The sequence below is a fragment of the Streptomyces sp. NPDC088817 genome, from assembly GCF_044750345.1.
Classification (GTDB): domain Bacteria; phylum Actinomycetota; class Actinomycetes; order Streptomycetales; family Streptomycetaceae; genus Streptomyces.
In genome coordinates, this window is sequence record NZ_JBIVJN010000009.1 from 168,737 (window position 1) to 225,105 (window position 56,369).

Here is a 56,369-nt window from a genome sequence, read left to right on the forward strand (position 1 = left end):
ACCAATGGAGCGCTCATGACCCGATTGACCGGGGACCGATGACCGGGCACACGGGCGCGCCGACGCGGCGTCCCGCACGAACGGTGGCGGTCCTTCTGGCCGCTCTGCTGCCGGTCGCGGTCGCGGTCGGGCTGTACGCGTTCGGCCGCACGCACACACCCGACTACACCAGCGGCCTGTTCGGGCGGCACGGCGTCGGTGTCTACGATCTCAAGGCGCGCCTGGGCAGCGCTCTGATGGCACTCGCAGTCGTCCAACTGCTGCTCGGGCTGTGGATGTACCGGCGCCTACCGGGAGCGGGGGCCGCGCCGCGCCGGGTGCACCCCGCACACCGGCTCATCGGCCTCCTCGCCTTTCTGCTCTCGCTGCCCATCGCCTACCACTGCATCACCGCCTACGGAGTGAAGTTCACGAGCAGCCGGGCGGCGGTGCACTCCATCACGGGCTGCGTCCTGTACGGCGCGTTCGTCGCCAAGGTGCTGGTGGTGCACAGCCGCCGACTGCCCGGTTGGGCGCTTCCGGTGGCCGGCGGCGCCCTGGTCACCGCTATCGCGCTGATGTGGTACACAGCCGCTCTGTGGTTCTTCGTCGGCTTCGCCCCCGGCTTCTGACCGTCTGCCGTGACGCCGACGTGAAACTGCCGCGGCGTCAGAGAGCGAGCGCGACCGCGGCGCCCGCGCCGCCAAGGCCCAGGGCTACTGCCGCCTCCCGCCAGCCGCCGAAGCCCCATCGGAAGAACCGGTCGACGGCCAGCCGGCCCGGCCCGATGGCGGCGATCCCCAGGGCGACGACGGCGATGCCGACGTTGTATTCCACACCACCGTCCGTCTCCCAGAGGCCGTGGGCGCCGGTGACGGTCACCATCGCGTTGATCATGACGCCGATCAGGGCGGCGGCCGCGAGCGGGGTCAGCAGCCCGAGGGCGAGGCCGAGGCCGCCCAGGAACTCCGAGAGACCAGCGATCGCGGCGAACAGCTTTCCCGGGCGGTAGCCGAGGGCGGTGAACCCCTGACCGGTCGCGGTCAGACCGCTCCCCCCGAAGAGCCCGAAGAGTTTCTGCGCGCCGTGCCCGGCCATCAGCAGACCGAAGGTGAGCCTGATGAGCAGCAGACCGCAGTCGGCGGCGGCCCCCTTGACCACTCCGGTGTGCTGTGCCACCGGCTCCGTGGCACGGGAGGGACGGTACAGAATGCGATTCGTCAACATGGAAGTGCTCCGCTGAGAACGCCAGGACGGGCGTTGCCCCCCAGCTCGGACACGCCGAGGCACCGGTCGGGCGTGGACCGCGCACGGCGCGTGTCCGCCCGTCCCCCCGGGTACCGATCCTGCCGCAGCGGGCGCGGTCTCGCATCCGGGCCTGTCCGCACCCGGCCTGACCGTTCCCCCGGCGCATCGGGCCCGCGTCATGAGATCATGAGGGCCCGGACTACTACAGCCCCGTAGAGGAGCGCCACGCGCATGTTCGACCAGTTGAAGAGCCTGAAGGGCAAGGTCGAGGGCATCGCCGAAGCCCACGGCGACAAGATCTCCGACGGCCTGGAGAAGGTCGGCGAGTTCGTCGACGGCAAGACCGGCGGCAAGCACAGCGGCACGATCGACACCGTCGTCGACAAGGCCCAGGACGCCGTGGACAAGCTGGGCAAGCACAAGGGCTGAGCCCACCGGCCACCGGCCGCACGGCTCCGACGCCGGGCGGCCGGAATCTGCCTCATCGTCGACTTCGCGTCAGCAAAGCCGAACCGGGGCTCATCCCTTGCGCAGGTCCCGGACCCGGCGGATCTTGCCCACCGAGCGCTCCAGGCTCTCCGGCTCGACCACCAGCACCTCGACGCTGATGCCGACCGAGTCCTTCACACCCTTGGAGATGGCCCTGGCGGCCGTCTCGCGCTGCTCCGGTCCGACGCCGGGGCGGGCCTCGATGTGGACCGTCATGTGATCCATGCGGCCGCGCTGGGTCAACTGGATCTGGAAGTGCGGGGCGACGCCGGGCACCCGCAGCACGACCTCCTCGATCTGGCTCGGGAAGACGTTCACCCCCCGCAGGATGATCATGTCGTCGCTGCGGCCGGTGATCTTCTCCATACGGCGGAAGGCGGGCCGCGCGGTGCCGGGCAGCAGGCGGGTGAGGTCACGCGTGCGGTACCGGATGATCGGCAGGGCTTCCTTCGTCAGCGAGGTGAACACCAGCTCGCCGCTCTCGCCGTCGGGCAGCACCTCACCGGTGATCGGGTCGACGACCTCGGGACAGAAGTGGTCCTCCCAGATGTGCAGTCCGTCCTTGGTGTCCACGCACTCCTGCGCCACACCCGGGCCCATGACCTCCGACAGGCCGTAGATGTCGACGGCGTGGATGTCCATGCGCTCCTCGATCTCGCGCCGCATCGCCTCCGTCCAGGGCTCGGCGCCGAAGATGCCGACCTTCAGTGAGCTGGTACGCGGGTCCACGCCCTGCCGCTCGAACTCGTCGAGCAGGGTCAGCATGTAGGAGGGCGTGACCATGATGATCTCGGGTTCGAAGTCCCGGATGATCTGCACCTGGCGCGCGGTCATGCCGCCGGAGGCGGGGATCACGGTGCATCCGGCGCGCTCGGCCCCGTAGTGCGCGCCGAGGCCGCCGGTGAACAGGCCGTAGCCGTAGGAGATGTGGACCTTGTGGCCGCGCCGGCCGCCCGCGGCACGGATGGAGCGGGCGATGAGGTCGGCCCAGGTCGACAGGTCGTTCTCGGTGTAGCCGACCACGGTGGGGAGGCCGGTGGTGCCGCTGGAGGCGTGGATGCGCCGGACCTCGGACATGGGGACGGCGAACATCCCGAAGGGGTACGTCTCGCGCAGGTCGGCCTTGGTGGTGAAGGGGAAGCGGGCCAGGTCCCCGAGGGAGCGGCAGTCGTCGGGCGTCACGCCGGCCTCGTCGAACTTCCTGCGGTACAGCTCGACGTTGTCGTAGGCGTGGCGGAGGGTCGCGCGAAGCCGGCCGAGCTGCACATCGTGGAGCTGCTCGCGGGTCAGGCGCTCGCCGCTGTCCAGCAGCTCGTCCGGGAGGGGCTGTCCCAGCCGGGGCCCCTGATCCACCGGGGCCGTGACTTCGCTGCTCATTGCGACTCCTTCGTCTTCTCGCTTCGTAGGCTGCGGCTGCGCCCGCGGAACTCGGCGATCACCTCGCCCTCGGCGGACCGCGCTTCGCGCGGGCTGTCGTCGATGCGCCGGACGCTCACGTCGTAGATCCCGCTGCGGCCGTACCGGGTGCGCTCGCAGGCCGTCGCCACCAGGACGTCGCCCTCGTGGGCCGGCGCGATGAAGACGATGTCGGCCGCCGCCGCGACCGTCACGGGCCCGTGGCTGTTGCAGGCGCAGGCGAACGCCGTGTCGGCGAGCAGGAAGAGATAGCCGCCGTGGGCGATCCCGTGCCCGTTGACCATCGCCGGCGTCACGGTCATCCGCACCTCGGCGGTTCCTTCGCCGTGGTGCGTCAGCTCGATGCCGAGATTCCGGGAAGCCAGGTCCGCGGCGAACATCGTCTCGACCGGGCCGGGATCGACGTCAGTGGCCTGCGTCACGTTTTCCACCACCTTGTGTACCGACCGAACATTCGGTTAGCGTCGGCAAAGCCAAGTAATCAAGCATCACCACTGCCTGTCAAGAGGTGGACCGCATGCCCCACACCACTCCCGAGCCCGTCGACTTCTTCGCCCGCCACCGAGAGCTGCTGGAGACGGCGGTCGCGGCCACCGGGAGCCGGGACCACTGGAGTCCCTACCCGGAGTCGCCCAGCAAGTCGGTGTACGGCGAGGAGGCCCCGAAGCTCGGTGAGGCCGCTTTCCGGGACCAGCTGGGCAAGCCGTTCGAGCTGCCCGGGCACCCCGGGGACGGAACCGTGCGGGCCACCGAGACCTCCCCCTACGGCTTCGACCTCGGCATCGGCTACCCCCGGGTCTCACCCGAGGAGGCGGTGGCCGCCGCCAAGGCCGCCACGGCCCCCTGGCGCGACGCGGGCCCGGACGTACGCGCCGGTGTCGCCGCCGAGATCCTGGCCCGGCTCAACGCGGCCGGCTTCGAGAACGCGCACGCCGTGCAGCACACCACCGGACAGGCCTTCGTCATGGCGTTCCAGGCGGGCGGCCCGCACGCGCAGGACCGCGGCCTCGAGGCCGTCGCCTACGCCTGGGCCGAGCAGCGGCGCCACCCGCGCTCCGCGCGCTGGACCAAGCCCCGGCGCAAGGGCGGGGATCTGGTGATGGACAAGAAGTTCACGCCGGTCGGACGCGGTGTCTCACTGCTGATCGCCTGCAACACCTTCCCCACCTGGAACAGCTATCCGGGCCTGTTCGCCAGCCTGGTCACCGGCAACCCCGTGGTGATCAAGCCGCACCCGGGCGCCGTACTGCCGCTGGCGCTCACCGTGCGCACCGCCCGCGAGGTCCTCGCGGAGGCCGGCTTCGACCCGAATCTCGTGATCCTGGCCGCCGAGGAGCCCGGCGAGCGGACCGCGGCCCTGCTGGCGCTCCACCCGGACGTGCGCATCATCGACTTCACCGGCTCCACGGAGTTCGGCGACTGGCTGGAGACCAACGCGCGCCAGGCCGCCGTGTACACCGAGAAGGCGGGTCTGAACACGGTCGTCCTGGACTCCACCGACGACTACCGCGGGCTGCTGGGCAATCTCGCCTTCTCGCTGTCCCTGTACAGCGGGCAGATGTGCACCACCCCGCAGAATCTGCTGATCCCCCGGGCCGGCATCACCACCGACCAGGGCGTCAGGAGCGCCGACGAGTTCGCCGCCGACCTGGGCGCCGCGCTGGACAAGCTCCTCGGCGACCCGGCCCGCGCGGCCGGCACGCTCGGCGCCGTCGTCAACCACGGCGTGCTCGACCGGCTGGAGAAGGCGGCGGCGCTGGGGGCCACGGCGCACGCCTCGCAGCCGGTGGAGCACCCCGACTTCCCGCAGGCCACCGTCCGTACGCCGCTGGTGGCGCGCCTGGACGCAGAGGCCGACGAGGAGACGTACACCCGCGAGTGGTTCGGGCCCGTCTCCTTCGTCATCGCCACCGACTCCACCGAGCACAGCCTGCGGATCCTCCGTGAGACGGTGCGCGCCCACGGCGCGCTGACCGCCGCCGTGCACTCCACGAGCGAGGAGGTCCTGGCCGCCGCCGAGTCGGCGGCCCTGGACGCGGGGGTGCACCTGTCGGAGAACCTCACCGGCGGCGTCTTCGTCAACCAGTCCGCGGCCTTCAGCGACTTCCACGGCAGCGCCGCCAACCCCGCGGCCAGCGCCACCCTGTCCGACCCCGCGTTCGTCACCGGCCGCTTCGCGACGCTCCAGTCGCGCCGACCCGTCGCCATCGAGGAGAGCACCCATGCCTGACGAGGTCTACCTGATCGACGGGGCCCGCACCCCGCAGGGCCGCTACGGCGGCGCCCTGGCCTCCGTACGCCCCGACGACCTGGCGGCCCTGGTGGTCGGCGAGGCCGTGCACCGCGCCGCGATCCCGGCCGAGGCCGTCGACGAGGTGATCCTGGGCGCCGCCAACCAGGCCGGCGAGGACAACCGCGACGTGGCGCGCATGGCCGTCCTGCTCGCCGGGCTCCCGCACACCGTGCCCGGCTACACCGTCAACCGGCTGTGCGCCTCCGGCCTGACCGCGGTCGCCTCGGCGGCCCAGGCGATCCGGTCCGGCGAGGCCGACCTGGTCGTCGCGGGCGGCGTGGAGTCGATGACCCGCGCCCCGTGGGTGATGGCGAAGCCTGGCACCCCGTGGGCGAAGCCGGGCGAGCTGCACGACACGTCCCTGGGCTGGCGCTTCACCAACCCGCGTTTCGCCGCCGCCGACCGCGCGGTGCCCGCCGGGGCCGGTCCGGACACGGTGCGGACGACCCTGTCTATGGGTGAGACGGCCGAGGAGGTCGCCGCCCTCGACGGCATCACCCGCGCCGACTCCGACGCCTTCGCGCTGCGCAGCCACCGGCGGGCCGTCGCCGCGCAGGAGGCCGGGCACTTCGACCGCGAGATCGTCCCCGTGCCGGTGAAGGACGGCCTGGTGGAGCGCGACGAGGGCCCGCGCCCGTCGACGACGCTCGAGAAACTGGGCTCCCTGCGCACCATCTTCCGCAAGGACGGCATCGTCACCGCGGGCTCGTCCTCCCCGCTGTCCGACGGGGCGGCGGCGCTGGTCGTGGCGAGCGCGGCGGCCGTGGACCGGTACGGACTCACCCCGCGCGCCCGCGTCGTCACCTCCGCCTCGGCCGGCGTGCAGCCCAACCTCATGGGCCTCGGCCCGGTTCCCGCCACGCAGAAGGCGCTGGCCCGCGCCGGCTGGCAGACCGCCGACCTGGACGCCGTCGAACTCAACGAGGCGTTCGCGGCGCAGGCGCTGGCCGTGGTGCGCCGGCTCAAGCTCGACGAGGACCGGGTCAACGCCGACGGCGGCGCCATCGCGCTCGGCCATCCGCTGGGCTGCTCGGGCGCCCGCATCCTGCTCACGCTGCTCGGCCGCCTGGAGCGCGAGGACGCCCGCCGGGGCCTGGCGACGCTGTGCGTCGGCGTGGGCCAGGGCGTGGCGATGCTGGTGGAGCGGGTGTGAACCGGGACGCGTACGAGACGCTGCTCGTCGAGGAGCGCGAGGACCGGGTCGTGGTGACCCTGCACCGCCCCGAGGCGCGCAACGCGATCAGCGGGCTCATGATCCGTGAACTGCACGCGGTGTGCGACCTGCTGGAGGACGACCCGAAGCTGCTGCTGCTCACCGGACACGGCAACGTGTTCGCGGGCGGCGCGGACATCGCCGAGCTGCTGCGGCGGGGCCGGGACGAGGCGCTCCAGGGGATCAACAGCCGCCTGTTCGAGCGGGTGCGCAGGCTGCCCATGCCGACCGTGGCCGCCGTCGACGGCTGGGCGCTGGGCGGCGGGGCGGAGCTGTCGTACGCCTGCGACATCCGTATCGCGGGACCCGACGCCGTCTTCGGCAATCCGGAGCCGGGGCTCGGCATCCTGGCGGCGGCCGGGGCGTGCTGGCGCCTTCCCGAGCTGGTCGGCGAGTCGGTCGCCAAGCAGGTGCTGCTCGCCGGGCGGAACCTGGACGCCCGGGCGGCGCTGGCCGCGGGTCTGGTCATCGACGTCGTACCCGCGGAGAAGCTGCTGGACGAGGCGCACGCGCTGCTGGACCGCATGGCGCGGTCCTCGGCCACCGCGCTGCGTCTGACGAAGCTCGTCGTCGACGCGCCGGGCGCGCACCCGGTCGCCGACGACCTGGCGCAGGCCGTGCTCTTCGAGGGACAGGACAAGCAGGACCGCATGACGCGTTTCCTGGAGAAGAGGAACAGGAGCAAGGCATGAGCAGTCCGACCGTGCCCGCCGTCGTCGGGGTGATCGGCGGTGGCCGGATGGGGGCCGGTGTCGCGCAGTCGTTCGCGGCCGCCGGCTCGTCGGTGACCGTCGTGGAGAGCGGCGCGCAGGCCGCGGCCGCCGCCGTGGAGCGGGTCGCCACCGGGCTGCGGCGGGCCGCCGAGCGCGGCCGGCTGGCCGAGCCCGCCGAGCAGGTGCTCGCCCGGGTCACGGCCGTCGAGTCCGTGGACGGTCTCGCGCCGGGCACCGAACTGGTCGTCGAGGCCGTGCCCGAGAACGCGGCGCTGAAGGCCGGGCTGCTCGCCGCGGCCGAGGCGGCGGTGGACGCCACGACCGTGCTGGCCACCAACACCAGCTCCCTGTCGGTCACCGAACTGGCCTCGGCGCTGAAGGTGCCGGGCCGTTTCCTGGGCATGCACTTCTTCAACCCGGTGCCCGCCTCCGAGCTGATCGAGATCGTCGTGGCGCCGGAGACCTCGCCCGAGGTCGTGCGGGCCGCGCTCGGCTGGACCCACGCGCTGGGCAAGAAGGACGTCGTCGTCAAGGACTCCCCCGGCTTCGCCAGCAGCCGTCTCGGCCTGGCGCTCGGCCTGGAGGCGATCCGCATGGTCGAGGAGGGCGTGGCCGAGCCGGAGGCGATCGACGACGCGATGAGCCTCGGCTACAAGCACCCCATGGGCCCGCTGCGCCTGACCGACCTGGTCGGTCTCGACGTCCGGCTGGCCATCGCCGAGTACCTGCACGGCACGCTCGGGGAGCGGTTCGCCCCGCCGCAGCTGCTGCGCGACAAGGTCGCCAGGGGAGAACTGGGACGCAAGTCGGGACAGGGGTTCTACACATGGCAGTGACCCCGCCGGAGGCGGCCTCGCCCGACGCGGCGGGGCAGAGTGTCGGATACGGCGTCGAGGACGGCGTCGCGGTCGTCGAACTGCGCAGGCCCGCCGCGGGCAACGCGCTCGACGCGGCCCTGCGGTCCGGGCTGCTGGCCGCCGTGCGCCGGGCGGCCGGTGACGGGGACGGCGAGCGGGTGCGCGCCGTGCTGCTGACCGCCCAGGGCCGGAACTTCTGCGTCGGGCAGGACCTCAAGGAGCACGCCGAGGCGCTCGAACGCGGCCCGGAGTCGGCGTTCGCCGTGGTACGGGAGGAGTACAACCCGCTGGTGGAGGCGCTGCACGCGCTGTCCGTGCCGGTGGTCGCGGCGGTCGAGGGCGCGTGCGTCGGGGCCGGGCTGGGGCTCGCGCTGTGCGCCGATGTGCGGGTGGCGTCGGAAGGCGCGCGCTTCGCGACCGCCTTCACCGGGATCGGGCTGGCCGCCGACAGCGGTATGAGCCTGTCGCTGTCCCGGGCGGTCGGGCCGTCACTCGCCGGCTACCTGATGCTGCTCGGCGACCCCTTGGACGCCGGTGTCGCACAGGAGCTGGGGCTGGTGCACCGGGTCGTGCCCGACGGGCAGGCGGCGGCCGAGGGGCTGGCGCTGGCCCGGCGGCTCGCGGCGGGGCCCACGGCCGCGTACGGCGAGGTCAAGGCGTTGCTGCGACACGCGGCGACCGGGCCGGGGCTGAGCGAGGTACTGGAGCGTGAGGCCGCGGCCCAGATACGGCTCGGCGCCACCGAGGACCACCGCGGCGCCGTACGGTCCTTCCTCGCCAAGGAGAAGCCGTCCTTCGAGGGCCGCTGAGACGGGGCTGCTGAGACGGGGCTGCTGAGACAGGACGGTCCCGGATCCGGGGGTTGCCTGGGCCGGGAAAATTCGACAGACTATTACCCGAACGAATGGTCGGTAGGGAAGCTGGTATCGATGACCACGTCACACGGCGCAGTGTCGAGCGGCGACAGCGCGGAGCAGCGGCTCCAGGAGCAGTTCGACGCGACGATCGCGAAGGACCAGCGGATCGAGCCCCGGGACTGGATGCCCGAGGGCTACCGGAAGACGCTGATCCGCCAGATCGCGCAGCACGCCCACTCGGAGATCATCGGGATGCAGCCCGAGGGTGAATGGATCACCCGGGCCCCCTCGCTGCGCCGCAAGGCCATCCTCTTCGCGAAGGTCCAGGACGAGGCCGGGCACGGCCTGTACCTGTACTCGGCGGCCGAGACCCTGGGCGCCGACCGCGCGGACCTCACCGAGCGCCTCATCGAGGGCCGGCAGAAGTACTCGTCGATCTTCAACTACCCGACGCCGACCTTCGCGGACGTCGGCGTGATCGGCTGGTTCGTCGACGGCGCGGCGATCTGCAACCAGGTGCCGCTGTGCCGCAGTTCGTACGGCCCCTACGCCCGCTCCATGGTGCGGATCTGCAAGGAGGAGTCGTTCCACCAGCGGCAGGGCTACGAGCTGCTGATGACGATGATGCGCGGCACCGAAGCCCAGCGCGAGATGGTGCAGGACGCGGTGAACCGCTGGTGGTGGCCGTCCCTGATGATGTTCGGCCCGCCCGACGGCGACTCCCCCAACTCCGCCGCCTCGATGGCCTGGAAGATCAAGCGGCACAGCAACGACGAACTGCGCCGGCGCTTCGTCGACATGACCGTCCCGCAGGCCGAGAAGCTGGGCGTCACCCTGCCCGACCCCGAGCTGCGCTGGAACGAGGAGCGCGGCCACCACGACTTCGGCACCCCCGACTGGTCCGAGCTCAAGCGCGTGATCAGCGGCGACGGCCCCTGCAACGAGCAGCGCGTGGCACGGCGGAGGGCCGCGCACGAGGACGGCGCCTGGGTGCGCGAGGCGGCGTCCGCGCACGCGGCCAAGCGGGCCGCCAGGATCGGGGACACCCGCGACGCCCTGAACAACGAGGAAGGAACGGCGGCATGAGCAACACCGAGGGTACGAAGGACAGCTGGCCGCTGTACGAGGTGTTCGTCCGCGGCAAGCGCGGCCTGAACCACGTGCACGTCGGCTCGCTGCACGCGGCCGACGACGCCATGGCGCTCAGCCACGCCCGCGACCTGTACACCCGGCGCAACGAGGGCGTGAGCATCTGGGTGGTGCGCTCGGAGCACATCGCCGCCTCCACCCGCGACGAGAAGGACCCCTTCTTCGCGCCCAGCGCCGACAAGGTCTACCGGCACCCCACCTTCTACGACATCCCCGACGATGTCCCCCACATCTAGGAGCAGGACGGACATGAGCGACGTCACCGACGACCACGTCTACCTGTCCCTGGCCGAGGACCACGGGGAGTCGGACGCCCGCTGGGCCTTCGGCACCGGTTTCGAGGACCCGCTGCACGGTGTCGACACCACCGTGCCGGACTCGGTCGAGCCCGCCGAGCTGGCCGCGTACTGCCTCGCCCTCGGGGACGACGCCCTGGTCGGCGCGCAGCGCCTGGCCGAGTGGTGCACGCGGGCCCCGGAGCTGGAGGAGGAGGTCGCCCTGGCCAACATCGGCCTCGACCTGCTCGGCCAGGCACGGCTGCTGTACGCCCGTGCCGGCCAGGCCGACGGCAGCGGCCGGGGCGAGGACGCCTACGCCTACTTCCGGGACGCGGCGGACTTCCGCAACGTCCGGCTCGCCGAACTCCCCAACGGCGACTTCGCGTTCTCCGTCACCCGGCTGCTGGTGCTGTCCTGCTGGCGTCTGGCCGTCTTCCAGCGGCTCGCCGCCACCACGCAGGACCCGGTCCTGAGGGCGATCGCCGCCAAGGGCGTCAACGAGCTCGCCTACCACCGGCAGTTCGCGGCGGACTGGGTGGTGCGCCTGGGCGACGGCACGGAGGAGTCCCACCGGCGGATGCGGGCCGCGCTGGCCGCCGTCGCCCCGTACACGGACGAACTCTTCGCGCCGCGACCGGGGTTCGGCGTCGACCCGGCCGAGGTACGGGAGGAGACGACGGCCGTGCTCGGGCAGGTCCTCGACGCCGCCGGTCTCGAGCCGGCCGAGGCCGAGGCGCTGCCCGGTCAGGGCCGGGAGGGCGACCACACCGAGCATCTGGCCCCGCTGCTGGAGGAGTTGCAGATAGTGGCCCGCGCGCATCCGGAGGCGACATGGTGAGCGCACTGGACGAGCGGCGCGCGCGGCACGTGGCCGAGCAGGTCCCGGACCCGGAGCTGCCCATGCTCACCCTGGCCGACCTCGGTGTGCTGCGCACCGTCGAGATGCGGCCGGACGGCACGGTCGTCGCCGGTCTGACCCCCACCTACTCCGGCTGTCCGGCGATGGCGGAGATGCGCGCGGATGTGGACGCGCGGCTGCGCGCGGCCGGTTTCGCGCAGGTGGAGATCCGTACCGTCCTCGACCCGCCGTGGACGACGGACTGGATCACCGCGGAGGGCCGGCGCAAGCTCACCGAGGCGGGCATCGCCCCTCCCGGCAGCGCGCCCCGGCGCACCGGCGGGGCCGTGCCGCTTGAGCTGTCCACCACCCGGCGCGCGGTGGCGTGCCCGCGCTGCGGTTCGTCGGACACCGAGGAGACGTCCCGCTTCGCCGCCACCTCCTGCAAGGCACTGTGGCGCTGCCGCAGTTGCCTGGAGCCGTTCGAGTACGTCAAGGAGATCTGATGGCCCCGACCACCCCGACGGAGACCGACGTGTCCGCCGCCCCCGCGCGGCGCCGCCGTCCGGCCTTCCACCCGCTGCGGGTCGCCGCGGTGCAGCCGCTGTGCGCGGACGCGGCCGCCATCAGCTTCGACGTGCCCGAGGAGCTGGCGCGGGAGTTCGTCTACCGTCCGGGCCAGTCGCTCACCCTGCGCCGCGAGGTCGACGGGCGCGACGAGCGCCGCTCTTACTCCATCTGCTCCCCCGTCGGCGACCGCCCCCGCATCGGCGTGCGCGTGGTGCCCGGCGGGCTGTTCTCCTCCTGGCTGGTCGACGAGGTCCGCCCCGGCGACACCGTCGAGGTGATGGCCCCCACCGGCGCCTTCACCCCCGACCTCGCCGAACCGGGGCACCACGTGCTGATCGCCGCGGGCTCCGGCATCACCCCGATGATGTCCATCGCCGAGTCCGTCCTGGCCGCCGACTCCCGCTCCCGGGTCACCCTCTTCTACGGCAACCGCCGCACCGACACGGTGATGTTCGCCGACGAGCTCGCCGACCTGAAGGACCTCTACCCCACGCGCTTCCAGCTCGGGCACGTCCTGTCCCGGGAGCCGCGCGAGGCCGAACTGCTGTCGGGGCGTCTGGACGCCGAGCGTCTGGCCGCGCTGATCGAGGGGCTCGTCGACGTGAAGGGCGCGGACCACTGGTGGCTGTGCGGTCCGCACGGCATGGTCCGCGACGCGCAGAAGCTGCTCGGGGACCTCGGTGTCCCGGCGGACCGCGTCCACCAGGAACTGTTCTTCGCCGACGACGAGCCGATCCGCACGGTCCGCCACGAGGACGCCACCGGCGACGGCCCGGTCAGCCAGGTCACCATCACGCTCGACGGCCGCTCCACCACGTCCCCGCTCTCCCGCGAGACGACGATCCTGGACGGGGCGACACGGGTACGCCCGGACATGCCGTTCGCCTGCAAGGGCGGCGTGTGCGGAACCTGCCGCGCCCTGGTCACCGACGGCGAGGCCGACATGCGCCGCAACTACGCGCTGGAGCCCTCCGAGGTCGACGCCGGCTACGTCCTGACCTGCCAGACGTTCCCGGTGTCCGACGCCCTGACCGTCGACTTCGACAGCTGAGCCCCACCCGGGCGGACCGGCGATGGCCTTTCCGACCCAGGACACCGGAGCGTCGGCCGCGCCCGGGCTGTCGGTCACGCCGTGGGCGGCGCGGATCCGTGCCGCCCGGGCCGACCTTCTCGCCGCCCGGCCCACAGCCCGCCTGCCCGGCCTACGACACCGGCGCCATCCGGCGCGCCGGCACCGGACTCGCCCGGACCTGACACCCGCCGACGCACCCCGCCCTTTCGGGTCCGCCCGTTACTCGTACCGGTACTTCAGTGAGTCCGCCTCCGCCTGCTCGATGTCGGCGATCGTCAGCTCCGGCATCCGCAGTTGGGCCAGCGTCACCTCGGCCGAGGTCGGCTGGGCGTCCGCCGGCAGCCACTGCTCCGGCTTCCAGGCCCCGCTGCGCAGAAGCGACTTGGGGCAGTGCGGGTAGACCTCCTCGATCCCCAGCACCAGCGCACTGGCCGGCGGCTTGCCCACGGCGGTCAGCTGCGACAGCAGCTCCGGGCGGGTGGAGACGCAGGCCCGTCCGTTCACCCTGAGCGTCGTGGTGCGCCCCGGGACGACGAACAGCAGCCCGGCCCGTCCGGTGGCGATGACGTTCTGCAGGGTGTCCAGACGCTTGTTGCCGGTCGCGTCCGGTATCGCCACCGTCCGTGCGTCCAGGACGGCGACGAACCCGGCGGGGCCGCCCCGCGGGGAAACGTCACAGTTGCCCTCGGCGTCCGCGCTGGCGACCAGGACCAGCGAAGAGCAGCCGATCAACCGCCGCGTCTGCTCGGTGAGTTCGGTCATCTGCTTGCGTACGGCCGCGTCGCTGGGAAGTTCGTAGGCCTGGCGCAGCGCCTCCTGGTCGGGCACGGCGTCGAGACAAAGCGAGTCGAAGGCACTACCGGCAAGGGTTGGCGTCATGCCACCGACCCTAATGGGTCCGACCTGCGACTGATCTTGGTCAGTGAGCGCAGGGACATACACGAGAGACACCCAATCGCACGGCGATCAGGACTCATCGGCCCAGTGTGCCGTCCGGCCATCCGGTTGGAGAGCGCGCCTCCTGGCGGGCGTTCCTCACTCCCCGGGAACGGGGAGGGCCGCGCGCACCGCTCCGTGGACGGCGCGTGCCAGGCGGGCGCCCCACAGTGAGCGTGGTCCGGCGAAGGTGTGGAGTTCTTCGCCGTCGCTCGGGGTACGGGCGGCGACGCACACGGCGTCGGTGGGGGTGCCGGAGCAGTCGTGGCCCGTCTCCAGCAGCGCCTGCACCTTGGCCTCGGTCGCGGTGACCACGGCGTTGACCAGTGCGGCGTCCGACAGGGCGACCGGGAGCGCGGCGACGATGTTGATGGTGCCGGGCGTGCCACAACCGTCCGTCCCCGGTTCCGGGGAGGCGGCCCATCCGCGCACCCGGACACCGGCGGTGGCGACCGCGGTGGCCCCGCCGTCCTCCGCGCTGCCGTGGGCCGTGACGTCGGCGGCGGTCATCAGGCCCACTCCCGCGCCGTCAAGGCAGGCCGCCTCGGCCAGTTCGGCGAGGTGGCGTTCGGGGTCGGTGCGCCGGTAGCCATGGGCCACCTGCGCGTTGAGGACCCAGTGGCGCTCTCCGATGCCGCCGCCGAGCACGGCGTTGCTGACCATCCGCCATCCCGGCCCGGCCTGCCACAGCAGCGCGGGCAGCCGCAGCCCGTCCTCGGTGCGGGTCAGCCGCCGCGGGGCGGGCAGGGCGACACCCGTGGACGGCGCGACGACGGAGGTCACGGGCTGGGCGCTCCTTGCGGACGGGACGGGCCCGCTGATCGTACGCGGAGGGACCCGGCCCCGCCGGGCCGGGTCCCGCTGCCCGCCCGCGCTCTCGCGCCGAGCCGGTCAGAACCTGGGCAGCGGGGCCTGGCCCTCCACCAGCTCCGCGGCCTCCTCCGGGGTCGCGACGGCCGGCGGGGAGCCCTCCAGGGGCCGGCGTGCCGTCTCCTTCATGCAGGCCACCGAGATCACTCCGACGAGAGCCGCGGCCATGGAGTAGTAGGCGGGCATCAGGTCGCTGCCGGTGACCGAGATAAGGGCGGTGATCACCAGGGGGGTCGTCCCGCCGAAGAGGGAGGCGGAGAGGTTGTAGCCGATGGACAGCGAGCCGTAGCGGACCTGGGTGGGGAACAGGGCGGGCAGCGCCGCGGACATCGTCCCGAGCAGGCACACCAGCGACAGCCCCAGCATCAGCATCCCCGCGGACACCGCGGCCAGGCTGCCCTGCTCGACCAGCAGGAAGGCCGGGACGGAGAGGAGCAGGAAGCCGAGCATGCCGGTCATCAGGAGCGGTTTCCGGCCGAGCCGGTCGGACAGCTTGCCGACCTGGTTGATCAGCAGCATCAGCACCACCATGGTGGCGATCAGGATCAGCAGGCCGTGCGTCTCGGAATACCCCATCCGGTCCGAGAGGTAGGTGGGCATGTACGAGAGCAGCATGTAGTCGGTGATGCTGTACGCGCCGACGAGGCAGACGCACAGGACGAGGGTCGGCCAGTGGTTCCGGAAGATCTTCGCCAGGTCTCCCCTGGCGGTCGCCTCCACCGTGGAGGCCGCCTCGGACGCCCGGTGCACGGAGTCGTCCTCCAGCTTCCGGAACGCGGGCGTCTCGTCCAGCCGCAGCCGGAGGTACAGGCCGATCAGTCCGATCGGACCGGCCACGAGGAACGGTACGCGCCATCCCCAGGAGTCCATGCCGGAGTTGCCGAGCAGCGCGGTCAGGAGTGTCACCAGGCCGGCCGCGCCGACGTAGCCGGCCAGCGTGCCGAGTTCGAGGAAGCTGCCGAAGAAGCCTCGCCGCCGGTCGGGCGCGTACTCGGCGATGAAGGTGGACGCGCCTCCGTACTCACCGCCCGTGGAGAAGCCCTGCACCAGCCGGAAGAGGATCAGCAGGAAGGGGGCCCAGAAGCCGATCGAGGCATAGGAGGGGATCAGGCCGATGGCGAACGTGCCGATCGCCATCATGATCATGGTCAGAGCGAGGACCTTCTTGCGGCCGATCCTGTCCCCCATGGGGCCGAAGACCATGCCGCCCAGGGGACGCACCAGGAAGGACACCGCGAAGGTCGCGAACGACGACAGCAGTTGGACGGTGCCGTTCCCGGACGGGAAGAACACGTGCCCGATGGTGACGGCCAGGTAGCTGTAGATGCCGAAGTCGAACCACTCCATGGCGTTGCCGAGCGAGGCGGCCTTCACCGCCCGTTGCACGGCCGCCTCGTCGGTGACGGTGATGTCCGTGCGCCGCAGTGGAGGGTTCCGGCGCCGTCTGACGGCCCTGAACAGCGTCCGGTGGCGTTTGAGGGCCTCGGGATCGGCGTCCGCCGGGGCGGCGCCGTCCTCCTTGTCCACCATCTGGGTCTCCTCCCTCCCGGACGCCCTGGGCGCGCGGACGTCCATGGGACCGCTTGCTCACTCTTGTCGGCAGCAAACGGTTCACCCGGGAGAGAGCGACATTCCCCACACGGGCACCGCGGTGCCCGCGATCGGCTCTGACGGGATCAGCCCAGTCCGATGTGGACGGGGCCGCCGGTGGGCGAGACGCCGTCGAGCAGGCCGGCCGGGACCCGGAAGACGCGGCCGGGGGCGGCCGGCCAGGCCAGGGTGCGGCGGGCGAGGGTGCGTCCGTCCTGGCGGACGGTCACCTTGGGGAGGCGGACGAACTCGTCGGTCCACAGCAGCAGGCGCCCCCGGGCCGGTGCGGGGTCGCCCGGCCGCAGGATCTGCGGGGCGACCCAGCGGAACGGGGCGTCGGCGATCAGGCGGACGCCCTCGGCCGGCCGGTCCTCGCCGCTGAGGTGGTGGACGACCTGCCGGGCGACGTGCCTGCCGTCGAGGGCGGCGACGTCGGCGGTGTCGACGGGGTGCAGCAGATTGCCCGCGGCGAACACGCCGGGGCGGCTGGTGCGCAGCGCGGTGTCGGTGAGCGGGCCCAGGGTGCCCTCGTCGAGGGTGATGCCGGCGGAGCGGGCGAGTTCGTGGTCGGGGATCCAGTCGCCGGTGAAGACGACGGTGTCGCAGGCGACGGTACGGCGCCGGCCGGTGTCGAGGTTCTCGATCTCCACGGCCTGGCAGCGTCCCTTGCCGATGACGCGGGTGACACGGGTGCGGGTGGCGACGGGGACGCGCAGCACGGTGCGTCCGGCCGCGTTGAAGGCGGCGTAGGACTCCGCCTTCGGGTACTGGCTGACCATGAGGGCGGGGGTGCAGCCGGCCTCGCGCAGGGTGACGGCCGCGGACCAGCTGACGAGTTCGCCGCCGACGATGACGGCCCGCTTGCCGACGGGCTGGTGGTGCAGGTGGACGAGGTTCTGCAACTGGCCCGTGGTGTAGACGCCGTGGGGACGGTCGCCGGGGATGCGGCGTGCGGTGCGCGGCCGTTCGCGGGCGCCGGTGGCCAGCACGATGGCGCGCGGCCGGATCCGGTAGCGGCCGTCGGGGCTGGTGACGTCGACGGTGTGCTCGTCGGCCCAGCCGGTGACCATGGTGCGGGTGCGGATCTCCGCGCCGGCCGCGGTGGCCTGCCGCACGAGGTGGCGGGCGTAGGCGGGGCCGGTCATCACGCGGCGCAGGTCGCGCAGGCCGTAGCCGGTGTGGTCGCTGTGCCGGGGGATGCCCCCGGCGTCCTGCTCCCGGTCGACGACGAGCACGCGGCCGGCCCGACGGCCGGCCAGCTCGGCCGCCGCGGTCAGGCCCGCGGGTCCGCCGCCGATGATGAGGACGTCGGGCGTGGTCAGGGGCGGCTGGTGGGTCATCGGTTGTCCTTGTGCTGGCTGCGGCAGCCGTCGTGGGTGTGGTGCTTCTCGCGCAGGGCGGCGACGGCCGCGCCGCAGAAGAAGCCCTGGCAGCGGCCGTTCATCGCACGGGTGCGGCGGCGCAGTCCCTCCAGGTTGCGGGCGGGGACGGCGGCATGGCAGGCGTCGCGGATCTCGCCCTCGGTGACCCGTTCGCAGAAGCAGACGACGGTGCCGTAGGCGGGATCGCGGGCGATGAGGTCGGCGTCCTGGTAGGGGCGCGTACCGGCCTCGCCGATGTTGGGCATCCGCGGTGGCTCGGGCAGTTCGGCGCGCGGGCGCAGGTCCAGGCCGGCCTCCTCCAGCAGGGTGCGGGCGTGTTCGGCGATGGCGATGCCGGCGGTCAGGCCGGTGGAGCGGATCCCGCCGACGAGAAGGTAGCGCTGCCCGGGGGTGGCTTCGATGAGGTAGTCGGGGTGGTCGATGGCGGCGCGCAGCCCGGCGTAGCTGGCGGTGACCTCCTCGGCCAGCAGGCGCGGCATGAGGCGCTCGCCCTTGGTGAGCAGGAACTCGAAGCCGTCCTCGGAGGTGGCGGTGTCGGTGCGGTCGGTGAGGTCCTCGGCGGTGGGGCCGAGCATGACGTTGCCGTAGATGGTCGGGGAGATCAGCACGCCCTTGCCGCGTGAGGTGGGCACCGGGAGGACGATCTTGTTCACCATGGGGCGGGCGAGCTTGTCGAAGACGAACAGCTCGCCGCGGCGCGGGGTGACGGTGAAGCGGTCGTGGCCGAAGAGGCGGTCGATGTGGTCGGCGCCGAGACCGGCGGCGTTCACCACCCAGCGGGCCCGTACGTCCCCGGCGGGCGTGTGCAGGGTGGTGACCTCGTCGCCCTCGTCGACGCCGGTCACGGCGTGCTGGAGCAGGATCGTGGTGCCGCGCCGGCGGGCGTCGGTGGCCAGGGCGAGGTTCGTGGTCCAGGTGCAGATGATGGACTCGTCGGGCACGGTCAGCCCGCCCAGCGCTCCCTCACCGAGGTCGGGGACCAGTGCGTGGACCTCGTCGGCGTCGATGATCCGGCAGTGCGTGTAGCCGTTGGCCTCGGCCTTCTCCTTCAGGCCGGGCAGTGCCTGGAGTTCCTCGTCGGTCCAGGCCACCAGGACGGCACCGGTGTGTTCGACGGGGATGCCGGTGGCTTCGGCGTACGCGCTCAGCAGGTGGTAGCCACGGGCGACCAGGCGGGATTCGAGTGTGCCGGGCTTGGCGTCGAAGCCGGTGTGCAGGATCGCGGTGTTCGCCTTGCTGGTGGCGTCGCCGACGTCGTCGCGGGCGTCGAGCAGCGCGACCTGGACGTCGTGGCCGGACAGTTCGCGTGCGATCGCCGCGCCGACGATGCCTCCGCCGATCACCGCGACGTCGAAGACGCCGTCGTGGGGGCGGTGCGGGGTGGCGGTCATGAAGGGTCTCCCTCGGTGGCACGGGCCGTCGCGGCCCGCGCCCATGCGGTACGGAACTCCTCGGCCCGGTCGGCGGACCAGCGGGGTTCGTAGACGGTGGTCGGCTGCCAGTCGCCGACGGCTTCTTCGAGCCCGAGCGCCGGATCCAGGGCGCAGCGGGCCAGGGCGGCCGCCCCCAGGGGGGTGGCGTGGGCGTGGGGGTAGATGTCGACCGGCATCTGCGCGATGTCGGCCTGGGCCTGCATGAGGACGGCGGAGTTGGTCAGTCCGCCGTCCGCGCGCAGCCGCGTCAGGGGCCGGCCGAGGTCCTTGGCGACCAGGGTGCCCAGCTCGGCGACCTGCGCGGCGATGCCCTGGAGCAGGGCGAGGACGAGGTGCTCGCGCCGGGTGGCCAGGGTCATGCCGGTGAAGGAGGCGGTGGCCTCCGGGGCCCACCAGGGCGCGGCGAGGCCGGCGAACGCGGGCACGCACAGCACGCCCCCGGCGTCGGCCGCCGCCAGGGTGTCCAGGTCGGTCGCGGACTGGATGAGGCCGAGGTCCTGGAGCCAGCGCACCGCCGAGGCGACGGTGTAGACCTGTCCGTCCACGCAGTACGGCGTCCGGCCGGCCGCCCGCCAGGCCACCGAGGTGGTCAGTCCGGCGCTGGAGCGCACCGGGTCGAGGCCGGTGTTCGCCAGCAGGAACGCGCCGGTGCCGTACGTGCACTTCGCGGTGCCCGGCTCCAGGCAGCGTTCGGCGACCAGAGCGGCCTGCTGGTCGACGATCAGACCGGCCACCGGCACCTCCCGGCCGAAGGCCCGGGTGGTGCCGACGACCTCGTCGCAGGCGGCGATGCGAGGCAGCCGCTCGTCGCCGAGGCCGAACAGGTCCAGGAGTTCCCCGTCCCAGTCGGCGGTGTCCAGGTCCAGGACGAGGGAGCGGCTGGCGGTGGAGGCGTCGGTGACGAACTCCCCCGTGAGGTGGTGGACCAGCCAGGTGTCGGTGGTCGTCACCACTCCCTCGCGGGTGAGGTTGCGCCGCAGCCAGGCCATCTTGGGTGCGGAGAAGTACGGGTCGAGGACGAGGCCGGTGCGCCGGGCGATGCTCTCGGCGTGCTCGGCCAGTTCGCCGCAGACGCTTTCCGCGCGCCGGTCCTGCCACACGAGCGCCTGGGTCAGGGGTGTTCCGGTGGCCGGGTCCCAGGCCAGGACCGTCTCGCCCTGGTTGGCGAGGGCCACGCAGCCGATCGGGCGGCCGGCCGCGCTCACCGCGCGGCGGCCGGCGTTGAGGACGGAGTCGAGCAGTTCGTGCGGGTTCTGCTCGACCCCTCCGCCGTCGAGGTAGGTGGGGCGGACGGTCTCCTCGGCGATGGCGACGGTGCCTTCCTCGGGGTCGACGACGATGGCCTTCGTGCCCGAGGTGCCCTGGTCGATGGCGAGGATCGCGGTCACCGTGCGCTCCCTTCCGTGGCGGCGTCCGCGGACGTGCCGTCGGCGGCGTCCAGGGCGCGGTCGACGTCGGCCATGTCCGGCATGGTCAGCCCGTCCCGTCCGCGCCGGATCAGCAGACCGGTGAAGTAGACGGCGCCGATCGCGAACAGCACGAGCACGTAGGTCCACGGGGCACGGAAGGAAGCATCCCGGAAGATCAGCAGCTCGTACACCAGCCAGACGCCCGCGACGACCAGCACCGGCACTTCCCAGCGGCCCAGCGAGAAGCCCTGGGAGGCGGGCAGGGAGCGGCGCTTGATGGCGTACATCGCGACGGTTCCGGCGTAGATGAGGGCGGGCAGCAGGGTTCCGGCGGAGAACAGCTGGAACAGCGCGTCGGTGGAGCGGGAGAAGACCGCGAGGATGATCTGCGCGATGAGCATCATGAACACCGAGGCGTTCAGGGGCGTGGCGGTGCGCCGGTCCAGGCGCTTGAGCAGCCGCCAGCCGGGGAAGCGCTCGTCGCGGGACATCGCGTAGACCAGGCGGGTGCCGCTCAGGGTGATCACCAGCCCGCAGGAGAAGATCGACACGACGACCAGGACCAGCAGGATCTTGCCGACGACCGAGCCGAGCACGGCGGTGATGACGGTGGCCACGGGGGTGGCCGAGGCGCCGACACCGTCGATCCGGCCGGCCGCCGCGGTGACCGCGATCAGGAACAGGAACCCGAGCACGCCGAGCGAGAGCACGGCCTGGACCATGGCCTTGGGGATGACCCGGGCCGGGTTCTTGGTCTCCTCGGCCAGGTTGGCCGCGGACTCGAAGCCGACGATGGTGAACGCGCCGAGCAGGAACGCCAGGGCGAACGGTCCGGCCGTGGTGCCGCCGCCCAGGCCGTAGTAGCCGCTCGCGGGGACGGTCCCGGTGTCGAAGAGGTGCCCGAAGTCGAGCTTGCCGGTGAAGGCGCCCACCACGAACAGCAGCACGGTCAGCGCGATCATGCCGACGAGCTGCACGGTCACGGCGACGTTGTTGACCCGGTGGGTGGTGCGGGTGGACGCGGCGACGAGGAGTGCCTGGAGCAGTACCACGCCGGCGGTGATCACCCAGGCGTTCTGCGTGGTGCCGACGTAGCGGAACAGCTCCGGAAGGATGGTGGAGGCGATCGTGTAGTCGACGGCGATCAGGACCACGCCCAGGAAGGCGAACGAGATCCATCCCATGATCCAGCCCCATACCGGGCCCACGATCCGTGACACCCATTGGTACGAGTAGCCGCTGATCGGGATGCGCGCGGCGAGGGCGCCGAAGACCAGGGCGATGGAGAGCTGGCCGATCACGGAGATCGGCCAGGCCCAGATGCCCCGCGGGCCGGAGGTCGCGAGCACCGAGCCGTAGGTGGTGAAGATGCCGGTGGCGATGGAGACGAACCCGAAGGCCACGGAGAACGAGGCGTACCAGCCGAGTTCCCGCGCCATCTGCTGGGGCTCACCCGCGCCCGGGGCGCCTGTTCCTGGTCTCTGGGGACCTGATTCTGCGTGTGCCATGACTCTTTTCCCTGTTTAACAGTGCCCCGCCGTGGAGTGCGAGAGCCAGTGAACGTGAGCAACCGAACTCGGTCGGCTGTGCGGGGACGCCCCGCGCGGGGTCTGCCGGGGCCTGTCCGCCGAGGGGCGGCGGGGCCCGCGATGGTGCGCGGGGCCGTGGCCGGAGCGGTCTCGGCAACCCGCCCACGTGACCGTTTCTGTGGATTGTTGACCGCGCGTTGCTGAAAGTGTGGACCCTTGCCCGTCTGCCGTCAAGAGTCGTTCACCGTGCACGGCACCGAGGACGCCCCGTATCGGCACGGGGAAGCTGGTCCGGCCCGGCGCCGGCCGACCGTAGAATGCAGTCACAGATCCACAGAAACGGTCATCACCCAGGGAGGTCGGACGTGCTCGCCGCCGAGCGCCACCGAAGAATCGTCGCCGAGATCGTCCGGCTGAAGTTCGTCACCACCGACGACCTGACCACGCTGCTCGGTGTCTCCCACGAAACGGTCCGCCGGGACCTCGCCCTGCTCGAACGCCGCGGCGAGCTGTCCCGCGTGCACGGCGGCGCCACCAGCACCCAGGCACCGGTCGGCGAGGAGGCGCCCTTCAGCGAACGCAGCGGCAGCCTCGCCGCGGAGAAGGAGACCATCGGCCGGGCGGCGGCGGCGCTGATCGAGCCGAACCAGACCGTCGTCATCGACGTCGGCACCACGGCCCTGGAGGTGGCCCGCGCACTGCCCGCCGACCACGCCGGCGTCATCGCCACCCCGTCCCTGCTCGTGGCCGCGGAGGTCAGCACACGGCCCCGCGTGGAGGTCCTGGTCAGCGGCGGGCGGCTGAGGGCGGGCGACCTCGCCTGCTCCAACGCCCAGGCGGTGGAGTTCTTCGGCAACCTGCGCGCGGACGCCGTCTTCCTCGGCTCCGGCGGGATAGCCCCCTACGGGCTCACCGACTTCCATCTCGACGAGGTCGCCACCAAGCGGGCCATGCTCGCCAACGCCTCGCACCGCTATGTACTGGCCGACTCCAGCAAGTTCGGCCGCACGGCCGCCCACCGCGTGTGCGAGCTCGACGGCTTCGACACCCTCATCACGGACCAGCCCTGCCCGGCCGATCTGCGCACCGCGCTCACCCGGGCCGGGGCCACGGTCGTCGTGGGGTGATCCGTCCGGAGTCCGGCCGGCCCGCACGGCAGGGGCCGGCGAGCCCGGGCCCGCCGCCCCGGGCGCCAGGGGTGGGGCGCCCGGAGCGGGAGGCGGGGCCGGACTACCTGCAGAGCTCCAGGCCGCGGCTGATGACCGCGTCCAGGGAGATGTTCTTGCCGGGATTGTTGGGGTCGCCGGCCCAGATCGGGTCGGGCCCCGGATGCTTCTGCCGGGCGCGGCTGTTGAGACCGTAGGTTCCTTCGGCGGTGATGAAGGTGACGGCCTGGTCGGCGCAGGCGAGGTTGCCGGAGGCGACCGTGAACGGCCAGGGGGTGGTGGTCCGTTCGGTGATGTAACCCGTCGAGTCGGCGTCGCCCTGGGTGGCGGCGGGCTCGGCGTTGTCGGTGCTGTCGCGGTCTGCGGTGCCGGAGCCGCCGATGCAGCCGGTCAGGGCGAGACAACCGAAGACCGCGGCCGCGACGGCGGTGACACGGATGCGCATGATCCCCCTTGGACAAGTGATGAGGATGAGACCGAAAACAACATCATCTGCCCGGTGACCGAAAACAGCGGATCGCGTGTCGGTTCTGTGATGGGATCGTGACGGTCAGTTGGGGGTTCCTACGGCACCCCGCGCCTCATGAACGAAGGACAGGATCCCGTGCACGAGGCGCAGGGGGTGGACGTTTCTCCGGCGACGCGTCAAGCGGTCCAGCAGTTCGTAGCCGGTACACAGCATCACCTCGGTTCCTTCATATGATTCGAGGTTGATGACCGCGGCCTCGAGCAGACGAAGCTCACCGGCGAGCAGGGGGAGATCATCGCGGAGTCGACTTGCAGCCAGTCCGGCTCGTGCGTACAGGGCCGGTATGAGCGCGGATCCGCTGGCGTTGGCCGTTGTTCTCTCGTCCGCGGAGCTTAACCGGGCGATTTGAGCATGGGCGTACTCGAAGAGTTCCACGAGAGCGGCCATCTCCCGAATGCTGATCGCGATCGCATCCGGGCCGGTTGGCGATTCCAAGGGGTCTCGGGGCTGGTCACGGCGGCGTCTACGCATGGATACACACTCCTGGACGGTCCTGCGCCTGCATCAAGCAGGATGATCACAGGTCCTCCGTCCTCGCGTCGCGCCGGCCTGAACACAGCGGTGCGGGCCGCCCCGTGGGGTGGGCGGCCCGCACCAGTGGGGGGCGGGACGTCAGTTGGTCCTGTCCAGCTCCTTCAGGGCCTTCGCGAGACCGTTGGCCCACAGCTGGTTGACGCGGGCGCGCTCGTTGGCGTCGGGGTAGCGGTTGGTGCAGGACGTGCCGGGGCCGCCGCCCGACATCAGCTCGCTGCACGGGCCGCTGTAGTGGTCCGGCAGGCCCAGCACGTGGCCGGTCTCGTGGGCGGTGACGCGGATCGAGTCGTACTGCCGGTTCTGCGCGTAGTCGAGGAAGATGTAGCCCTTGCCGTGGCCGTTCGTGGAGGCGTAGGAGCCCCGCGAGTCGTTGCCCTCGTAGTACGCGAAGTCGCCGCTGCCCGAGGTCGCCTGGAGCTTGACGTTGGACACCGAGCTGTTCCATATGGAGGCCGCGCTCGATATCTGCGAGGCGAAGCTCGGCGCCTGGGACGCGTTGTAGTAGACCGTCACCGACTGGAGGGCCGGGTGGGCGGCCTGCTTCTCGGCGACCGACTTCAGCACGGCGTCGAAGAACGCCTTGTTGTCGGTGGCGCTCTCCGCGGAACCGGCGTACCGGGCGTACGCGGCCGCGGAGGCGGACGGCGCGGAGCCGGCGGTCTCGGCGCTCGCCGGGCTCGCGGTGCCCAGGGCGGCGGAGGCCAGGCCGAGGCCGAGCGCGAGGGCCAGCAGCCTCCGGGAGGTCTTCGCGGACGTGGAGGACGTACGGGACGCCTTCATGTGGGGGGCTCCTACTCGTTCGTGTGGGGTGGTGAACGATCGGTCACGCAGGAGTTTCCGGCACACCAACGGGCCTGCGGATGATGGCAACCGGGGATAGCGCGGGGCTATCGGGGCCGACTCGTACGATTCCGCTGGTTCCGTTGGCATTTGAACGTCTGGTGCGGCGTCACACGCCCCCCTACGCTCCCTCCCATGGAGCTCGAGGTGAGGCACCTGCGTGTGCTGTGCGCCATCGCCGACCACGGCAGCCTGCACCGGGCGGCTCGGCAACTCGGCGTGGCTCAACCCTCGTTGAGCACCCAACTACGCCGTATCGAGCACGCGCTCGGCGGTCAGCTCTTCCTGCGCACCCGTGCGGGCTGCCGTCCCACACCACTGGGACACGCGGTACTGAGCCGGGCCAGACCCCTCGTCGCCGAACTCGCCTCCCTCGTCACCGAGGCACGGGCGGCGGCGGCCCGGGCCGCCGGCGGTACACGGCTGCGCATCGGCGCCACGGCGAGCCGGGCCCTGCCGGGCTGGCTACGCAGGCTGCGCACGCGCGTGCCGCGGACCGAACCCACCCTCCAGATGGACGTGTCGGCGAACTGCCTGCTGCACCTGGTCGCCTCGGGGCGGCTGGACATGGCCTTCGTGCACGAGGTCGAGGGCAGCCCACTGCGGATCCCGGCCGGGCTGTGTGTGCGCGTACTGGTCGAGCGTGAACCGCAGTTCGTCTCCCTCGCCGCCGACCATCCGGCCGCCGCGCTGCCCGAGGTGCGGCTCGCCGATCTCGCGGGCGACCGCTGGATGGTGGACTCCACGGTCGACGGCGAATGGGACGTCCTGTGCCGCGTGCTGCGCGAGGCGGGGCTCGACGCCGACATGCTGCACGGCGACTACCTCACCGCGTACTCCCTGGCCGCCACCGGAGAGGTGGTGACGGTCAGCCAGCCCACCGCACGTCCCCGCGCCGAGCTCGCCATCCGCCCCCTGCAGGGCGACCCCATCGGCGTACGACTCCTGCTCGCGGCCCGCACCGAGTCAGAACTCGACCTGGCCTACACCGAGTTGGAGGAGTCCTACTGGGAGGCGGCCCACCAGTCCCCGGCCTACCAGACCTGGCTGACCCGCACCGGCAGCCACCCGCGCACCACACCCCGCCCCGCCCGCCTCGCCCAGACGTCCCCCGCGGACACCCACACGGACACTCTCCGGCGCAGACGCCCGGTACCGGTCGGCCCGTAGACCAGGCCGGCCACGGCAACCGGACGGCGCACCACCCGCCGGGCCGGTGGTGCGCCGTGCTGGGGCGGGCTCAGCTCACCTCGACGAGGAGGTCTCCGCCCTCCACCTGCTGGATGTGGTTGATGGCCAGCCTGGTCACCCGGCCGGACCTGGGGGCGGTGATGGCCGCCTCCATCTTCATCGCCTCGATGGTGGCCACCGTCGAGCCGGCCGCCACCTCGTCGCCCTCGTCGACCGCGAGGGTCACCACACCGGCGAACGGTGCCGCCACATGGCCGGGGTTGGCCCGGTCGGCCTTCTCGGTCACGGGAATGTCGGAGGCCGCCGCGGCGTCGCGCACCTGGATCGGGCGGAGCTGGCCGTTCAGCGTGGACATCACGGTGCGCATACCGCGTTCGTCCGCCTCGCCGATGGCCTGGAGCTCGATGAGGAGCCGCACACCGGGCTCCAGATCGACGGCGTACTCGTCGGCGGGGCGCAGCCCGTAGAAGAAGTCCTTGCTGTCCAGCACGCTGGTGTCGCCGTAGGCCTGGCGGTGGGCCTCGAACTCCCGGGTCGGGCCGGGGAACAGCAGCCGGTTGAGCGTGGAGCGGCGGGACTTCTCCAGTCCGGCGCGGTCCTCGGCGGTGAGCTCGGTGACGGGCTTGGCCTGGGCCCGGCCGTTGAGCGCCTTGGTGCGGAACGGCTCCGGCCAGCCGCCGGGCGGTGTGCCCAGCTCACCGCGCAGGAAGCCGATCACGGAGTCGGGGATGTCGAACCGGTCCGGCTCCTGTTCGAAGTCCTCCGGCGCCACACCGGCACCCACCAGGTGCAGGGCGAGGTCGCCGACCACCTTGGACGAGGGCGTGACCTTGACCAGGCGGCCCAGGATGCGGTCGGCGGCGGCGTACATCGCCTCGATGTCCTCGAAGCGGTCGCCGAGGCCCAGCGCGACCGCCTGGGTGCGCAGGTTGGACAGCTGACCGCCGGGGATCTCGTGGTGGTAGACGCGTCCGGTCGGCGAGGCCAGTCCCGCCTCGAAGGGTGCGTAGATCCTGCGGACGCCCTCCCAGTACGGCTCCAGGTCGCCGACCGCCCTCAGGTCGAGGCCGGTGGGCCGGTCGGAGTGGTCGGTGGCGGCGACGATCGCCGACAGCGACGGCTGGGAGGTGGTGCCTGCCATGGAGGCGACCGCGCCGTCCACGGCGTCGGCGCCGGCCTGGACGGCGGCGAGATAGGTGGCGAGCTGACCGCCCGCGGTGTCGTGGGTGTGCAGATGGACCGGCAGATCGAACTCGCGGCGCAGCGCGGAGACGAGCCTCGCGGCGGCGGGCGCCCGCAGCAGTCCGGCCATGTCCTTCACGGCGAGGACGTGCGCTCCGGCAGCCACGATCTGCTCGGCCAGGCGCAGGTAGTAGTCCAGGGTGTAGAGGCGCTCGGAGGGGTCGGACAGGTCCCCGGTGTAGCACAGGGCGACCTCGGCGACCGCCGTCCCGGTCTCGCGTACGGCGTCGATGGCCGGCCGCATCTGGCCCACGTCGTTGAGGGCGTCGAAGACACGGAAGATGTCGATGCCGGTGGCGGCGGCCTCCTGGACGAAGGCGTCGGTCACCTCGGTCGGGTACGGCGTGTAGCCCACGGTGTTGCGGCCGCGCAGCAGCATCTGGAGGCAGATGTTGGGCACCGCCTCGCGCAGGGCGGCCAGGCGCTCCCAGGGGTCCTCGGCGAGGAAGCGCAGGGCGACGTCGTAGGTGGCGCCGCCCCAGCACTCCAGGGACAGCAGTTGGGGCAGGGTGCGGGCCACGACCGGGGCGGCGGCGAGCAGGTCCTTGGTGCGCACGCGGGTGGCGAGCAGCGACTGGTGCGCGTCGCGGAAGGTGGTGTCGGTGACGCCGATGGTCGGCGACTCGCGCAGGAGGCGGGCGAAGCCGTCGGGGCCGAGTTCGACGAGCTTCTGCCGGGAGCCGGCGGGCGGCTCGCCCGCGGGCAGCGCCGGCAGCTTGGTGACCGGGTCGATCACCTCGGGCCGTTCCCCGTGCGGCTTGTTCACGGTGACGTCGGCGAGGTAGGTGAGCAGCTTGGTGCCGCGGTCGGCGGAGGAGCGCGCGGTCAGCAGGTGCGGGCGCTGCTCGATGAACGACGTGGTGACCCGCCCGGCCTGGAAGTCGGGGTCGTCGAGCACGGCCTGGAGGAACGGGATGTTCGTGGCGACCCCACGGATGCGGAACTCGGCCACGGCGCGCCGGGCCCGGCCGATCGCCGCCTTGAAGTCCCGTCCGCGGCAGGTGAGTTTGACGAGCATCGAGTCGAAGTGCGCGCTGATCTCGGTACCGGCGTGGGTGGTTCCGCCGTCCAGGCGGATGCCGGAGCCGCCCGGGGAGCGGTAGGCGCTGATGCGTCCGGTGTCCGGACGGAAGCCGTTGGCCGGGTCCTCGGTGGTGATGCGGCACTGCAGGGCGGCGCCGCGCAGCGTGACGGTGTCCTGGGAGAGCCCGAGGTCGGCCAGGGTCTCACCGGCGGCGATGCGGATCTGGGCCTGGACCAGGTCGACGTCGGTGACCTCCTCGGTCACCGTGTGCTCGACCTGGATGCGCGGGTTCATCTCGATGAAGACGTGGTTGCCCTCGCGGTCGAGCAGGAACTCCACGGTGCCCGCGTTGCGGTAGCCGATCTCCCGGGCGAAGCGCACCGCGTCGGCGCAGATCCGCTCGCGCAGCGCCGGGTCGAGGTTCGGCGCGGGCGCGATCTCGATCACCTTCTGGTGGCGGCGCTGGAGCGAGCAGTCGCGCTCGAACAGGTGGATGACGTCGCCCTGGCCGTCGGCGAGGATCTGCACCTCGATGTGGCGCGGGTCGACGACGGCCTTCTCCAGGAAGACGGTGGGGTCACCGAACGCGGACGCCGCCTCGCGGGACGCCGCCTCGATGGACTCGCGCAGCGCGGCGCGGTCCTCCACCCGGCGCATGCCGCGCCCGCCGCCGCCCGCGACCGCCTTGACGAACACGGGGAAGCCGATGTCCTCGGCGGCGCGGACGAGTTCGTCGACGTCGGTGGAGGGCGCGCAGGAGCCGAGCACGGGCACGCCGGCCGCGCGGGCGGCCGCCACCGCGCGGGCCTTGTTCCCCGTCAGTTCCAGCGTGGCGGCGTCCGGGCCGACGAAGGTGATGCCCGACTCCTGGCAGGCGCGGGCGAGTTCGGGATTCTCGGACAGGAACCCGTAGCCGGGGTAGACGGCGTCGGCGCCCGCCCGGCGGGCCGCGCGGACGATCTCCTCGACGGAGAGGTACGCGCGGACCGGGTGGCCCGGCTGGCCGATCTGGTAGGCCTCGTCGGCTTTCAGCCGGTGCAGCGAATTGCGGTCCTCGTGGGGGAAGACGGCGACGGTTCGCGCGCCCAGTTCGTAGCCGGCGCGGAACGCGCGGATCGCGATCTCGCCGCGGTTGGCGACCAGCACCTTGCGGAACATGCTCTATCCCTTCGGCCTGCCGGTGAAAGGACCATGGTGTCGGGCATGTCCTCGCCATGCCATGTGAGCCAGGCCACTCATTCCGATTCTCTCCCGCGCTCCCGGCGCTGTCGTGGCGCCGTCGTCACCCGCCGAGTGCCGCGTGGACGACGCGTTCGGCCTCGTCCTGGACCTGGGAGAGGTGGCCGGGGCCCCGGAACGACTCGGCGTAGATCTTGTAGACGTCCTCGGTGCCCGAGGGGCGGGCCGCGAACCAGGCGTTCTCCGTGGTCACCTTGATGCCTCCGATGGGCGCGCCGTTGCCGGGCGCCTCGGTGAGGACGGCGGTGACGGGTTCGCCGGCGAGCGTGTCGGCGGTGACCTGGGCCGGGGACAGCTTCGCCAGGCGGGCCTTCTCCTCGCGGGTGGCGGGTGCGTCGACACGGGCGTAGGCGGGTTCACCGAAGCGGGCCGTGAGTTCCGCGTAGTGCTGGGACGGGGTCCGGTCGGTGACGGCGGTGATCTCGGAGGCGAGCAGGGCCAGGACGATGCCGTCCTTGTCGGTGGTCCACACCGAGCCGTCCCGGCGCAGGAACGACGCGCCGGCGGACTCCTCGCCGCCGAAGCCCAGCGAGGAGTCGATCAGTCCGTCCACGAACCACTTGAAGCCCACGGGCACTTCGACCAGCCGGCGGCCGAGGTCGGCGGCGACCCGGTCGATCATGCCGGAGGAGACCAGGGTCTTGCCCACACCCGCCTCGGCGGGCCAGCGAGTGCGGTGGGCGTAGAGGTAGGAGATGGCGACGGCGAGGTAGTGGTTGGGGTTCATCAGCCCGGCGTCCGGGGTGACGATGCCGTGCCGGTCGGCGTCGGCGTCGTTGCCCGTGGCGATCCGGAAGCGGTCGCGCTGCCCGATGAGCGACGCCATCGCGTACGGCGAGGAGCAGTCCATGCGGATCCTGCCGTCCCAGTCCAGCGTCATGAAGCGCCAGGTGGGGTCGGTGAGCGGGTTGACCACGGTCAGGTCGAGCCGGTGCTGCTCGGCGATGCGGCCCCAGTAGCGGACGGAGGCTCCGCCCAGCGGGTCGGCCCCGATCCGCACGCCGGCGTCCCGGACGGCGTCGAGGTCGAGCACGCTCGGCAGATCGGTGACGTAGGCGCCGAGGAAGTCGTAGCGGCCGGTGCGGGGAGCGGTGAGCGCGCGGGTGTACGGGAGGCGCCGTACGTCCTTCAGGCCGCCCGCGATGATCTCGTTGGCCCGGTCCTGGATCCAGGAGGTCGCCTCCGAGCCCGCGGGGCCGCCGCTGGGCGGGTTGTACTTGAAGCCGCCGTCGCCGGGCGGGTTGTGCGACGGGGTCACGACGACACCGTCGGCGAGGCCCGAGGTGCGGGAGCGGTTGTGCGTCAGGATCGCGTGGGAGACGGCGGGGGTGGGGGTGTAGCCGTCCGCCGTGTCGATGAGGACGGCGACGTCGTTGGCGGCGAAGACCTCCAGCGCGGTGACCCGGGCGGGTTCGGACAGGGCGTGGGTGTCCGCGCCCAGGAAGAGGGGGCCGTCGGTGCCCTGCCGGGCGCGGTACTCGCAGATGGCCTGGCTGGTCGCGGCGATGTGGTCCTCGTTGAACGCCGTGGTCAGGGACGATCCGCGGTGTCCGGAGGTCCCGAAGGCGACCCGCTGTCCGGCCTCGGCCGGGTCGGGGTGCAGCGTGTAGTACGCCGTCACCAGCCGGGCGACGTCGATCAGGTCCTCGGGTCCGGCCGGCTTGCCCGCTCGCTCGTGCTGCATGGCACCCACGCTCCTCCGCGTCGCTCGTGCGTCCGCTGTCCGCTCGCGGTCTCATCTTCCCCCGCTCGCGGGGAGCGAGTCGTGCTCGCGCCGAACCCGGTCGCAGGTCGCGTCGGCGCCGGTCCCGGGCCGGGGAGCCGGTGTTCGCAGGCGTGAAGAGCGGCCTTCGGGGCAGCCGCTCCCATGCTGGTGCTGATGGGCATGGTGTGGATCGTGCTGCTGATCACCTTCATCGGCCGGCTGAGCGACCACGTCGGACGGCGCCCGGTCTACGGGGTCGCGGCCGCCGCGATGATCGTCCTCGCGGTCCCCGCGTTCCTGCTGATCAAGGCGCAGGGGAGCTGGCCGGCGCGATTCGGCCTTTTGACGGTGAGGTTCCTGCCGGAGAGCGCCCAGGTGCCGCTCAACGGCTCCCAGCCGATGGTGGGGTCCGCGCGGGAACGGCGCGAACTGATCACCACCTCGCGGGCCCTGTACAAGGCGGGCGACTGGACGCCCGGGGCCCAGGGCCGGGCCCGCGGCGCGTAGCCGCCCGTGGTGGACATGCTGGGCGCGTACGGCTGGTGTACGGTCCCGATATGCCGTTGGCGCGTGGACTTCGCAGCCGGCGGACGGGCCGCCGCGGGCACGCGCCCGACGGCGAGTTGGCCTTCGCCCGCACCACTGGGTAAGCAGCGACCAACTCGGCATGCTGCGTCAACTCGGCCTCGCCCCGGTGTGACCCCGCCAGCGGGTTGACCGCGCGCCAGTTCCGCGGGCATCGGCCCGTGCCTCGTGAGGAGGAATGCGGTGACGAAGCGGGGATCGGGCTCCTCCGAAGCAGGCGCACCGGGCATCTTGAGCGTGGCCAGTCCGTTCTCGGTGGCCGAGACCGTGGAGCGGCTCAAGCGAGCCATCGAGGCCCGCGGGATGACCCTGTTCGCGGTGGTGGATCACGGTGCGGGGGCCCGGAGCGCCGGGCTGACGATGAATGACACCCAGGTGCTGGCCTTCGGCAATCCGCGGGGCGGGACGCCGGCGATGACGGCGCGACCGCTCCTGGCGATCGAACTCCCGCTCAAGGCCCTCGTGTGGGACGACGGCCACGGCCAGGTACGGGTCGCCTACCAGGACGCGGCCGAGCTGGGGCGCCGCTACCAGGTCCCGGCGGAGCTGATGACCCCTCTGTCGGGCGTCGGCGATCTGGTGCGGACCGCACTCGAAGGCTGACGCACCGACGGTGGGAGCCTCGCCGTGCAGCGCCCTCGAACGGGACCGACACTCGAAGGCGTGAACACAACGGACACGCCACCGAATGACTCCCCGAAACGACACGGACCGCCGGACGCGGACGTTCTGGTGGTCGGGGCCGGTCCCACCGGGCTCCTGCTCGCGGGCGACCTCGCCAGGGCCGGAGTCGATGTCACGTTGTTGGAGCGACGCGATCACGAGTCCAACCTGAGCCGCGCCTTCACCCTCCACGCGCGGACCATGGAACAACTCGACGCCCGGGGCATGGCCGACGAACTGCTCCGCATCGGCACACCGACCAGGGCGCTGCATCCGTTCGGCCGCCTCAGCATCGACTTCTCCGGGCTGCGAACGCGCTTCCCTTTCGTCCTCACCATCCCCCAGTGGCAGGTCGAGCGGTCCCTGCTGCGCCGGACCGAGGAAGCGGGAGCCACCGTCCTCCGAGGGTCCCGGGTCACCGGGCTGCGGCAGGACCCGCAGGGCGTCGACGTGGACGTACACCATCCGGACGGCACCACGGCCACACTCCGGGCCCGCTATGCCGTCGGTACGGACGGGGCGCGCAGCACCGTCCGGCAGAGCCTGGGCATGCCGTTCCCCGGCAAGTCGGTCATCAGGTCCGTGATGCTGGCCGACGTGCTGCTCGCCCGCGCGCCCGACGACATTTTCAACTTCAGCTCGAACGAGGACGGTTTCACGTTCTTCGCGCCGTTCGGGGACGGCTGGTACCGGATCATCGCCTGGGACCGGCACCGGCAGATGCCCGACGACGCGCCGGTCACCCTGGACGAGGTCCGGGACATCACGAAGCGCACGATCGGCGATGACCTCGGGATGCACGATGCGCGCTGGCTCTCCCGATTCCACAGCGACGAGCGGCAGGTACCCCACTACCGGCAGGGAAGGGTGTTCCTCGCGGGCGACGCCGCGCACGTCCACTCGCCCGCCGGCGGCATGGGCATGAACACCGGGATACAGGACGCCGCCAACCTCGGCTGGAAACTGGCAGCCGTCCTGCACGGCTGGGCCGATGACGCGCTGCTGGACAGTTACCACGCGGAGCGCCACCCGGTGGGGCGAAGGGTCCTGCGCGTCAGTCACGCACTGCTGTCGGCCGTCACCAGCGGATCGTCTCCGGTCCGCGCGTTGCGGGTCGCGCTGGCCACCGCCGTGCACCAGTCGATCGTGGTGGAGGGGCGCGCGTCACGCGGCATCTCCGGCATCGGGATCGCCTACCGCGCACCCCGGGGCGCTCATCCGCTCACCGGACGCCGGGTTCCCGATCTCCGTCTCGCACAGACGCCGGTGCGGCTCTACGAGGCGCTGCGGGACGGCAAGTTCGTGCTGGTGGGCCGCGATGTCGCCGCGGTCTCCACGCTGTGGGCGGGGCGGTTGGTGACCACGTCCCCGGCGGCCGGTCTGCGCCCGACCCTGTTGGTCAGGCCCGACGGTCATGTCGCGTGGGCGGCCGAGGACCCCGGCCCGGACGAGGTACGCGAGGCCCTGACGCGCTGGCTGGGTGAGCCCGGCCGGCGGGAGACGTGACCGGGCTCTCGGCCTCGTGGGGCCGGCTGCGCCCCGACCTGGTGCTCGTACCACTGCTCCGCCATGGGAGAGTGGTCCCCTACACAGGGCAGGTCGGGAGGAAGAGCAGTGCCGGAAGGGCGCCCGAAGCGTTCGAGCAAGTCGCGTCTCGCGGTGATCGCGCTGATCGCCGGTCTGGGCACCTGGCTGGGCGTCGTGTGCTACTCGATCGCGACAGAGGCCCCGCCCGGCGCGCCGAGCACGGCGGCGCTGGCCGACATGGCCCGGAAGGCGGCCGCGGAACGGGACGCGGACGGCCTCCAGACCCTGTTCGACGAGGACACCGTCTCCGACGACTACGCCGCCGACTACCTGGACCGGCTGGGCGAGCACCCCCCTGCGTTGCGGGTCGGGGTGGAGCACCGCGACGGACACGACTTCCTGCTGCTGCGCTCCGCACAGGGCTACTCCGTGTGCACGGCCTGGCACATCACCGAGCGGGACGGCCGCCGGCTGCTCGACGGCGTGCCGCCCGCCGAGAACCTGTGCGCGCCCTGACGGAAGACCGGTGTTTCCGCAGGTGATCCCCGCTTTTCCGGCTGCGGATGCATCCCCTGGCGCCGTCGGCCATGCTGGGAGGAACCCCGGCGTTAAGGAGTATGCGATGAGCATGCTGGACAAGCTCAAGGGACTGCTGAAAGGTCACGAGGAGCAGGCCGGCAAGGGCATCGACAAAGGCGGTGACTACGTCGACGAGCGGACCCAGGGAAAGTACCGGAGCCAGGTCGACACCGGTGAGGACAAGCTCAAGGAGCAACTCGGCCGGCCGGACCCGGGTCAGGACCAGCCGCCGCAGTGACGCCCCCGTGATCACAGGCGCCGGTCCCGTGGGCCGGTGCGACGAGTTCGGGCCGCCCCCGCGAGGAGGGCGGCCCGAGCCGCGTTCGGCCCACGTGGGACGGGACGGATCGGCGGTCTCAGGACCGCGTGAGGGCCAGGGCCAGGACGGCCGCCCCGGCGAGCACCGCGAGGGCGATGAGGACGAAGGCGAGGCACCGCGCCCGCAACTGGTGGTAGCGCTGTTCGTACTCGCCGCGCAGCGCCCGGCACCGTTCGGCGACCCGCTGGAGGTCCGCCCGGGCCCGCAGCAGGCAGTCGGAGACGTAGTGCTCCTCGATCTCCTCGCGCTGCGCCGTGGTCAGCCACTGCAGGGGCTCGGTGAAGGCCCGGGCCCGCTCCTCGGCCTCGGCGACGCGGGTCTGCCACAGCAGATAGCCCTCGACCTGCTCGACCAGTCCGGTGGGCCCGCCCGGCTGCCCGTCGGGGCGCTCCGCCGCCTCGGTCATCCTGGCAGGCCCAGGTTCTCCCGCTTGTCCGTGACCGAGACCTCCGGGTGGTGCAGGTCGAAGGCCGGGGACTCGCTGCGGACCACGGGCAGGGTGACGAAGTTGTGCCGCGGCGGCGGGCACGAGGTGGCCCACTCCAGGGAGCGGCCGAAGCCCCACGGGTCGTCGGTGTCGACCTTCTCGCCGTACTTGGCCGTCTTCCAGATGTTGTAGAGGAACGGCAGCATCGACAGCCCCAGCAGGAACGAGCCGATGGTGGAGATCTCGTTGAGCGTGGTGAAGCCGTCGCTCGCCAGGTAGTCGGCGTACCGGCGCGGCATGCCCTCCGCCCCCAGCCAGTGCTGTACCAGGAACGTGGTGTGGAAGCCGACGAAGAGTGTCCAGAAGGTCATCTTCCCCAGGCGCTCGTCGAGCAACTTGCCGGTGAACTTCGGCCACCAGAAGTGGAATCCGGCGAACATCGCGAACACCACGGTGCCGAAGACGACGTAGTGGAAGTGGGCCACCACGAAGTACGAGTCCGAGACGTGGAAGTCCAGCGGCGGCGAGGCCAGCAGGACGCCGGTCAGACCGCCGAAGAGGAACGTCACCAGGAAGCCCGTCGCCCACAGCATCGGCGTCTCGAAGCTCAGGGACCCCTTCCACATGGTGCCGATCCAGTTGAAGAACTTCACCCCGGTGGGCACCGCGATCAGGAAGCTCATGAAGGAGAAGAACGGCAGCAGCACACCGCCGGTGACGAACATGTGGTGCGCCCACACCGTCACCGACAGGCCCGCGATCGAGATGGTGGCGCCGATCAGGCCCATGTAGCCGAACACCGGCTTGCGGGAGAAGACCGGCAAGATCTCCGTGACGATGCCGAAGAACGGCAGCGCGATGATGTACACCTCCGGATGCCCGAAAAACCAGAACAGGTGCTGCCACAGCAGCGCACCGCCGTTGGCCGCCTCGAAGACGTGGGCGCCCCACTTGCGGTCCACCTCCAGGCTGAGCAGCGCGGCCGCCAGGACCGGGAAGGCCAGCAGCACCAGGACGCTGGTGAGCAGCACGTTCCAGGTGAAGATCGGCATGCGGAACATGGTCATGCCCGGGGCGCGCATGCAGATGACGGTGGTGATGAAGTTGACCGCGCCGAGGATGGTGCCGAAGCCGGACAGGGCCAGGCCGAGGATCCACAGGTCCGCGCCCAGGCCCGGTGTGTGGACGACGCCGTTCAGCGGGGCGTAGGCGAACCAGCCGAAGTCGGCCGCTCCCTGCGGGGTGAGGAAACCGGCGATCACGATGAGGCCGCCGAACAGGTACAGCCAGTAGGCGAACATGTTCAGCCGCGGGAAGGCCACGTCCGGGGCGCCGATCTGCAGAGGCATGATCCAGTTCGTGAAGCCCGCGAACAGCGGCGTCGCGAAGAGCAGCAGCATGATCGTGCCGTGGACCGTGAACAACTGGTTGAACTGGTCGTTCGACAGCAGTTGCAGCCCCGGGCGGGCCAGTTCGGCGCGCATCAGCAGCGCCATGAGGCCGCCGATCAGGAAGAACGTGAAGGAGGTGATCAGATACAGCGAGCCGATCGTCTTGTGGTCGGTCGTCGTCACCCAGTTCACCACCACGGCACCGGGCCGCAGGTGACGACGGGGAGCGGCGGTTTCCCGCGTGGTGTGCTGGACGTCTGTCATGCGGCCCGTGACACGCTTTCTCTCGGGAGATGGGTACACGAAGGTCCACGCGGTTCTCCCGCAGGGCCCGCCCTCCATCCTTCCGCCTCACGCCGCCGAACCGGAGGCAGCCGTCGCTTGGACGGAGTAACGCCCGGCGGATTGCACCCGGTTGGCCTACGCGCCTCACGCTCCTGGCGGGCAGGGCGCGCGGCGCGGCCGGCCCGGTGTGCGGCGCGGGCCTACCCGGTGGCGGACGGGGGCAGTTGGGCCGGGCTCACCCGCTCCCCCAGCACCTCGGACATGAACCGCACCAGCCACCGCTGGGACGGGCTGCGCGAGGACTCGTGCCGCGCGTACAGCGCCACCTCGATCGGCTCGGTGTCGAACGGAAGCCGCACCAGGCGCAGTTGGTGGGAGGCCGCGAAGACCTCGCCGACGTACTCGGGGACAATGGCGATCAGGTCGGTCTGCTCCAGCAGGTAGGGCAGCATCGAGAAGCGGGTGGCGTCCACCACCACCCGGTCGAGCAGTCCGTGCGCGGCGAGCACGGCACGCGGGACGACGTGCCCGCTGGGGCCGAAGACGGTGGCGTGGGACTCGGCCGCGAGCTCGGCCAGGGTGACCGACTCGCCCCGCACACGGGGGTGGCCGGCGGCGACCATGCCGACGTAGCGCTCGTGGAACAGCGGGATCCGCACGGTCCGGTGGGAGGTCAGCACGGGGGTGGCCACGAACGCGTCGATGTCGCCGCGGCGCAGCTGGTGCTCCGCCTCGTCCACGTCCAGCGGCCGCACGGTGAAGGACACGCCGGGAGCCCGCTCGCGGGCTGCGGCCATCAGGCGCGGCAGCAGGGTCACCTCGCCCAGGTCGGACAGGGCCACCGTGAAGCGGCCGGACATGGCCCGCGGGTCGAAGTCGTCGGCCTGGCGGACCGTGCCGTCGATGTCGGCGAGGGCGCGCTGCAACGGCTCGTACAGCCGACGGGCGCCGGCGGTCGGCGTCAGCCCCCGTCCCGTGCGCCGGAACAGCTCGTCGCCGAAGTGACGGCGCAGCTTGCCCAGGCTGTAGCTGACGGTGGGCTGGGTGACGTGGAGCGTGTCGGCGGTGACCGTGACACTGCCGGTCTCGTACAGCAGTACGAATACCCGGGCGAGGTTGAGGTCGAAGTTCCTCATATCGAAGGACTCTATATCGCGAAGGTAAAAGATTTATTGGTGTTCATGTCAGCGCTTGCCTAGCGTGGCGTGCGTCACTCCGAAAGGAACACCCGTGCCTTCCGTACGCCGCCTCTGCCACGAGTTCCTGGAGCGCCAGGGCCTCACCACCGTGTTCGGCAACCCCGGCTCCAACGAGCTGCCCTTCCTCGCCGGGCTCCCCGACAGCTTCCGCTACGTCCTCGGCCTGCACGAGGGTGCCGTCGTCGGCATGGCCGACGGGTACGCGCAGGCGACCGGACGGCCCGTCCTGGTCAATCTGCACGCGGCCTCGGGCTCCGGGAACGCGATGGGCGCGCTGACGAACTCCGTGGCCTCCCGCACCCCGCTCGTGATGGTCGCCGGCCAGCAGGTGCGCTCCGCCGTCGGTCCGGAGGCCAACCTCTCCAACGTGGACGCCCCGGCGCTGATGAGGCCGCTCGTCGGCTGGGCGGCCGAGCCGGCGTGCGCCCAGGACGTGCCGCGCGCCCTCGCCCAGGCCGTCTTCGAGGCGGAGCTCCAGCGGCGCCCGACGTACCTGTCCGTCCCCTACGACGACTGGGCGGCCGACGCCGGCGACAACGCCCTCGCCGTCCTCGACCGGCGGGTCGCCCGTGCTTCCGTCCCCGATGGGGAGCAGGGCCGCCGGCTGGCCGAGCAGGTCGCCTCCGCCCGGCGGCCCGCGCTGGTGCTGGGCGGGGACATCGACTCGGCGGGGCTGTTCGACGACGCCGTCCGGCTGGCCGAGCGCCTGGGCGGCCCGGTGTGGGCGGCCCCCTCGCAGTTCCGGCTGCCCTTCCCCAACCGGCACCCCCTGTTCCGCGGGGTGCTGCCCGCCGGGATCGCGCCGGTCTGCGAGGCGTTCGAGGGCCACGACCTGGTCCTGGTGCTCGGCGCGCCGGTGTTCCGCTACCACGAGCACCTGCCCGGCCGGTACCTGCCCGAGGGGACCCGGCTGATCCAGGTGACCGAGGACGCCTCCGCCGCCGCGCGGGCACCGATGGGCGAGGCACTGGTCGCCGACCCGGGAGCCGTCATCGGCCTGCTCCTGAAGCTGCTCGACGAACCCGCGGCTCCCGCCGGCGCCTTCCGGCCCGCGCCCACGCCACCGACCGGTGACGGCTCCCGGCTGCACCCGGAGCAGGTCTTCGCCGCGCTGCGCGACGAACTGCCCGAGGACACCGCGTACGTGGTCGAGTCGACGTCGACGAACTCCGCCTGGTGGCGCCAGATGGACCTGCGCCGGCCCGGCTCCTACTACTTCCCGGCGGCCGGCGGACTCGGGTTCGGGCTGCCCGGCGCGGTCGGGGTCGCCATGGGGCAGCCTGGCCGGCCGGTGGTGGGCGTCATCGGGGACGGCTCGGCCAACTACGGCATCACCGCCCTGTGGACGGCCGCACAGCACCGCGTGCCGCTGACCGTCGTACTGCTGCGGAACGGCACGTACGGGGCACTGCGCTGGTTCGGCGGCCTGCTGGGGGTGCCGGACGCCCCCGGTCTGGACATCCCCGGTCTGGACTTCACCCGCATCGCCGAGGGATACGGCGTCCCGGCCCGGCAGGTCGGCGACGCCGAGGAGCTGCGGGCGGCCCTCGCCGAGCGCCCGGACCACCCGCGCCTGCTCCAGGTGGACACCACGCTCACCACCCCGTCCTGATCCGCCCCGAGAAACGCCCCGAGAAAGAGGAGAGGAACCGCGATGGCATTCCTGGACAGCGACGTCTGGGGCAAGAAGTTCTTCAGCGACGGCTGGAGGGACGCCTCCGGCGAGCAGCCGGTCGTCGAGCCCGCGACCGGCGAACAGCTCGCGACGGCGGGCCTGGCCACCCCCGAGGACGTACGGCGTGCGTCCGCCCGCGCGGCCGAGGCGCAGCGCGACTGGGCGGCGGCCTCCCCGCGGCGGCGGGCCGCCGTGCTGCGCCGGGCGGGCGAGCTGCTGGCCGAGCACTCCGCCGAGATCGAGGACTGGCTGGTGCGCGAGGCCGGGTCCGTGCGGGCCAAGGCGGCCTTCGAGGCGCGGCTCGCCGTGGGCGAGTGCTTCGAGTGCGCGGGCCTGCCGACGGCCCCGCAGGGCGAGGTACTCACCTCCGAGGACGCCCGCTGGTCCTTCTCGCGCCGCCGTCCCGCGGGCGTCGTCAGTGTCATCGCGCCCTTCAACTTCCCGCTCGTCCTGGGCCTGCGCTCGGTGGCGCCGGCGCTGGCCCTGGGCAACGCGGTGCTGCTCAAGCCGGACCCGCGCACGGCGGTGAGCGGCGGTGTCGTCATCGCGCGTGTCTTCGAGCAGGCGGGGCTGCCGGACGGCGTGCTGCACCTGCTGCCGGGCGACGGCTCGGTCGGGCGGGCGGTCGTCGAGGCGCCCGAGGTCCGGGTGGTCTCCTTCACCGGCTCGACCCCGGTCGGGCGGGCGATCGGCGAACAGGCCGGACGCCTGCTCAAGCGGGCCCACCTGGAGCTGGGCGGGAACAACGCGCTGGTCGTGCTGCCCGGGGCGGACGTGCGGAAGGCGGCCTCCGCGGGCGCGTTCGGCTCCTATCTGCACCAGGGCCAGATCTGCATGACGACCGGCCGCCACATCGTCCACGAGTCGCTCCTGGAGGAGTACACCGCGGCGCTGGCCGAAAAGGCCGCGGCCCTGCCGGTCGGCGACCCGGCCCGTGAGGACGTCGCGCTCGGCCCGCTCATCGACCGGCGCCAGCTGGAGCGGGTGCACGGCATCGTCACCGACAGCGTCGCCGCGGGCGCGACCCTCGCCGCGGGCGGCGAGATCGTCGGCGCGGGCTACCGGGCCACGGTGCTGAGCGGCCTGACGACCGACATGCCGGCCTGGCGCGAGGAGATCTTCGGGCCCGTCGCGCCCGTCATCGGCTTCTCGACGCCGGAGGAGGCCGCGCGGATCGTCAACGACTGCGAGTACGGGCTGTCCGTGGGGATCCTCGGCGACGTGGGGACGGCGATGAAGCTCGCCGACCGGATCGACTCCGGCAAGGTCCACATCAACGAGCAGACCGTCAGCGACGAACCCAACGCCCCCTTCGGCGGGGTCAAGTCCTCCGGCACCGGGTCCCGGTTCGGCGGTGCCGCCGCCAACGTCGAGGCCTTCACCGAGACCCAGTGGGTCACCGTCCGGCCCGACATCGCCGACTACCCGTTCTGACCTCGCTCGTCCCCGCTCTTCCCGCTCGTCCCGCCCGTCCGCTCCCGTCCCCAGGGGGGAACGTCCGCAATGACATCCGCCGTCTCGTCCCAGACGACCGCGCAGTCCGGCACCGCCGGGCGCGGCACGTGGACCGTGGTCCTGTGCTGGATCACCGTCATGCTCGAGGGCTACGACCTCGTCGTCCTCGGCGCCATCATCCCGACCCTGCTCAAGACCCGGCACCTCGGCATGACCGCGGGCGACGCCACCATGATCGCGACGCTGTCGCTCGTCGGCGTCGCCATCGGCGCCGTCTGCGTCGGCCCGCTGGCCGACCGGCTGGGCCGCCGCCTGCTGCTCATCGCCTCGGTGGTCGTGTTCTCGGTGTTCACCATCGTGGTGCCGCTGGCCGGGTCCGTGGCGATGTTCGCCGTCCTGCGGCTCATCGCCGGTCTGGGCCTCGGCGCCTGCATGCCGGTGTCGCTCACGATGATGGCCGAGCACGTGCCGGCCAGCCGTCGCGCCCGGGCCAGCACCCTGACCATGACCGGCTACCACACCGGTGCCGTGATCACCTCGCTGCTGGCCCTCCAGGTGACCGACAACTGGCAGATCCTGTTCTACGTCCTCGGCGTGGCCGGCCTCCTCGTCGCCGGCATCCAGTGGTTCCGGCTGCCGGAGTCGGAGGCGTTCACGCAGGCCAAGCAGGCGACGGGAGCGCGGCGGGTTCCGCTCACCGAGCTGCTCAAGCCGGTCTACCTGCGCGCGGGCATCGGCATCTGGGTCGCCTCGTTCATGGGGCTGCTGCTGGTCTACGGCCTGAACACCTGGCTGCCCAAGCTCATGAACGACGCCGGCTACCCCGTCCCCACGGCCGTCACCCAGCTCCTGATACTCAACGTCGGCGGAGTCGTCGGCCTCGTCGTCGGCGGCTTCGTGGCCGACCGGCGCGGCATCAAGGGGACCATACTCGGCTGGTTCGCGGTGTCCGTGGTCATGCTCGGCTGCCTGAGCGTCAAGATGAGCAGCGACATCCTGCTGAACGTCGTCGTCTTCCTCACCGGCGTGTTCGTCTTCTCGGCCATGGTGCTCGTCTACGCCTACGTGACGCACTTCTACCCGGCGGCGGTGCGCGGGACCGCCCTCGGCTCGGCCTCCGGCATCGGCCGGATCGGCTCGATCGTCGGTCCGACGATCACCGGGGCCCTGGTCACGGCGGGCATCGGCCATCCGTGGGGCTTCTACTTCTTCGCCGCGGTCGCCGTACTCGGCTTCCTGGCCGTGCTGACCCTGCCGCGGCACGCCCCGCAGGTGGAGACCGCCGGGGCCGCCGCCTGACGCGGCCGCGCTTTTCTCGCGACGGCACGGGACCGCCCACCAGGGGGCGGGCCCGTGCTGTCGCCGCTGGTGACCCAGCCGACCGGCTGTGCGCCGATGGCCGCGGGATCATCCGTCACCCGGCGCGGTCGCCCGTCACCTGGCCGGGGAGCACCGGTGTGCGTGGCGCGGCGGGCCAGCCGTCGGTGGCCTGCGCGACCGCCCCGGACAGGGCCGTCCCCGGGTCTCCGACGCCCTCGGGCAGGGCGAGCTCCGCCCAGATCACCTTTCCGTGCGGGGAGTAGCGGGTGCCCCAGTGCTCGGTCATCTGCGACACCAGGAACAGACCCCGGCCGCCCTCCTCGGTCGTCGCCGCGTAGCGCAGATGCGGCGAGGTGCTGGTGCCGTCGGACACCTCACAGATCAGCGTGCGGTCGCGGATCAGCCGGACGTGGATCGGCGCGCCTCCGTAGCGGATGGCGTTGGTGACGAGCTCGCTCAGCACCAGTTCCATGCTGAAGCCGAGCTCGGACAGGCCCCACTCGTCGAGGGTGCGGGCGGCAGCGACGCGGACCCGGGCGACGGCGGCGGGGTCGGGCGGCACGTCCCACTCGGCGACCCGGTCGCACGGCAGCGCCCGGGTGCGGGCGATGAGCAGGGCGACGTCGTCCTTGGGGCGTGCGGGCAGCAGCGCATCGAGGACGGCCTGGCAGCTCTGCTCCGGCGAGCGGTGGGGGTGGCCCGCCAAGGCCTGGCGCAGCATCTCCATGCCGACGTCGAGGTCCCGTCGGCGGTCCTCGACGAGCCCGTCGGTGTACAGGGCGAGCTGGGTGCCCTCGGGGAGCTCCAGCTCGGCCGTGCGGAACGGCATGCCGCCCAGGCCGAGCGGCGGACCGTGCGGCAGGTCCGGGAAGGTGACGTCGCCGTCCGGGCTGATCAGCGCGGGCGCGAGATGACCGGCGCGCGCCATGGCGCAGCGGCGGGTCACGGGGTCGTAGATCGCGTACAGGCAGGTGGCTCCGACGACGGCCGCGGCGGCGCCGGTGGAGGCCTCGTCCTGGTCGATGCGGCCGACGAGGTCGTCCAGGTGGCTCAGCAACTCGTCGGGGGGCAGGTCGAGTGTGGAGAAGTTGTGCACCGCGGTCCGCAGCCGTCCCATGGTGGCGGCCGCGTGCAGACCGTGCCCGACCACGTCCCCGACGACCAGGGCGACCCGTCCGCCGGGCAGCGGGATCACGTCGAACCAGTCACCGCTGACACCCGACTGGGCGGGCAGATAGCGGTAGCCGACCTCCAGCGCGCTCAGCTCGGGCAGGGCCCGCGGCAGCAGGCTGCGCTGCAGGGTGACCGCGAGGGCGTGCTCGCGGGCGTAGCGGCGGGCGTTGTCGATGCTGACGGCGGCCCGGGCCACCAGTTCCTCGGCCAGGGACAGCTCCTCCTCGTCGAACGGGCCGCGCTCCTTGCAGCGCCAGAAGTTGGCCATGCCGAGGACCACACCGCGGGCCTGGATCGGGGCCGAGATCAGCGAGTGGATGCCGTAGTCGACGATCGCCTCGGCGCGTGCCGGGTCCTGGGCGTGCCAGCCCTGGGCCGACGCCAGGTCCGTCACCAGTTCCAGGTGGCCGGTGCCGTAGCTGCGTGCCTGGGGCGTGGACGGCAGGAAGTCGATCAGCCGGCCCTTCTCGTAGAGCGGCGAGTCGTCCTGGACACCGCGTACGGCGATACGGCGCAGGCCCGTCGCGGTACTGGCGGGCTCCTCGCCCTGGAGCACGCCCTCGGCGAGGTCCACGGAGACGTAGTCGGCGAAGCGGGGGACGGCGACCTGGGCGAGTTCGTCGGCCGTGCGGGCCACGTCGAGGGTGGTGCCGATGCCCAGTCCGGCGTCGTAGAGCAGTTCGAGCCGTTCCCGGGCGACCTGGGCGCGGCCGGAGATGGCCTGGAGTTCGGTGGAGTCGCGCAGGGTCACGACCGTCCGCCGTCCGCATCCGTCGCGGTGGGTGGGCCGCTGGTTGACGGCCAGCAGGCGGGATCCGGCGAGGTGCACCTCGTCGGTGGCGGTGCGGCCGGAGGTGAGCAGTGCGACCGTCTCGGGCTCCAGCGTCGGGAGGTGCGCCACCTGCCGGCCCTCGGCGTCCGAGGGCAGGTCCAGCAGCCGCTTGGCCTCGTCGTTCGCCAGCAGCAGCCGCCCGTCGTCACCGAGGATGAGCACCCCTTCGCGCACGGAGTGCAGTACCGCGTCGTGGTGGTCGTACATGCGGGTCATCTCGTCCGGGGCGAGGCTGTGGGTCTGCCGCCGCAGCCGCCTGCCGACCAGGGCCGTCACGCCGGTGGCCAGGCCCAGCGCCGCCGCCCCGGCGCCCAGGATGATCGGGATCTGCCGGTTCACCTGGCTGGTCACGTGCTTGACCTGGAGACCGGCGGAGACCAGCGCCACGACGCGGCCGCCGTCCCTGATGGGAACGGTGGCCTGTACCTCTTCGCCGAGCGGCCCGTGGACACTCTCGGTGTAGACGTCGCCTGCCAGCGACGGCCCGATGGTGCCGACGAAGCGCTGCCCGATGCGGCTCGGCAGGGGGTGGGTGTAGCGGATGCCGTTCGTGTCCATGACGACGATGAAGTCGACCCCCGCGGACCTGCGCGCCGACTCCGTGAGGGGTTGCAGCACCTTCGACGGGGAGGGCGTCCGCAGTGCGCTCACGACGCCCGGGGAGTGCGCGAAGGTCTGCGCCACGGCCACGGAGCGGCGTTTGGCCTCGGCGTTGATGTCGCGCTGCGACTGGAGGACGAGGGAGAAGACGGCGAAGGCCACAAGCAGCGCCACCAGCGCCACCTGCAGAACGAACACCTGTCCGGCGACGCTTCGCGGGCTCTTTCCCAGCAGCGAGCGCAGCGATATACGTCGAAGACGGGTAAAACGGTCTGCCATCCGGCATTTGTAACATCCGCCCTCCCGTATCGTCACGGCTTTCACGATTGATCGTTCGGCAGGGGCGGGTCCGGACCGTGCGAGGAACCCTCGGATCGCGGAATTCCCGGCGGGTGAAAGCGCTGTCCCCGACGGCGGGGAGAATTTCCGCCGAGTCGGCGTCGACCGACGGCGCCCGGCCGCGAGCCGTCCACGGAGAATCACGGAAAGTAGCCGCCCGCGGGCCAACCGCGCGATCACCGCGGCCGGGTGCGGCCGGCCGGGCCGGCACCGGCGGAGGCGTACCGGGGGCTGACGCCAGCGGTGGGCGCTACGCCGGGGCCCGAGACCGGCGCCTGGGCGCTACGCCGCGGGCCGACTGCGCGATCACCGCGGCCGGGTGCGGCCGGTGCGGCGGCGAACGGGCCCGCCGGGCCAACGTCGGCGAAGGCGTGCCGGGGCTGTGCCCGAGGCCGGCGCGTGGGTGCTACGCCGCGGGCCAGGTGCGCAGCATCGTGTCGAGGCGGTCGAGGATCCAGGTCCACGTTTCCTGGGGGGCCGGGGCGCTGTGGTCGAAGCCGCCGGCCAGTTCGAGGCTGACGTAGCCGTGGAAGACGCTGCCGAGCAGCCGGACGGCGTGGGTCTCGTCCGGCTCGGTCAGGTCGTAGCCGCGCAGGATCGCGCGGGTCATCTGCGCGTGCCTGCCCCCGGCGCTCGCCGCGGCGGTCTCCGGGTCAAGACGCAGGCGCGCGGCCGCATAACGGCCGGGGTGCTCCCGGGCGTAGTCGCGGTAGACGTTCGCGAAGGCGGCGAGGGCGTCCTTCCCGGCCCGCCCGGCCAGCGCGTCGGCGGCCCGTTCCGCGAGTTCCTCCAGGGCGAGCAGGGCGATCCGCGTCTTGAGGTCCTGGGAGCTCTTCAGGTGCGAGTACAGGCTCGCGGCCTTGACGTCGAACCGCCGGGCGAGCGCCGAGACGGTCACATGCTCGAAGCCGACCTCGTCCGCCAGCTCCGCTCCCGCCCTGACCAGGCGTTCCGTGGTCAACCCCGCACGCGCCATGCCGCTCCTCCCACCCGAGCCCACCAAGAACCTGAAGTCATTGAACATATGCCTAAGCCCCTTAGGCAAACGGGAGGGCACTGAGTCCGGCGTGAATACCAGCATTGGCATGGACCTGTTCAGTCAGTCCCGCTAAGCTGCTCCCCGACCCGGTTGAGAGCGCTCTCAGGTCGCGGTAGTTCCACCCCGTGTTCCACCCCCACCTCGTTGGAACGACGAAGGGCACCCCTGTGAGACGCACCAAACTCCACCGCGTGGCCGTTGCCGCGCTCGTCCTGCTCGGCAGCTGGGCCATGGCGGGCGCCACCCCGGCCGGAGCGGCGACCCCCGCCGCCGCACCCTCCGCCTCCCCCGGCCTGCTCCAGGCGATGCAGCGTGACCTGGGACTCTCCCCGCAACAGGCCGAGGCGCGCCTGGCAGCGGAACGCACGGCCACGGCCGTGGAACCGAAGGCCCGCGCGGCCGCCGGCTCCGCCTTCGGCGGCTCGTGGTTCGACAGCGAGAGCGGCCGCCTCACCGTGGCCGTCACCTCCGACGCCTCCGACTCGACCCTGCGCGCCGTCCGGACCGCCGGTGCCGAGGTCCGCACCGTCCAGCACAGCGCACGGCAGCTCGACACGGCCAAGGCCCGCCTCGACAGCACGACCGCCCCGCAGGGTGTGAGCGGCTGGCGGGTGGACCCGAAGGCCAACACGCTGGTCGTGGACGTCGTCGGCGCCGCGCGCTCCGACAACGATGTCCAACGCTTCCTCTCCAAGGCCCGCGCGGCCGGCCCCGTCACCGTCCGCACGGTCTCCGCGGCGCCGCAGACCTTCGCCGCGGGCACGGTCGGCGGCGACCCCTACTACACCGGCAACGTCCGCTGCTCCATCGGCTTCTCGGTGTACGGCGGCTTCGTGACCGCCGGACACTGCGCCCAGGCCGGCGCAGGGGTGAGCGGCTGGGACGGCTCGTACATCGGCAACTTCCAGGGATCCTCGTTCCCCGACAACGACTACGCCTGGGTCAGCGTCGGCAGCGGCTGGTGGACGGTCCCGGTCGTCCTCGGCTGGGGCACCGTCCCGGACCAGCTGGTGCGCGGCTCCGCCGTGGCTCCCGTCGGCGCCTCGATCTGCCGCTCCGGCTCGACGACGCACTGGCACTGCGGCACCGTGCTGGCGCGCAACGAGACCGTCAACTACAGCCAGGGCGCCGTGCACGAGCTGACGAAGACCAGTGTGTGCGCCGAACCGGGCGACTCCGGCGGCTCCTTCATCAGCGGTGACCAGGCCCAGGGCGTCACCTCCGGAGGCTGGGGCAACTGCTCCAGCGGCGGCGAGACCTGGTTCCAGCCGGTCAACGAGATCCTCAACCGCTACGGACTGACCCTGCACACCGCCTGACCCGCACCGACCAGGGGGCTCCGGCAAGGCTCGGCCGGGGCCCCCTTCACGGTGAGACGACGGAACGCGCACGCAGCCGAGTGACGGCTCGCGCGGTCAACCGGTGCCGGCCGCCTTGCGGAGCCTGTCCCGGGCGACCCGGGCCGCCGCGTACCCGGTCCCCGCGACGAAGCGCATCATCGGCCCGAACATCGGGGCGGCGAGCGACCCGGTGAAGTACAGACCCGGCACCGACGACTCGAACCCCGGGCTCAGCCGCGGTGCGCTCGAACCCGGCACCTGCCTGAGCGCACGGCGCACCGCCGGCGACAGGAACGGAACGGCGTCCAGGTCCAGACGGTAACCGGTGGCGGCCAGCACATGGTCGACGTCGAGCGCCTCCGCCACGCCACCCGGCCCGGCCACCTCCAGCCGCACGACGGACCCGTCGGTCCCGGCCCGTACGACCCGGCACGAGGTGCGCACCGGCACCACGCCCTCGACCCGGTCCCGCAGCCACCATCCGCCCGACGGCCGCAACGCGCGCCGGAACAGCAGCAGCCGGGCCGCGGCCGGCAGATGCCGCACCCCGCCGGGAGCCCGGCAGACCGCGGCCAGGATCCAGCCCGTGCCCAGGGGCGAGGCGGGCCTGCCGATCCGCCGCGTCCAGGACCGGGCCTGCTCCGGGGCCGTCCCCCACAGCACCCCGTTCTCCCGTACCAGCACGTGCGCCCGGGCACCGGACTCGTGGAGCAGCGCGGCGCTCTCCAGGGCGGACTGTCCCCCGCCGACCACGGCGACCCGGAGGCCGGCGTACCGGGACAGGTCGGTGTGCTGGCTGGTGTGCGACACCGGCGCGCCGGGCCCCGGCCCTTCGGGCGCGAGGCCGCGCAACTCGCCTGGTATGTGGGCCAGTCCGTTCAGGCCGGTGGCCACGACCACGGCGGCGGCCGCGAGTTCCTGGCCGTCGTCCAGCCGTACGGCGAACCCCGCGCCGGATGTGCCCGGCTCGACCGCCGCGACCCGGGCCGACTCCACCTCGCCGACGTACTGCTTCTGGAACCACTGGCCGTACCGTACGAACACCTCGCACGGGATGGGCGTCAGTTCGGTCAGCTCCGGCTCGCCGTGCACCTGGAGGAAGTCCGCCAGCCGCCCGCCCGGCTCCGGCGCCGACAGGTCCACGGCGTCCGGCGTCGACTTCAGGAACATCCCGGTCGCCATGGCGTGCCGCCAACTGCCCATGACCTCACCGAAGACCCGTACCGGGATTCCCGCCCCGCGAAGGTGCGCGGCGACCGACAGCCCGTACGGCCCGGCGCCGACCACGACGACCGGAAGCGCCGGGCGCCCCGGCCGTGCTCCCCCGCGTGCAGGCCACGGCCCCGGAAGCGACTGCGTCATGCATCCCCCCGCTGGTCCCCTCGCCGCCTTCCCCAAGGCGGGCGTGACACTCCGGGATGTGCGCGCCGGCCAAGTGCCGCCGCACGTCTCCCCCCTCCGCCGCTCAGTGTTACCCACCGACCGCCGCCGGAATGCGATATGGGGACACGTTGCCAAAAATTGTCCCGAGTGTTGACCGGCCGCGCCCGCGCGTCCCACAGGGAAGGAGCACGAACACCCGGCTCCCGTCCTCGCGGCGGAGGACGGGAGCCGGGTGCCAGGACCTAGTGGTCCGTGGCGGCGGGAGAGCCGACCGCTGGTGGTGCGGTCATCAGCTTCCCGAACAGCGCCATGCAGGTGGAACAGTGTCCGGCCCGCTGCGCGCTCGCGCCGTCGACGTGCTGACCCAGTTTCTGTCCGCACAGGGTGGTGGTCGTGTGCTTGGCCATGACGTGCCAGACCAGAGCCCCACCGGGCTTCTCTGCTCCTGCACACATCTCATACATGATCGGCTCCACTCCCTCGATGGACGCCTCTCTCACTCAAGGAGACACCGGGTGGGCCATCTGCACGCAGCCACGGACGTCCATTCAGGTGAAAAACGCGCCCTGGGTGGTGCCATCATGGGGCGCATGCGAAAAAGCGGAGCGCTGCGGACAGCGGCCGTGGTGGCCGTCGGTGGGGCGCTGGCGATGTCGCTGACGGCCTGCGGCGGTACGGGCCACCGGCGCCCGGCCGGCCACGGCGGGCCGGCGGCGCACACGCCGGGCCGCGGGGCCCTTCCGAGCCGGGTGCCGGGCATCGGCGACCGCTTGTGGCATCGGGTACCGTCCGGGTCCCGCCAGGTGGTCGCCGTCTACGGAGCGGGGCCCGACTCCCCCGACGCGACGGTCGAGTTCTTCACCCAGCACAGCACGCACTGGGAGCGGGCGGGTTCCTGGCCGGCCCACAACGGCAGGAAGGGCTGGACGACGGACCATCACGAGGGCGACCAGCGCACCCCTGTGGGGGTGTTCACGCTGAGCGACGCCGGCGGCGTGCTCGAGAACCCCGGGGCGAAGCTGCCCTACACCCGGTCCGCCGCCTTCCAGGCTCCCCGGTCGTGGACGAAGAACACCTGGCACGACTTCGACTACGTCATCGCCATCGACTTCAACCGCGTCAAGGGCACACCGCCCAACGACCCCGCCCGCCCGGAGGGGCAGTCGAGGGGTGGCAGCATCTGGCTGCACATGGACCACGGCAGCGGCACCTCCGCGTGCGTGACCCTGTCCGAGCCGGCGATGCGTTACCTGCTGCGGTCCCTCGACCCGGGTCAGCACCCGGTGGTGGTCATGGGCGACAAGGCGGAACTCCGGGCCTGACGCCGCCCTGCGCGGCTGCCGGCCGCGGCCGTCTCACGGCCGTGCGACGTCGAGCAGCGCCATGCGGACGACGACACGCTTGCCCACCGGCTCGCGCCGCACCTCGAACCGCTCCACCACGGCCATCACGATCTCCAGACCGTGCTGGCCCACCCGCCCCGGATCGGCGGCCCGTGCCACGGGCAGCACCGGATCGCTGTCCCAGACCGCGATGTCCACGGCGTCCCCGACGATCCGCAGGTCCATCAGGATGGGGCCGGAAGCGTACTTGCGGGCGTTGGTGACCAGTTCGCTGACCACCAGCTGCGTGAGGTCCATGGCCCGGTCCGAGACCGTCAGTCCATGGCCGGTCCTGGCCCGGCTCAGGAACGCGGCCGCGAGATGGCGGGCCTCGGCGATGCACGCGCCGTCGCCGTCGAGGGCCGCCGCCATGCGTATCACGCCGGTATCCGGCGCCGACTCCGCGCCGCCGAGGAGGACGGATTCCATCCCAACCGCCTTCACCACCCTGTTCACGGCGTGCACATACCCCTCTTCCGGCCAGGCACGCCTCCGGCCGTCGTGTCTGCTTCGTCACACGTGCGACCCACCACCGCGACCCACCACCGCGGCGCGCCGAGCCCGGCGGCGACCGCGCTCACCGCGATCCCGCCGCGTCCACGAGCCGGACAGCACGGCGACAAGGTGCCGGATGCATCTACCGTTCGTGGTGCCGGTCGAGCGACGGCCTCGACGGTCGAGGGGAGCCCAGCATGGCCGAGGACACCGCGGAGCGGACAACACGGGAGCACGGGACGGTCGTCGCCCTCCGCGAGGTGGGCGTCCGCCGCTACACGACCGGACAGGTGATCCTCGACGACGTCGACTGGACGGTGCGTGCGGGAGAGCACTGGGCACTGCTGGGCGCCAACGGCGCCGGGAAGACCACGCTGCTGCGGCTGCTCGGCGCCCTGATGCACCCCACGACCGGCAGCGTCGAGGTCCTCGGCGAACTCCTCGGCCGTGTCGACGTGCGGGAACTGCGCGCGCGCATCGGGCACGTCACCACCGCGCAGCGCGTGCCCGCCGAACTCGACGCCCACACCGTCGTGCTGACCGGTCACACGGGCACGGTGCAGCCTCTGTGGCGGATGTACGACGAGGAGGTACGGCAGCGGGCCCGCGAACTGCTGGCCGAGCTGGACATCAAGGAGCTGGCCGACCGGCCGTACGGAGTCTGCTCGGGCGGGCAGCGGGCGCGCGTCCTCATCGCCCGGGCCCTCATGGCCGAACCCGCGCTGCTGCTCCTCGACGAGCCCTTCAACGCCCTGGACCTGCCGTCCCGCGAGGATCTGGTCGAGGCCATGCACCGGCTCGCGGAGGGACGGCCACGGCTCGCCACCGTGACGGTCACCCACCACCTCGAGGAACTCTCCCCCGCCGTCAGTCACGCCCTGCTGCTGCGCGAGGGCCGGATCCTGGCGCAGGGACCCGTCGAGGACGTGCTGACCGGGCCGTGGCTGACCACGTGCTTCGGCCGCCCCATCGAGGTCAGCCGGCACGAGGGCCGCTGGTGGGCCTATTCCGGGCGGCGGAGCCCCGGGAGCGCTTGAGTCGGGATCCCTCCGGTCCTTCGCACACGGCGGTCCGACGCCGCTTCCCTCTACCCGAAGTAACATGATCCACTTTGGCTCCGGGTTTTTTCCCAGTCACCTCGGACGTACCCGTGCCGTCCGACCCCCCGTGCGAAGGATCCCCCATGCCGTCTCCGGACGCTGCCCTGCAGCAAGCGCATTCCGACTATGAACACCACAAGCAGACCTGCCGCCAATGTCATGCACACGCCATGCCGTGCGCCGTGGCCAAGCACCTGATGCGCATCTACAACAACGCCCGAAGAGGCCTCGCCCGCGCCGAATGACGCCGAAGCCGGGTGACACCGCAGGGGGCGGCGGGGGCCGGTAGTCCGGTCCCCGCCGCCCCCTTCGCGGTCCGTGGCGTCGTCAGGCGGCGCTGCGCCTGATCCGGCGCAGCAGCACGACGCCCGCGGCCACGAGCACCGCACCGGCGGCCGCGGGCCACAGCTTGGCGCCGGTCTCGGCCAGGCTGCCCCTGACGGCCTGCGGTTCGGTCTGCGCCTGGGCCTGCGGTGCGGTCTGCGCGCCGGCCGCCGACTGGCCGTCTCCGCCGGGAGCCGGGGTGTAGGCGGGCGTGCCCACCTCGCCACCGGTCCCGGCACCCGTGGCACCCGTTCCGGCCTGCGGGGAGGTGTCGGCCTTGGGTTCCACCGCGCCGCCCGTGGGCTCCGCGGGCTTCTCCGCCCCGGCGCCGCCCTTGCCGGCCCCGGCCGCGCCGCCGTTGCCGTTGCCGCCGTTCCCCGCCGCGCCGGAGCCCCCTCCGGGCCGTGCGCCCGAGGTCTCCGCCGGCTTCTCCTGGGGCTCCTGCGGCTTCTCCGACTGCTGCGGCTTCTCGGGCTGCGCGCCCTGGTCGGCCCCGGCGCCGCACGTGCGGCCGCTGTTGATGCAGTCGACCATCCGGCCCATCAGGTCCTCGTCGAAGACGTTGATGAAGTCGCCGTGGTCCGTGCCCGGCTTGTGCAGCTGCTCGGGGAAGGAGTCCACGGCGAACAGCGGAGTGGTCGCGCCCCCGTCGTTCAGGCTCGGGGCGTCGACGCCGTAGACGATGCGCTGCACCAGTTGCGGGATCGCCCGGAATCCCTCCGGGCAGTTGCCGTCGCCGTCGGCGAACGCCACGTGCGTGCGGTGGTTGGCGCTGTCGGCGTTCCGGCCGTCCCAGCAGCTCTGGAACCTGAAGGTGCGCACCACGTCGCTGCCCTGGGGGCACAGCGGGTACTTGTCCTTCAGCTGCCGGTCCTCGAACCCGGTGCAGGACCAGGAGGCGTTGGCGTTGGCGGGGCCGTTGACGAACGCCTTGGCGTCACCGGTGATGATGCGCAGGAAGCGCGGCATCGCCGTCACCTTGCCGCGCAGGCTGCCCTCGAAGGACAGCGTGACCTGCTTCGGCGTCACGATCCTGCCCGCGTTGCCCTCGGTCCCGCCGCCGGGGGCGTCGGCGTCCCGCTCCCGGGTTCCGTCCTGAAGGCGCAGCACGGGCCAGTAGTAGGTCGACCTGTCGCCCTTGTCGTCGCAGCTCGTGTCCGCCTTCGCCAGGTCCTCGTCACTGGCGAAGGCGCTGTTGCCCTGGTTGCCGATGTAGTCGTGGAAGTGGTGGGCGCCGTTGGTGACGCCGGGGGCGACGATCACGTTGTCCGAGTTGAACAGGCCGCCCTTGTTCACTCCGCAGCTGGAGGCGAAGCTGCCGCGTGAGGCGTCCGCCCCCGCACGGGGCTTGCCGGCGTCGGGCTGCACGGAGTTGATGTCCGCGTAGTCCGCGGCCACGGGCCCGTTGCCGGCCGGGCCCTCGTCGGCGCCCTGTTCCGGCTCCTGCTGCCCGTCCTGCGGCCGGCTCTGGTCCTGGCCGCCCTGCTCCTCACCGGTCTGCCCGTCGCCGCCCTCGGTGTCGGAGGTGCGCAGGGCGCAGGCCGCGAGGTCGTCGAGCCCCTCGGGCCGCTCCCCGGCACGCCCGATCGCGTCGGCGATGCCGCCGATCGTCGCGGTCCGCTCCTCCGTGAGCGGACCGACGATCCCCTTGTCCACGGCGTCGACGTCGATCCGCCCGTCGCGCACCGCGTCCAGCATCTTCTGGTAGGCGCTCGCGATCTGCTGGTCCAGGACCGCGAGTTGCTCGTCGACGGTCGCCTTCGCGTCCTGAGGCACCTCGGTCAGCCGGGCGCCGACGTCCGGGCAGTCGATCGTGGCGCCTCCCGCCGCCGGGCTCTGCTTGCGGTCCCCCACCGACTGCACGGCCGACGTGTCCTCGGTGGCGGAGGCGTACACGTTGGCGACCATCAGCCCGCCTCCGCCCAGGATGAGCGCCATCGCACCGATGGTGGCGCGCCGTGGGCCCGTGGGTCGTCTGCGCGTGTTGCGTCTCACCGAACTTCTCCTACGCGTCGTGGCCGGCCGGGAATGCGATTCCCCCCCGTCCCATACGGAGTTCGGCCCGGGAATGTTCAGACGCCCCGCGGATTTCCCCCGCGTCGCGGATCCGGGCGGCGAGCGGTGGCGGCCCGCGCGAGCGGCGGCGCGGCGCGTCATGGATCAGCAGATGGCGCGAACGCCCGTTCGGCGAGCATGACGAAAGCCCCACTCCCGGTCGGGAGCGGGGCTCGTCCACGAGCGCCGGGCAGGCCTTGCACCTGCATCTCCCCGCAGGAAGCGGGGCGTCTTTCCTTGGACCACCAACGCACAGCCGATCACCGGGAGTTCCGGCGACGCGCTCAAGATCGAGCATAGCGCAGATGCCCGGCGGGGGCACGTCGCCGCGCGGGCCGCGCCTCATATCACCCCGTCACCAGGGCAATGGTTGCCGAGATCGCCAGACGCGCCGTGCCGGTTCTCGCACATATCGGCGCAAAACGTGTGTTATTCGACTCATGCACACATACTCGCGGCGCACCTTGCTCAGTGCCTCGGTCACGGCTGCCGCTTCGGGACTCCTGACCGCCTGCTCCGGGGCCGGCCCCCACGCGGAGCCCGGCCCGCACTCGGGGTCCGCGCCGGGCTCGGGGCAGACCGCGCGGGGCCCCGGGGCCGTCGACGGCTTCCGTCCGTTCGTGCCCAAGGGACCCAAGGGATACGTGAACCCGTCCGACCCGGAGGTCCTGGCCGCCGAACACAGGCGCGGGCGCGGGCCGGTACGCAAGTACAGGTTCACCGCCCGGGAGACGTCGTTCGACCTGGACGGCAAGACCGTGAAGACCTGGGCGTACGGCGACGAGATCCCCGGCGAGCAGGTCCGGGCCACCGCGGGTGACATCCTCGACCTCACGCTGCGCAACCGCCTGCCGGTGGGGACGACGCTGCACTCGCACGGTGTGCGGCTGCGCTGCGACATGGACGGCGTGCCGGACCTGACCCAGAGAACCATCAGACCCGGCTCGGAGTTCAACTACCGCTTCGTCGTGTCCCACCCCGGCACCTACCTGCTGCACTCGCACGAGGGCATGCAGCTGGACCGCGGTCTGTACGCACCACTGATCATCGACGACCCCAGGGAGCCCCTGTCCTACGACAGGGAATGGGTGGTCGTCCTGGACGACTGGGTGGACGGCCTGGGCGGCTCCACTCCGGAGGCCGTGCTCGCGCAGTTGCAGAAGGTCAAGGGGCCCGTTCCCCGCGGCATGCACATGGGCGGCATGGACATGCACGGCGGGGGCCACGGCGGCCACGGCGGACGTTCGGCCCCGCAGGGCTCGTCCCACGGCCCCGACCGCATGCTGCGGGC

Annotated in this window: 50 protein-coding genes and 1 pseudogene (1 of these 51 cut by a window edge); 27 read left to right on the plus strand and 24 right to left on the minus strand. The window is 72.2% G+C overall.

Annotated features, from left to right (window positions below):
- Positions 1-38: 38 nt before the first annotated feature.
- Positions 39-611: a DUF6529 family protein gene (locus ACIP4X_RS19035; RefSeq protein ID WP_358732173.1), complete on the plus strand. Its 573-nt coding sequence runs from the start codon at positions 39-41 to the stop codon at positions 609-611.
- A gap of 37 nt (positions 612-648) precedes the next feature.
- On the opposite strand, the gene ACIP4X_RS19040 is transcribed toward ACIP4X_RS19035, so the two are convergent.
- Entirely contained in the window at positions 649-1,206 is a 558-nt protein-coding gene (locus ACIP4X_RS19040) for a DoxX family protein (protein WP_358732175.1), read from the minus strand.
- A 252-nt stretch (positions 1,207-1,458) separates the two neighbouring features.
- Here ACIP4X_RS19040 and ACIP4X_RS19045 point away from each other — a divergent pair, with 252 nt between their 5' ends.
- A complete protein-coding gene (locus tag ACIP4X_RS19045) occupies positions 1,459-1,656 on the plus strand; it encodes an antitoxin (RefSeq protein WP_358732177.1) in 198 nt (65 codons plus the stop codon).
- A gap of 90 nt (positions 1,657-1,746) precedes the next feature.
- Here ACIP4X_RS19045 and paaK read toward each other — a convergent pair whose 3' ends face one another.
- Entirely contained in the window at positions 1,747-3,093 is a 1,347-nt protein-coding gene (gene paaK / locus ACIP4X_RS19050) for a phenylacetate--CoA ligase PaaK (protein ID WP_358732179.1), read from the minus strand.
- Positions 3,090-3,554 (minus strand): hydroxyphenylacetyl-CoA thioesterase PaaI, encoded by a 465-nt coding sequence (gene paaI, locus ACIP4X_RS19055; protein ID WP_358732180.1) that lies wholly within the window; start codon positions 3,552-3,554, stop codon positions 3,090-3,092. Before paaI ends, paaK begins: the two co-directional genes overlap by 4 nt.
- Positions 3,555-3,649: 95 nt before the next feature.
- Here paaI and paaN point away from each other — a divergent pair, with 95 nt between their 5' ends.
- The 10 genes from paaN to paaE all read left to right on the plus strand — a co-directional run bounded on the left by paaN (position 3,650) and on the right by paaE (position 12,951).
- Positions 3,650-5,362: a phenylacetic acid degradation protein PaaN gene (gene paaN, locus ACIP4X_RS19060; RefSeq protein WP_358732182.1), complete on the plus strand. Its 1,713-nt coding sequence runs from the start codon at positions 3,650-3,652 to the stop codon at positions 5,360-5,362.
- On the plus strand, positions 5,355-6,578 hold the full coding sequence (locus ACIP4X_RS19065) for a thiolase family protein (protein WP_358732184.1): 1,224 nt from the start codon (positions 5,355-5,357) through the stop codon (positions 6,576-6,578). The genes paaN and ACIP4X_RS19065 overlap by 8 nt, the downstream gene beginning before the upstream one ends.
- Positions 6,575-7,330, plus strand: a complete 756-nt coding sequence (locus ACIP4X_RS19070; RefSeq protein ID WP_401349528.1) for an enoyl-CoA hydratase/isomerase family protein — start codon at positions 6,575-6,577, stop codon at positions 7,328-7,330. Before ACIP4X_RS19065 ends, ACIP4X_RS19070 begins: the two co-directional genes overlap by 4 nt.
- Positions 7,327-8,187 carry a 3-hydroxyacyl-CoA dehydrogenase family protein gene (locus ACIP4X_RS19075; RefSeq protein WP_401349531.1) on the plus strand — a complete coding sequence of 287 codons (861 nt, stop codon included), beginning with the start codon at positions 7,327-7,329 and terminating at the stop codon, positions 8,185-8,187. The genes ACIP4X_RS19070 and ACIP4X_RS19075 overlap by 4 nt, the downstream gene beginning before the upstream one ends.
- The gene (locus ACIP4X_RS19080) at positions 8,178-9,017 is read left to right on the plus strand and encodes an enoyl-CoA hydratase-related protein (protein ID WP_391455550.1); all 840 of its coding nucleotides are present in this window, start codon (positions 8,178-8,180) and stop codon (positions 9,015-9,017) included. The genes ACIP4X_RS19075 and ACIP4X_RS19080 overlap by 10 nt, the downstream gene beginning before the upstream one ends.
- A 120-nt stretch (positions 9,018-9,137) precedes the next feature.
- The gene (gene paaA, locus ACIP4X_RS19085; protein ID WP_391455548.1) at positions 9,138-10,151 is read left to right on the plus strand and encodes a 1,2-phenylacetyl-CoA epoxidase subunit PaaA; all 1,014 of its coding nucleotides are present in this window, start codon (positions 9,138-9,140) and stop codon (positions 10,149-10,151) included.
- Complete coding sequence (gene paaB / locus ACIP4X_RS19090; RefSeq protein ID WP_225080350.1) at positions 10,148-10,450, plus strand: 1,2-phenylacetyl-CoA epoxidase subunit PaaB; 303 nt, start codon at positions 10,148-10,150, stop codon at positions 10,448-10,450. The genes paaA and paaB overlap by 4 nt, the downstream gene beginning before the upstream one ends.
- Positions 10,451-10,463: 13 nt before the next feature.
- Positions 10,464-11,330: a 1,2-phenylacetyl-CoA epoxidase subunit PaaC gene (gene paaC / locus ACIP4X_RS19095; protein ID WP_391455546.1), complete on the plus strand. Its 867-nt coding sequence runs from the start codon at positions 10,464-10,466 to the stop codon at positions 11,328-11,330.
- Entirely contained in the window at positions 11,324-11,836 is a 513-nt protein-coding gene (gene paaD / locus ACIP4X_RS19100; RefSeq protein WP_358732196.1) for a 1,2-phenylacetyl-CoA epoxidase subunit PaaD, read from the plus strand. Before paaC ends, paaD begins: the two co-directional genes overlap by 7 nt.
- Positions 11,836-12,951: a 1,2-phenylacetyl-CoA epoxidase subunit PaaE gene (paaE, locus tag ACIP4X_RS19105; protein ID WP_358732198.1), complete on the plus strand. Its 1,116-nt coding sequence runs from the start codon at positions 11,836-11,838 to the stop codon at positions 12,949-12,951. The genes paaD and paaE overlap by 1 nt, the downstream gene beginning before the upstream one ends.
- A gap of 240 nt (positions 12,952-13,191) precedes the next feature.
- Here the strand turns inward: paaE and ACIP4X_RS19110 are convergent, their stop codons facing one another.
- From ACIP4X_RS19110 to ACIP4X_RS19140, 7 genes are all read right to left on the minus strand, one after another.
- Positions 13,192-13,851, minus strand: coding sequence for an MSMEG_1061 family FMN-dependent PPOX-type flavoprotein (locus ACIP4X_RS19110; RefSeq protein ID WP_401349537.1), 660 nt, complete (start codon positions 13,849-13,851; stop codon positions 13,192-13,194).
- Between the two features lie 156 nt (positions 13,852-14,007).
- Complete coding sequence (locus ACIP4X_RS19115; RefSeq protein ID WP_391455543.1) at positions 14,008-14,691, minus strand: adenosylcobinamide amidohydrolase; 684 nt, start codon at positions 14,689-14,691, stop codon at positions 14,008-14,010.
- A gap of 108 nt (positions 14,692-14,799) precedes the next feature.
- A complete protein-coding gene (gene proP, locus ACIP4X_RS19120) occupies positions 14,800-16,308 on the minus strand; it encodes a glycine betaine/L-proline transporter ProP (protein ID WP_401349540.1) in 1,509 nt (502 codons plus the stop codon).
- A 146-nt stretch (positions 16,309-16,454) separates the two neighbouring features.
- A complete protein-coding gene (locus ACIP4X_RS19125) occupies positions 16,455-17,708 on the minus strand; it encodes an FAD-dependent oxidoreductase (protein WP_358732329.1) in 1,254 nt (417 codons plus the stop codon).
- Positions 17,705-19,141, minus strand: a complete 1,437-nt coding sequence (locus ACIP4X_RS19130) for an NAD(P)/FAD-dependent oxidoreductase (protein WP_358732331.1) — start codon at positions 19,139-19,141, stop codon at positions 17,705-17,707. Before ACIP4X_RS19130 ends, ACIP4X_RS19125 begins: the two co-directional genes overlap by 4 nt.
- Positions 19,138-20,571 (minus strand): FGGY family carbohydrate kinase, encoded by a 1,434-nt coding sequence (locus tag ACIP4X_RS19135; protein WP_391455418.1) that lies wholly within the window; start codon positions 20,569-20,571, stop codon positions 19,138-19,140. Before ACIP4X_RS19135 ends, ACIP4X_RS19130 begins: the two co-directional genes overlap by 4 nt.
- Positions 20,568-22,100, minus strand: coding sequence for an amino acid permease (locus ACIP4X_RS19140; RefSeq protein ID WP_391455416.1), 1,533 nt, complete (start codon positions 22,098-22,100; stop codon positions 20,568-20,570). The genes ACIP4X_RS19135 and ACIP4X_RS19140 overlap by 4 nt, the downstream gene beginning before the upstream one ends.
- Positions 22,101-22,486: 386 nt before the next feature.
- Between ACIP4X_RS19140 and ACIP4X_RS19145 the strand changes: the two genes are divergently transcribed.
- The gene (locus tag ACIP4X_RS19145) at positions 22,487-23,248 is read left to right on the plus strand and encodes a DeoR/GlpR family DNA-binding transcription regulator (protein ID WP_358732336.1); all 762 of its coding nucleotides are present in this window, start codon (positions 22,487-22,489) and stop codon (positions 23,246-23,248) included.
- Between the two features lie 103 nt (positions 23,249-23,351).
- Here ACIP4X_RS19145 and ACIP4X_RS19150 read toward each other — a convergent pair whose 3' ends face one another.
- From ACIP4X_RS19150 to snpA, 3 genes are all read right to left on the minus strand, one after another.
- Positions 23,352-23,732, minus strand: a complete 381-nt coding sequence (locus ACIP4X_RS19150) for a DUF2511 domain-containing protein (RefSeq protein ID WP_358732338.1) — start codon at positions 23,730-23,732, stop codon at positions 23,352-23,354.
- Positions 23,733-23,837: 105 nt separating this feature from the next.
- Complete coding sequence (locus tag ACIP4X_RS19155) at positions 23,838-24,203, minus strand: hypothetical protein (RefSeq protein ID WP_358732340.1); 366 nt, start codon at positions 24,201-24,203, stop codon at positions 23,838-23,840.
- Between the two features lie 225 nt (positions 24,204-24,428).
- Positions 24,429-25,130, minus strand: coding sequence for a snapalysin (gene snpA / locus ACIP4X_RS19160; RefSeq protein WP_358732342.1), 702 nt, complete (start codon positions 25,128-25,130; stop codon positions 24,429-24,431).
- Between the two features lie 195 nt (positions 25,131-25,325).
- On the opposite strand from snpA, the gene ACIP4X_RS19165 reads away from it, so the two are divergent.
- Positions 25,326-26,360 carry a LysR substrate-binding domain-containing protein gene (locus ACIP4X_RS19165; RefSeq protein WP_391455412.1) on the plus strand — a complete coding sequence of 345 codons (1,035 nt, stop codon included), beginning with the start codon at positions 25,326-25,328 and terminating at the stop codon, positions 26,358-26,360.
- Positions 26,361-26,430: 70 nt separating this feature from the next.
- On the opposite strand, the gene ACIP4X_RS19170 is transcribed toward ACIP4X_RS19165, so the two are convergent.
- Together ACIP4X_RS19170 and pgm are read right to left on the minus strand one after the other, a co-directional pair.
- Positions 26,431-29,805: a pyruvate carboxylase gene (locus ACIP4X_RS19170; RefSeq protein WP_358732344.1), complete on the minus strand. Its 3,375-nt coding sequence runs from the start codon at positions 29,803-29,805 to the stop codon at positions 26,431-26,433.
- A gap of 124 nt (positions 29,806-29,929) precedes the next feature.
- The gene (pgm, locus tag ACIP4X_RS19175; protein WP_358732346.1) at positions 29,930-31,570 is read right to left on the minus strand and encodes a phosphoglucomutase (alpha-D-glucose-1,6-bisphosphate-dependent); all 1,641 of its coding nucleotides are present in this window, start codon (positions 31,568-31,570) and stop codon (positions 29,930-29,932) included.
- A 174-nt stretch (positions 31,571-31,744) separates the two neighbouring features.
- Here pgm and ACIP4X_RS19180 point away from each other — a divergent pair.
- The 5 genes and pseudogenes from ACIP4X_RS19180 to ACIP4X_RS19200 all read left to right on the plus strand — a co-directional run.
- Positions 31,745-32,098: pseudogene (locus ACIP4X_RS19180) on the plus strand (hypothetical protein); the annotation flags it as partial.
- Positions 32,099-32,413: 315 nt separating this feature from the next.
- A complete protein-coding gene (locus tag ACIP4X_RS19185; protein ID WP_401349550.1) occupies positions 32,414-32,779 on the plus strand; it encodes a DUF302 domain-containing protein in 366 nt (121 codons plus the stop codon).
- A gap of 60 nt (positions 32,780-32,839) precedes the next feature.
- Entirely contained in the window at positions 32,840-34,345 is a 1,506-nt protein-coding gene (locus ACIP4X_RS19190) for an FAD-dependent monooxygenase (protein ID WP_358732350.1), read from the plus strand.
- Between the two features lie 108 nt (positions 34,346-34,453).
- The gene (locus ACIP4X_RS19195) at positions 34,454-34,882 is read left to right on the plus strand and encodes a hypothetical protein (RefSeq protein WP_358732352.1); all 429 of its coding nucleotides are present in this window, start codon (positions 34,454-34,456) and stop codon (positions 34,880-34,882) included.
- 106 nt (positions 34,883-34,988) lie between these two features.
- Positions 34,989-35,183: an antitoxin gene (locus tag ACIP4X_RS19200; protein WP_358732354.1), complete on the plus strand. Its 195-nt coding sequence runs from the start codon at positions 34,989-34,991 to the stop codon at positions 35,181-35,183.
- A 118-nt stretch (positions 35,184-35,301) separates the two neighbouring features.
- On the opposite strand, the gene ACIP4X_RS19205 is transcribed toward ACIP4X_RS19200, so the two are convergent.
- The 3 genes from ACIP4X_RS19205 to ACIP4X_RS19215 form a co-directional block, all read right to left on the minus strand.
- On the minus strand, positions 35,302-35,670 hold the full coding sequence (locus ACIP4X_RS19205; protein WP_358732355.1) for a cytochrome C oxidase subunit I: 369 nt from the start codon (positions 35,668-35,670) through the stop codon (positions 35,302-35,304).
- Entirely contained in the window at positions 35,667-37,346 is a 1,680-nt protein-coding gene (gene ctaD / locus ACIP4X_RS19210) for a cytochrome c oxidase subunit I (protein WP_358732357.1), read from the minus strand. The genes ACIP4X_RS19205 and ctaD overlap by 4 nt, the downstream gene beginning before the upstream one ends.
- Positions 37,347-37,567: 221 nt before the next feature.
- On the minus strand, positions 37,568-38,503 hold the full coding sequence (locus tag ACIP4X_RS19215) for a LysR family transcriptional regulator (protein ID WP_358732359.1): 936 nt from the start codon (positions 38,501-38,503) through the stop codon (positions 37,568-37,570).
- A gap of 94 nt (positions 38,504-38,597) precedes the next feature.
- Here ACIP4X_RS19215 and mdlC point away from each other — a divergent pair, with 94 nt between their 5' ends.
- The 3 genes from mdlC to ACIP4X_RS19230 all read left to right on the plus strand — a co-directional run bounded on the left by mdlC (position 38,598) and on the right by ACIP4X_RS19230 (position 42,995).
- Positions 38,598-40,178 (plus strand): benzoylformate decarboxylase, encoded by a 1,581-nt coding sequence (gene mdlC, locus ACIP4X_RS19220; protein ID WP_358732361.1) that lies wholly within the window; start codon positions 38,598-38,600, stop codon positions 40,176-40,178.
- Between the two features lie 42 nt (positions 40,179-40,220).
- On the plus strand, positions 40,221-41,675 hold the full coding sequence (locus ACIP4X_RS19225; protein WP_401349556.1) for an aldehyde dehydrogenase family protein: 1,455 nt from the start codon (positions 40,221-40,223) through the stop codon (positions 41,673-41,675).
- A gap of 69 nt (positions 41,676-41,744) precedes the next feature.
- Positions 41,745-42,995, plus strand: a complete 1,251-nt coding sequence (locus tag ACIP4X_RS19230; RefSeq protein ID WP_401349558.1) for an MFS transporter — start codon at positions 41,745-41,747, stop codon at positions 42,993-42,995.
- Between the two features lie 115 nt (positions 42,996-43,110).
- On the opposite strand, the gene ACIP4X_RS19235 is transcribed toward ACIP4X_RS19230, so the two are convergent.
- Both ACIP4X_RS19235 and ACIP4X_RS19240 read right to left on the minus strand, forming a co-directional pair.
- A complete protein-coding gene (locus ACIP4X_RS19235; protein WP_391455399.1) occupies positions 43,111-45,900 on the minus strand; it encodes a SpoIIE family protein phosphatase in 2,790 nt (929 codons plus the stop codon).
- A gap of 466 nt (positions 45,901-46,366) precedes the next feature.
- Positions 46,367-46,936 (minus strand): TetR/AcrR family transcriptional regulator, encoded by a 570-nt coding sequence (locus ACIP4X_RS19240; RefSeq protein WP_358732369.1) that lies wholly within the window; start codon positions 46,934-46,936, stop codon positions 46,367-46,369.
- 230 nt (positions 46,937-47,166) lie between these two features.
- On the opposite strand from ACIP4X_RS19240, the gene ACIP4X_RS19245 reads away from it, so the two are divergent.
- On the plus strand, positions 47,167-48,318 hold the full coding sequence (locus tag ACIP4X_RS19245; protein ID WP_358732371.1) for a S1 family peptidase: 1,152 nt from the start codon (positions 47,167-47,169) through the stop codon (positions 48,316-48,318).
- A gap of 96 nt (positions 48,319-48,414) precedes the next feature.
- Here the strand turns inward: ACIP4X_RS19245 and ACIP4X_RS19250 are convergent, their stop codons facing one another.
- Together ACIP4X_RS19250 and ACIP4X_RS19255 are read right to left on the minus strand one after the other, a co-directional pair.
- Positions 48,415-49,701, minus strand: coding sequence for an FAD-dependent oxidoreductase (locus tag ACIP4X_RS19250; protein WP_358732373.1), 1,287 nt, complete (start codon positions 49,699-49,701; stop codon positions 48,415-48,417).
- A gap of 263 nt (positions 49,702-49,964) precedes the next feature.
- A complete protein-coding gene (locus ACIP4X_RS19255; protein WP_234375816.1) occupies positions 49,965-50,177 on the minus strand; it encodes a hypothetical protein in 213 nt (70 codons plus the stop codon).
- A gap of 135 nt (positions 50,178-50,312) precedes the next feature.
- On the opposite strand from ACIP4X_RS19255, the gene ACIP4X_RS19260 reads away from it, so the two are divergent.
- Entirely contained in the window at positions 50,313-51,044 is a 732-nt protein-coding gene (locus ACIP4X_RS19260; RefSeq protein WP_358732375.1) for a L,D-transpeptidase family protein, read from the plus strand.
- A 33-nt stretch (positions 51,045-51,077) separates the two neighbouring features.
- Here ACIP4X_RS19260 and ACIP4X_RS19265 read toward each other — a convergent pair whose 3' ends face one another.
- Positions 51,078-51,533 carry an ATP-binding protein gene (locus ACIP4X_RS19265; RefSeq protein WP_391455395.1) on the minus strand — a complete coding sequence of 152 codons (456 nt, stop codon included), beginning with the start codon at positions 51,531-51,533 and terminating at the stop codon, positions 51,078-51,080.
- 263 nt (positions 51,534-51,796) lie between these two features.
- Here ACIP4X_RS19265 and ACIP4X_RS19270 point away from each other — a divergent pair, with 263 nt between their 5' ends.
- Both ACIP4X_RS19270 and ACIP4X_RS19275 read left to right on the plus strand, forming a co-directional pair.
- The gene (locus ACIP4X_RS19270) at positions 51,797-52,636 is read left to right on the plus strand and encodes an ATP-binding cassette domain-containing protein (protein ID WP_358732377.1); all 840 of its coding nucleotides are present in this window, start codon (positions 51,797-51,799) and stop codon (positions 52,634-52,636) included.
- 146 nt (positions 52,637-52,782) lie between these two features.
- Positions 52,783-52,944, plus strand: a complete 162-nt coding sequence (locus ACIP4X_RS19275) for a hypothetical protein (protein WP_391455392.1) — start codon at positions 52,783-52,785, stop codon at positions 52,942-52,944.
- An 82-nt stretch (positions 52,945-53,026) separates the two neighbouring features.
- Here the strand turns inward: ACIP4X_RS19275 and ACIP4X_RS19280 are convergent, their stop codons facing one another.
- A complete protein-coding gene (locus ACIP4X_RS19280; RefSeq protein WP_391455389.1) occupies positions 53,027-54,961 on the minus strand; it encodes a DUF1996 domain-containing protein in 1,935 nt (644 codons plus the stop codon).
- 557 nt (positions 54,962-55,518) lie between these two features.
- Here ACIP4X_RS19280 and ACIP4X_RS19285 point away from each other — a divergent pair.
- A protein-coding gene (locus tag ACIP4X_RS19285) for a multicopper oxidase domain-containing protein (RefSeq protein WP_391455387.1) crosses the window boundary here: on the plus strand, positions 55,519-56,369 show its 5' portion. 820 nt of this gene lie beyond the right edge of the window; only the first 851 of its 1,671 coding nucleotides appear in the window; the start codon lies at positions 55,519-55,521; its stop codon lies off the right edge, out of view.

Bases quoted from the DNA above. Each gene is read 5' to 3' on its own strand.
- ACIP4X_RS19035 (WP_358732173.1), top strand. From the start codon at position 39: ATGACCGGGCACACGGGCGCGCCGACGCGGCGTCCCGCACGAACGGTG.
- ACIP4X_RS19040 (WP_358732175.1), bottom strand. From the start codon at position 1,206: ATGTTGACGAATCGCATTCTGTACCGTCCCTCCCGTGCCACGGAGCCG.
- ACIP4X_RS19045 (WP_358732177.1), top strand. From the start codon at position 1,459: ATGTTCGACCAGTTGAAGAGCCTGAAGGGCAAGGTCGAGGGCATCGCC.
- paaK (WP_358732179.1), bottom strand. From the start codon at position 3,093: ATGAGCAGCGAAGTCACGGCCCCGGTGGATCAGGGGCCCCGGCTGGGA.
- paaN (WP_358732182.1), top strand. From the start codon at position 3,650: ATGCCCCACACCACTCCCGAGCCCGTCGACTTCTTCGCCCGCCACCGA.
- ACIP4X_RS19065 (WP_358732184.1), top strand. From the start codon at position 5,355: ATGCCTGACGAGGTCTACCTGATCGACGGGGCCCGCACCCCGCAGGGC.
- ACIP4X_RS19075 (WP_401349531.1), top strand. From the start codon at position 7,327: ATGAGCAGTCCGACCGTGCCCGCCGTCGTCGGGGTGATCGGCGGTGGC.
- ACIP4X_RS19080 (WP_391455550.1), top strand. From the start codon at position 8,178: ATGGCAGTGACCCCGCCGGAGGCGGCCTCGCCCGACGCGGCGGGGCAG.
- paaA (WP_391455548.1), top strand. From the start codon at position 9,138: ATGACCACGTCACACGGCGCAGTGTCGAGCGGCGACAGCGCGGAGCAG.
- paaB (WP_225080350.1), top strand. From the start codon at position 10,148: ATGAGCAACACCGAGGGTACGAAGGACAGCTGGCCGCTGTACGAGGTG.
- paaC (WP_391455546.1), top strand. From the start codon at position 10,464: ATGAGCGACGTCACCGACGACCACGTCTACCTGTCCCTGGCCGAGGAC.
- paaD (WP_358732196.1), top strand. From the start codon at position 11,324: ATGGTGAGCGCACTGGACGAGCGGCGCGCGCGGCACGTGGCCGAGCAG.
- paaE (WP_358732198.1), top strand. From the start codon at position 11,836: ATGGCCCCGACCACCCCGACGGAGACCGACGTGTCCGCCGCCCCCGCG.
- ACIP4X_RS19110 (WP_401349537.1), bottom strand. From the start codon at position 13,851: ATGACGCCAACCCTTGCCGGTAGTGCCTTCGACTCGCTTTGTCTCGAC.
- proP (WP_401349540.1), bottom strand. From the start codon at position 16,308: ATGGTGGACAAGGAGGACGGCGCCGCCCCGGCGGACGCCGATCCCGAG.
- ACIP4X_RS19125 (WP_358732329.1), bottom strand. From the start codon at position 17,708: ATGACCCACCAGCCGCCCCTGACCACGCCCGACGTCCTCATCATCGGC.
- ACIP4X_RS19130 (WP_358732331.1), bottom strand. From the start codon at position 19,141: ATGACCGCCACCCCGCACCGCCCCCACGACGGCGTCTTCGACGTCGCG.
- ACIP4X_RS19140 (WP_391455416.1), bottom strand. From the start codon at position 22,100: ATGGCACACGCAGAATCAGGTCCCCAGAGACCAGGAACAGGCGCCCCG.
- ACIP4X_RS19150 (WP_358732338.1), bottom strand. From the start codon at position 23,732: ATGCGCATCCGTGTCACCGCCGTCGCGGCCGCGGTCTTCGGTTGTCTC.
- ACIP4X_RS19155 (WP_358732340.1), bottom strand. From the start codon at position 24,203: ATGGCCGCTCTCGTGGAACTCTTCGAGTACGCCCATGCTCAAATCGCC.
- snpA (WP_358732342.1), bottom strand. From the start codon at position 25,130: ATGAAGGCGTCCCGTACGTCCTCCACGTCCGCGAAGACCTCCCGGAGG.
- ACIP4X_RS19165 (WP_391455412.1), top strand. From the start codon at position 25,326: ATGGAGCTCGAGGTGAGGCACCTGCGTGTGCTGTGCGCCATCGCCGAC.
- ACIP4X_RS19170 (WP_358732344.1), bottom strand. From the start codon at position 29,805: ATGTTCCGCAAGGTGCTGGTCGCCAACCGCGGCGAGATCGCGATCCGC.
- pgm (WP_358732346.1), bottom strand. From the start codon at position 31,570: ATGCAGCACGAGCGAGCGGGCAAGCCGGCCGGACCCGAGGACCTGATC.
- ACIP4X_RS19200 (WP_358732354.1), top strand. From the start codon at position 34,989: ATGAGCATGCTGGACAAGCTCAAGGGACTGCTGAAAGGTCACGAGGAG.
- ACIP4X_RS19205 (WP_358732355.1), bottom strand. From the start codon at position 35,670: ATGACCGAGGCGGCGGAGCGCCCCGACGGGCAGCCGGGCGGGCCCACC.
- ctaD (WP_358732357.1), bottom strand. From the start codon at position 37,346: ATGACAGACGTCCAGCACACCACGCGGGAAACCGCCGCTCCCCGTCGT.
- ACIP4X_RS19215 (WP_358732359.1), bottom strand. From the start codon at position 38,503: ATGAGGAACTTCGACCTCAACCTCGCCCGGGTATTCGTACTGCTGTAC.
- ACIP4X_RS19225 (WP_401349556.1), top strand. From the start codon at position 40,221: ATGGCATTCCTGGACAGCGACGTCTGGGGCAAGAAGTTCTTCAGCGAC.
- ACIP4X_RS19230 (WP_401349558.1), top strand. From the start codon at position 41,745: ATGACATCCGCCGTCTCGTCCCAGACGACCGCGCAGTCCGGCACCGCC.
- ACIP4X_RS19235 (WP_391455399.1), bottom strand. From the start codon at position 45,900: ATGGCAGACCGTTTTACCCGTCTTCGACGTATATCGCTGCGCTCGCTG.
- ACIP4X_RS19240 (WP_358732369.1), bottom strand. From the start codon at position 46,936: ATGGCGCGTGCGGGGTTGACCACGGAACGCCTGGTCAGGGCGGGAGCG.
- ACIP4X_RS19250 (WP_358732373.1), bottom strand. From the start codon at position 49,701: ATGACGCAGTCGCTTCCGGGGCCGTGGCCTGCACGCGGGGGAGCACGG.
- ACIP4X_RS19255 (WP_234375816.1), bottom strand. From the start codon at position 50,177: ATGTGTGCAGGAGCAGAGAAGCCCGGTGGGGCTCTGGTCTGGCACGTC.
- ACIP4X_RS19260 (WP_358732375.1), top strand. From the start codon at position 50,313: ATGCGAAAAAGCGGAGCGCTGCGGACAGCGGCCGTGGTGGCCGTCGGT.
- ACIP4X_RS19265 (WP_391455395.1), bottom strand. From the start codon at position 51,533: ATGGAATCCGTCCTCCTCGGCGGCGCGGAGTCGGCGCCGGATACCGGC.
- ACIP4X_RS19270 (WP_358732377.1), top strand. From the start codon at position 51,797: ATGGCCGAGGACACCGCGGAGCGGACAACACGGGAGCACGGGACGGTC.
- ACIP4X_RS19275 (WP_391455392.1), top strand. From the start codon at position 52,783: ATGCCGTCTCCGGACGCTGCCCTGCAGCAAGCGCATTCCGACTATGAA.
- ACIP4X_RS19280 (WP_391455389.1), bottom strand. From the start codon at position 54,961: ATGGCGCTCATCCTGGGCGGAGGCGGGCTGATGGTCGCCAACGTGTAC.